Source organism: Pedobacter psychrodurus (genome assembly GCF_032678585.1).
In the GTDB taxonomy this organism is placed as follows: domain Bacteria; phylum Bacteroidota; class Bacteroidia; order Sphingobacteriales; family Sphingobacteriaceae; genus Pedobacter; species Pedobacter psychrodurus_A.
The window spans coordinates 1-49,870 of record NZ_JAVTSN010000051.1 but is presented as its reverse complement, the minus strand read 5'-3'; the positions used below and the strand labels follow the sequence as shown (position 1 = coordinate 49,870).

At 38.9% G+C, this 49,870-nt stretch carries 49 protein-coding genes; 31 read left to right on the top strand and 18 right to left on the bottom strand.

Going from position 1 to position 49,870, the window contains the following annotated elements:
* Positions 1-95: 95 nt before the first annotated feature.
* From lpdA to R2S57_RS25530, 6 genes are all read right to left on the bottom strand, one after another.
* Complete coding sequence (gene lpdA, locus R2S57_RS25555; protein ID WP_316847757.1) at positions 96-1,502, bottom strand: dihydrolipoyl dehydrogenase; 1,407 nt, start codon at positions 1,500-1,502, stop codon at positions 96-98.
* A gap of 552 nt (positions 1,503-2,054) precedes the next feature.
* On the bottom strand, positions 2,055-2,411 hold the full coding sequence (locus tag R2S57_RS25550) for a VOC family protein (RefSeq protein ID WP_316847756.1): 357 nt from the start codon (positions 2,409-2,411) through the stop codon (positions 2,055-2,057).
* 62 nt (positions 2,412-2,473) lie between these two features.
* A complete protein-coding gene (locus R2S57_RS25545) occupies positions 2,474-3,022 on the bottom strand; it encodes a cyclic nucleotide-binding domain-containing protein (RefSeq protein WP_316847755.1) in 549 nt (182 codons plus the stop codon).
* 6 nt (positions 3,023-3,028) lie between these two features.
* Positions 3,029-3,694 carry an HAD family phosphatase gene (locus R2S57_RS25540; RefSeq protein WP_316847754.1) on the bottom strand — a complete coding sequence of 222 codons (666 nt, stop codon included), beginning with the start codon at positions 3,692-3,694 and terminating at the stop codon, positions 3,029-3,031.
* A 23-nt stretch (positions 3,695-3,717) separates the two neighbouring features.
* Positions 3,718-4,878, bottom strand: coding sequence for an esterase-like activity of phytase family protein (locus R2S57_RS25535; RefSeq protein WP_316847753.1), 1,161 nt, complete (start codon positions 4,876-4,878; stop codon positions 3,718-3,720).
* 214 nt (positions 4,879-5,092) lie between these two features.
* On the bottom strand, positions 5,093-5,956 hold the full coding sequence (locus R2S57_RS25530) for a DUF6515 family protein (protein ID WP_316847752.1): 864 nt from the start codon (positions 5,954-5,956) through the stop codon (positions 5,093-5,095).
* Positions 5,957-6,231: 275 nt separating this feature from the next.
* Between R2S57_RS25530 and R2S57_RS25525 the strand changes: the two genes are divergently transcribed.
* The 9 genes from R2S57_RS25525 to R2S57_RS25485 all read left to right on the top strand — a co-directional run bounded on the left by R2S57_RS25525 (position 6,232) and on the right by R2S57_RS25485 (position 16,572).
* Complete coding sequence (locus tag R2S57_RS25525) at positions 6,232-8,103, top strand: CocE/NonD family hydrolase (protein WP_316847751.1); 1,872 nt, start codon at positions 6,232-6,234, stop codon at positions 8,101-8,103.
* A gap of 176 nt (positions 8,104-8,279) precedes the next feature.
* Complete coding sequence (locus tag R2S57_RS25520; protein WP_316847750.1) at positions 8,280-10,145, top strand: CocE/NonD family hydrolase; 1,866 nt, start codon at positions 8,280-8,282, stop codon at positions 10,143-10,145.
* An 88-nt stretch (positions 10,146-10,233) separates the two neighbouring features.
* On the top strand, positions 10,234-11,886 hold the full coding sequence (locus R2S57_RS25515; RefSeq protein WP_316847749.1) for a M1 family metallopeptidase: 1,653 nt from the start codon (positions 10,234-10,236) through the stop codon (positions 11,884-11,886).
* A gap of 146 nt (positions 11,887-12,032) precedes the next feature.
* Complete coding sequence (locus R2S57_RS25510; protein ID WP_316847748.1) at positions 12,033-12,764, top strand: head GIN domain-containing protein; 732 nt, start codon at positions 12,033-12,035, stop codon at positions 12,762-12,764.
* 512 nt (positions 12,765-13,276) lie between these two features.
* A complete protein-coding gene (locus R2S57_RS25505; protein WP_316847747.1) occupies positions 13,277-14,149 on the top strand; it encodes a DUF4261 domain-containing protein in 873 nt (290 codons plus the stop codon).
* Positions 14,150-14,213: 64 nt separating this feature from the next.
* A complete protein-coding gene (locus R2S57_RS25500; protein WP_316847746.1) occupies positions 14,214-14,972 on the top strand; it encodes a hypothetical protein in 759 nt (252 codons plus the stop codon).
* A 9-nt stretch (positions 14,973-14,981) separates the two neighbouring features.
* Complete coding sequence (locus R2S57_RS25495; RefSeq protein ID WP_316847745.1) at positions 14,982-15,428, top strand: DUF1572 family protein; 447 nt, start codon at positions 14,982-14,984, stop codon at positions 15,426-15,428.
* A gap of 80 nt (positions 15,429-15,508) precedes the next feature.
* Positions 15,509-15,787 (top strand): hypothetical protein, encoded by a 279-nt coding sequence (locus tag R2S57_RS25490; protein ID WP_316847744.1) that lies wholly within the window; start codon positions 15,509-15,511, stop codon positions 15,785-15,787.
* Complete coding sequence (locus R2S57_RS25485) at positions 15,784-16,572, top strand: aminoglycoside 6-adenylyltransferase (protein WP_316847743.1); 789 nt, start codon at positions 15,784-15,786, stop codon at positions 16,570-16,572. The genes R2S57_RS25490 and R2S57_RS25485 overlap by 4 nt, the downstream gene beginning before the upstream one ends.
* 119 nt (positions 16,573-16,691) lie before the next feature.
* On the opposite strand, the gene R2S57_RS25480 is transcribed toward R2S57_RS25485, so the two are convergent.
* Positions 16,692-17,582, bottom strand: coding sequence for a hypothetical protein (locus R2S57_RS25480; RefSeq protein WP_316847742.1), 891 nt, complete (start codon positions 17,580-17,582; stop codon positions 16,692-16,694).
* 85 nt (positions 17,583-17,667) lie between these two features.
* Positions 17,668-18,375 carry a DUF2490 domain-containing protein gene (locus R2S57_RS25475; RefSeq protein WP_316847741.1) on the bottom strand — a complete coding sequence of 236 codons (708 nt, stop codon included), beginning with the start codon at positions 18,373-18,375 and terminating at the stop codon, positions 17,668-17,670.
* Between the two features lie 134 nt (positions 18,376-18,509).
* On the opposite strand from R2S57_RS25475, the gene R2S57_RS25470 reads away from it, so the two are divergent.
* The 6 genes from R2S57_RS25470 to R2S57_RS25445 all read left to right on the top strand — a co-directional run bounded on the left by R2S57_RS25470 (position 18,510) and on the right by R2S57_RS25445 (position 24,500).
* Entirely contained in the window at positions 18,510-19,835 is a 1,326-nt protein-coding gene (locus R2S57_RS25470; RefSeq protein WP_316847740.1) for a hypothetical protein, read from the top strand.
* Between the two features lie 134 nt (positions 19,836-19,969).
* Positions 19,970-21,163, top strand: a complete 1,194-nt coding sequence (fabV, locus tag R2S57_RS25465; RefSeq protein WP_316847739.1) for an enoyl-ACP reductase FabV — start codon at positions 19,970-19,972, stop codon at positions 21,161-21,163.
* 124 nt (positions 21,164-21,287) lie between these two features.
* On the top strand, positions 21,288-21,827 hold the full coding sequence (locus R2S57_RS25460; RefSeq protein ID WP_316847738.1) for a GNAT family N-acetyltransferase: 540 nt from the start codon (positions 21,288-21,290) through the stop codon (positions 21,825-21,827).
* Between the two features lie 670 nt (positions 21,828-22,497).
* Positions 22,498-22,950 (top strand): cold-shock protein, encoded by a 453-nt coding sequence (locus R2S57_RS25455; RefSeq protein WP_029277369.1) that lies wholly within the window; start codon positions 22,498-22,500, stop codon positions 22,948-22,950.
* Between the two features lie 451 nt (positions 22,951-23,401).
* Entirely contained in the window at positions 23,402-24,088 is a 687-nt protein-coding gene (locus R2S57_RS25450; RefSeq protein ID WP_316847737.1) for an SIMPL domain-containing protein, read from the top strand.
* A gap of 97 nt (positions 24,089-24,185) precedes the next feature.
* Positions 24,186-24,500, top strand: a complete 315-nt coding sequence (locus tag R2S57_RS25445) for a hypothetical protein (RefSeq protein WP_316847736.1) — start codon at positions 24,186-24,188, stop codon at positions 24,498-24,500.
* A 178-nt stretch (positions 24,501-24,678) separates the two neighbouring features.
* Here R2S57_RS25445 and serS read toward each other — a convergent pair whose 3' ends face one another.
* Positions 24,679-25,950: a serine--tRNA ligase gene (gene serS / locus R2S57_RS25440; RefSeq protein ID WP_316847735.1), complete on the bottom strand. Its 1,272-nt coding sequence runs from the start codon at positions 25,948-25,950 to the stop codon at positions 24,679-24,681.
* Between the two features lie 118 nt (positions 25,951-26,068).
* Between serS and rsmI the strand changes: the two genes are divergently transcribed.
* The 7 genes from rsmI to R2S57_RS25405 all read left to right on the top strand — a co-directional run bounded on the left by rsmI (position 26,069) and on the right by R2S57_RS25405 (position 31,717).
* The gene (rsmI, locus tag R2S57_RS25435; RefSeq protein WP_316847734.1) at positions 26,069-26,782 is read left to right on the top strand and encodes a 16S rRNA (cytidine(1402)-2'-O)-methyltransferase; all 714 of its coding nucleotides are present in this window, start codon (positions 26,069-26,071) and stop codon (positions 26,780-26,782) included.
* A 39-nt stretch (positions 26,783-26,821) separates the two neighbouring features.
* Positions 26,822-27,475: a PH domain-containing protein gene (locus R2S57_RS25430; protein ID WP_316847733.1), complete on the top strand. Its 654-nt coding sequence runs from the start codon at positions 26,822-26,824 to the stop codon at positions 27,473-27,475.
* Positions 27,476-27,579: 104 nt separating this feature from the next.
* A complete protein-coding gene (gene lnt / locus R2S57_RS25425; protein WP_316847732.1) occupies positions 27,580-29,196 on the top strand; it encodes an apolipoprotein N-acyltransferase in 1,617 nt (538 codons plus the stop codon).
* Positions 29,181-29,693, top strand: coding sequence for a hypothetical protein (locus R2S57_RS25420; protein ID WP_316847731.1), 513 nt, complete (start codon positions 29,181-29,183; stop codon positions 29,691-29,693). The genes lnt and R2S57_RS25420 overlap by 16 nt, the downstream gene beginning before the upstream one ends.
* Before the next feature lie 16 nt (positions 29,694-29,709).
* The gene (gene lspA, locus R2S57_RS25415; RefSeq protein WP_316847730.1) at positions 29,710-30,228 is read left to right on the top strand and encodes a signal peptidase II; all 519 of its coding nucleotides are present in this window, start codon (positions 29,710-29,712) and stop codon (positions 30,226-30,228) included.
* Between the two features lie 87 nt (positions 30,229-30,315).
* Entirely contained in the window at positions 30,316-30,735 is a 420-nt protein-coding gene (locus R2S57_RS25410) for an OsmC family protein (RefSeq protein WP_316847729.1), read from the top strand.
* A 142-nt stretch (positions 30,736-30,877) separates the two neighbouring features.
* The gene (locus R2S57_RS25405) at positions 30,878-31,717 is read left to right on the top strand and encodes a hypothetical protein (protein WP_316847728.1); all 840 of its coding nucleotides are present in this window, start codon (positions 30,878-30,880) and stop codon (positions 31,715-31,717) included.
* A gap of 113 nt (positions 31,718-31,830) precedes the next feature.
* Here R2S57_RS25405 and R2S57_RS25400 read toward each other — a convergent pair whose 3' ends face one another.
* Together R2S57_RS25400 and R2S57_RS25395 are read right to left on the bottom strand one after the other, a co-directional pair.
* Complete coding sequence (locus R2S57_RS25400) at positions 31,831-33,471, bottom strand: NAD+ synthase (protein ID WP_316847727.1); 1,641 nt, start codon at positions 33,469-33,471, stop codon at positions 31,831-31,833.
* A 121-nt stretch (positions 33,472-33,592) separates the two neighbouring features.
* Positions 33,593-34,276, bottom strand: coding sequence for a porin family protein (locus tag R2S57_RS25395; protein WP_316847726.1), 684 nt, complete (start codon positions 34,274-34,276; stop codon positions 33,593-33,595).
* Between the two features lie 30 nt (positions 34,277-34,306).
* On the opposite strand from R2S57_RS25395, the gene gldB reads away from it, so the two are divergent.
* From gldB to R2S57_RS25370, 5 genes are all read left to right on the top strand, one after another.
* Entirely contained in the window at positions 34,307-35,341 is a 1,035-nt protein-coding gene (gldB, locus tag R2S57_RS25390; RefSeq protein WP_316847725.1) for a gliding motility lipoprotein GldB, read from the top strand.
* Between the two features lie 71 nt (positions 35,342-35,412).
* On the top strand, positions 35,413-36,183 hold the full coding sequence (locus R2S57_RS25385; RefSeq protein WP_316847724.1) for a patatin-like phospholipase family protein: 771 nt from the start codon (positions 35,413-35,415) through the stop codon (positions 36,181-36,183).
* Positions 36,184-36,640: 457 nt separating this feature from the next.
* A complete protein-coding gene (locus R2S57_RS25380) occupies positions 36,641-37,300 on the top strand; it encodes a M12 family metallopeptidase (RefSeq protein WP_316847758.1) in 660 nt (219 codons plus the stop codon).
* A gap of 427 nt (positions 37,301-37,727) precedes the next feature.
* Positions 37,728-38,522, top strand: a complete 795-nt coding sequence (locus R2S57_RS25375) for a M12 family metallopeptidase (RefSeq protein ID WP_316847723.1) — start codon at positions 37,728-37,730, stop codon at positions 38,520-38,522.
* A 73-nt stretch (positions 38,523-38,595) separates the two neighbouring features.
* Positions 38,596-39,513 (top strand): hypothetical protein, encoded by a 918-nt coding sequence (locus R2S57_RS25370; RefSeq protein WP_316847722.1) that lies wholly within the window; start codon positions 38,596-38,598, stop codon positions 39,511-39,513.
* 162 nt (positions 39,514-39,675) lie between these two features.
* Here the strand turns inward: R2S57_RS25370 and R2S57_RS25365 are convergent, their stop codons facing one another.
* From R2S57_RS25365 to R2S57_RS25350, 4 genes are all read right to left on the bottom strand, one after another.
* The gene (locus R2S57_RS25365) at positions 39,676-40,392 is read right to left on the bottom strand and encodes a 2-phosphosulfolactate phosphatase (protein ID WP_316847721.1); all 717 of its coding nucleotides are present in this window, start codon (positions 40,390-40,392) and stop codon (positions 39,676-39,678) included.
* A gap of 132 nt (positions 40,393-40,524) precedes the next feature.
* Positions 40,525-41,604 carry a glycine cleavage system aminomethyltransferase GcvT gene (gene gcvT / locus R2S57_RS25360; RefSeq protein WP_316847720.1) on the bottom strand — a complete coding sequence of 360 codons (1,080 nt, stop codon included), beginning with the start codon at positions 41,602-41,604 and terminating at the stop codon, positions 40,525-40,527.
* Positions 41,605-41,871: 267 nt separating this feature from the next.
* Positions 41,872-43,062, bottom strand: a complete 1,191-nt coding sequence (locus tag R2S57_RS25355; protein WP_316847719.1) for a glycosyltransferase family 4 protein — start codon at positions 43,060-43,062, stop codon at positions 41,872-41,874.
* 34 nt (positions 43,063-43,096) lie between these two features.
* Positions 43,097-43,705, bottom strand: a complete 609-nt coding sequence (locus tag R2S57_RS25350) for a ribonuclease HII (RefSeq protein WP_316847718.1) — start codon at positions 43,703-43,705, stop codon at positions 43,097-43,099.
* Between the two features lie 86 nt (positions 43,706-43,791).
* Here R2S57_RS25350 and R2S57_RS25345 point away from each other — a divergent pair, with 86 nt between their 5' ends.
* The 4 genes from R2S57_RS25345 to R2S57_RS25330 all read left to right on the top strand — a co-directional run bounded on the left by R2S57_RS25345 (position 43,792) and on the right by R2S57_RS25330 (position 46,160).
* Positions 43,792-44,463 carry a hypothetical protein gene (locus R2S57_RS25345; RefSeq protein WP_316847717.1) on the top strand — a complete coding sequence of 224 codons (672 nt, stop codon included), beginning with the start codon at positions 43,792-43,794 and terminating at the stop codon, positions 44,461-44,463.
* 9 nt (positions 44,464-44,472) lie between these two features.
* Positions 44,473-44,838, top strand: coding sequence for a TfoX/Sxy family protein (locus R2S57_RS25340; protein WP_316847716.1), 366 nt, complete (start codon positions 44,473-44,475; stop codon positions 44,836-44,838).
* A 61-nt stretch (positions 44,839-44,899) separates the two neighbouring features.
* Positions 44,900-45,532, top strand: coding sequence for a carboxypeptidase-like regulatory domain-containing protein (locus R2S57_RS25335; RefSeq protein ID WP_316847715.1), 633 nt, complete (start codon positions 44,900-44,902; stop codon positions 45,530-45,532).
* 97 nt (positions 45,533-45,629) lie between these two features.
* A complete protein-coding gene (locus R2S57_RS25330) occupies positions 45,630-46,160 on the top strand; it encodes a DUF4251 domain-containing protein (protein WP_316847714.1) in 531 nt (176 codons plus the stop codon).
* Positions 46,161-46,256: 96 nt separating this feature from the next.
* On the opposite strand, the gene R2S57_RS25325 is transcribed toward R2S57_RS25330, so the two are convergent.
* From R2S57_RS25325 to dnaG, 3 genes are all read right to left on the bottom strand, one after another.
* Complete coding sequence (locus tag R2S57_RS25325; protein ID WP_316847713.1) at positions 46,257-47,339, bottom strand: glutaminyl-peptide cyclotransferase; 1,083 nt, start codon at positions 47,337-47,339, stop codon at positions 46,257-46,259.
* Positions 47,317-47,682 carry a YraN family protein gene (locus R2S57_RS25320; RefSeq protein ID WP_316847712.1) on the bottom strand — a complete coding sequence of 122 codons (366 nt, stop codon included), beginning with the start codon at positions 47,680-47,682 and terminating at the stop codon, positions 47,317-47,319. Before R2S57_RS25320 ends, R2S57_RS25325 begins: the two co-directional genes overlap by 23 nt.
* 126 nt (positions 47,683-47,808) lie before the next feature.
* Positions 47,809-49,788: a DNA primase gene (gene dnaG, locus R2S57_RS25315; protein WP_316847711.1), complete on the bottom strand. Its 1,980-nt coding sequence runs from the start codon at positions 49,786-49,788 to the stop codon at positions 47,809-47,811.
* Between the last annotated feature and the right edge of the window lie 82 nt (positions 49,789-49,870).

Here is a 49,870-nt window from a genome sequence, read left to right as displayed (position 1 = left end):
TTATCGGGAATAAACGTGCCCGACCGACCCTTGCGCAGCTTGGGGCATGCCCAAAATATTAAAATTAATTGACCGATCGTAAACCGAATGATCAATTAAATATGTATCGCTCTGTTGTCAGTTGCAGCAAGTGCAGCTTCTTTTAAGGCTTCAGTATAGGTTGGGTGCGCATGGCAGGTACGTGCAATATCTTCTGCAGATGCACGGAATTCCATGGCAATAACCGCTTCAGCAATCATATCAGCAGCACGCGGACCAATCATGTGTACACCTAAAACTTCATCCGTAGCAGCATCTGCTAGCACCTTAATAAAACCATCAGTATCCATACTTGCTTTCGCACGTCCACTGGCTTTGAAAGGGAATGAACCTGTTTTATACTTAACTCCTTTTTCTTTTAACTGCTCTTCGGTTAAACCTACTGAAGCAACCTCTGGCCATGTGTATACTACACCTGGGATTAAGTTATAATTGATATGCGGTTTCTGGCCAGCAATTGTTTCGGCAACATAAGTACCTTCATCTTCTGCTTTGTGCGCCAGCATTGCACCTGTAATTACATCACCAATGGCATAAACACCTTTAACCGAAGTTTCTAAATGCTCGTTAACAGGGATTTTCTTGCCTCTCTCTTCTATAGTGATTCCGATTTTATCTAAACCTAAACCTTCGCTGTAAGCGGTACGGCCAACAGCAACGATACAATAATCAGCATCTAAAGAAATGGTTTCGCCTTTTGGTGTTTCGGCAGTAACGGTTACGGTTTTACCTTTGGTGGTAGCTCCGGTCACTTTGTGGCCCATATAAAACTCCATGCCTAAAGTTTTCTTTAAAACACGTTGAAGTTCTTTACCCAAACCTGCATCCATCGTACCAATGATTGATGGCAAAAATTCAACTACAGAAACTTTTGTACCTAAACGGGCGTATACCGAACCCAACTCTAAACCGATTACACCACCTCCGATTACAACCATCGTTTTTGGCACTTCTTTAATGTTTAAAGCTTCGGTAGAAGTAATGATGCGTTTTTTATCGATTGGTAAAAATGGTAGAGCTGTTGGTTTAGAACCAGTGGCAATAATTACATTTTTAGCCGATAATGTTTCGGTAGAACCATCAGCTTTGGTTACCAAAATGGTATTTTTATCTACAAAAGAACCTACACCTTCGAAAGAATCGATTTTGTTTTTCTTAAAGAGATAAGTGATACCAGCTGTATTCTGAGCAACAACATCGTCTTTACGGGCGATCATCTGTTTCATATCAACCTTTAAATCTTTTAAGTTGATACCGTGCGTAGTGAACGTGTGGGCAGCGTTGTGATAGTGCTCTGATGAGTCTAACAAAGCTTTAGATGGAATACAGCCTACGTTTAAGCAGGTACCTCCAAAAGTTTTATATTTTTCAACAACTGCAGTTTTTAAACCTAACTGAGCACAACGGATTGCGCCTACATAACCGCCCGGCCCTGAACCGATAACAACGACATCGTATTGCATAATTTCTTGATAATTTTAATTAGCCAAATGTAGGGAAAAAAGGCGGAAAGCTGAAAGCCAATTGGCCAATAGAATGTTAGGCTAAAGCCTTAAGGGCTATAGGTTGTTAAGCTTAAGAAACATTTTACTTTACGACGATAAAAACAATAACAATCCCAGATAGCCCCGCTCTTGCAGGGCTTCTTTTGAACCAGAAAAGAAAGTTGTCTTAAATTATGCGTCACTCGATGCCTCCTGACTAAATTACTCAAGCCTACCCTGGGTGTATAGCTATAACAGGATAAGACAAGGTATCTATCAGAATGACACCAGATTAACAGTAAGTCCGCAGCAAGTCCGCATATAGTCCGCGTTATTAAGCCTAAATGCGGACTATAAACGGCTACTTATCAGATTTGTAGTACATCTGTGTGCCAGCTGATCTAAACCATTTGGCTTTCTGTATGGGCTTACTGTCGGTATTCAGATCGGGATGATTTTAATTTCTGGCCATAGGAAAAAAAATGGTCCGGCAAAACCTGAGCCACCCTGCATTTCTTATCAGTCACATCCTTAATCTGCTTGTCCGAAAGTGAGCAGGTTGCTATCTGGATCGAGCATCGAAAATTCTTTTTGCCCCCAGGGTTTAGTTTGCAAACTTCCATTTGGATGGATGCTTTGTTTGGTATCCAACATCGATTGGTATAAGCCTGCTATATCATTTGTACGGATGTACACCTGGCCATAGTTTTCTTTGGGTTCGAGTGCTTCGAATAAAAAAAAGTGAATTTGCACATTATCCTTTTGTACCATCAGGTAATCCTTAAAGTCAGCAGCTCCAATATCTTTAAAACCCAATTTATTCACATAAAATTCTCTCGTGATGCTTTTATCACGCATGGGCAGTTTTGGATTAATTTCTGTAAGCATATGTTTTTATTTCAAAAATGGACATTTTTTTGAAAAGCCGCACTTGATCGAGATCAGGAAATTTAGTGCTTTGCCCGCACCCGGCTCAATGTTTCGGGACTGATTTTAAGATAGGAAGCAATCATTTTCACGGGAAAAACCTGTACAATAAGTGGTTTGGCTTTTGTGATGTAACTGTATTTTTGGACAGGAGTTAAGGCATTGTCAAACAGATAAGTTCGGTTACCGGCCTGATCGAAAAGCCTACCCAAACCCAAAAACGACTGCGACCTGGCAATCAGGCTGTGTAGGTTGATTAAGCTCAATTCCAGTACATCCGACTCATCAAATGCTTTGATCGTGGTATTTGATGGCACTTGATTGATCAGGCTGGGATGATTAAACATCCATTCCTCTGGCAAATGCAGATCGATAATGGTTTCAGTTATTCCATCAGAATGAAATTGAAAAAAAGACCCTGATAGAATAAAATAAACAGATTTGCAAATCTCACCTTCGGGCAAAAGTATATCGTTTTTATGGAACGACCTTTGGACAATATGTTCTTCAAAAAGAAGCACATCGCTAGCTGAAAACTGCCCAACACTATTTAAAATTTCCTGGGTGGTCATATTACATTACATCAATCCCTTTTCCAACATAAATGTTTTGGCATTTGCAAAGCTGAGGAACAGCTCATCTGCGATCTTTAACTTTTGATGGGCACGCACATTATTCTGAATGGCATAACAGGTAATACCTGCCGCCAGCGCCGATCTAACACCATTTAAGGTATCTTCAAACACAATACATTCATCCTTTTCTAAACCCAGGCGCTCCACACAGAGGTTGTAACTTTCAGGATCGGGTTTAGATTTACTCACATCTGTACGGGTAATAAACACACTGAAGTATTTGGCCAGGCCGTTCCGTTCAAAAACAGCTTCTACATCCATTTTCGGACTGGCGGTAACCACGGCAAGCGTAAGTCCTTTTTCATAAACAAACTGGATAAATTCCAATGCATAGGGCATTAAAGCAATATCAGTTGATCTGAAACCATCAAAAGTGATCTTTTCCCTTCTGTTGATAAAGCCCTCCAATTCCTCGTCAATTTTGTATCGGTCGATGATGGTTTTTGCATTTTTAGGTAAGGGAATTCCGGCATAATTGCTTAACCAATCTTTAAAATCAATAGCAACTCCATAACCGCATAAAAAGGTATTCCAACAATCGAAATGAAACTTTTCTGAATCAATTAATGTCCCATCTAAATCGAACAACAACGCTTTTATTTTACTCATGATATATTTTTAAAGGAACTGGCTTAAGGGATGATCTCGAAAAGAAAAAATTGCTGCACCTGCGATTTTCCGAAATTATTATCGACGCAAAAAATCAGAGATTGATGTCCGTTAGGTAATTTCGGACCGAAGGTTACCCCTTCAAAGTTATCGATATGCCTGTTTAAAGTATCAAAATCGAAAAGTAACTTTTTGGTTAAGGGTTTTGGTGGTTTTTGTATAAAAGATGTATTCTCGATTTCGTTTTCAGCACCGTTTAAATCAACCAGATACAATTTTAAAAAAGTATGGTCATCATGCCCTTTCGCCCAGGCCCGCTCCATTACCAAAAGTGTATGATCGTTAACCGCTAATATTTCGGAGATTCCGTTTACATTCCAGTCATTTTCAACAGTAGGCTGAACAGGCAGGGCATCAAGCTTATAGGCATATTGTGCAACATTCTTTTTAGTTGCCACATCGAATTTCAAAATCCGGGTTAAAGCCTTGTCATAGCCAAAAGAAGACTGTGGCCCATCCTGATACAAGGGCTCTTCTAAACTGGCGTATAATGTTTTGTAGTTGTTGGCATAAGTCAAGCCTTCAAACAAGGCATTCTTCCTCGGACCATTTTCCGTTTTTGTGAAATGAAAACCTCTGGGCAGCGGAATGGTATTAAGGAATTTCCCTTCAGTAGAAATAAAAGTCAAACTGGGTTGAACGATTATCGTATCTCCGTTTTTAAACAGCCTTTCACCTTCACTACTCCAGATTAACTGTTTGTTTAATGGGTTATAACGTACCGATTCGCCATCTGGCTTAACACTTTTATCGGTACCATATTTAGGATATGGTTTTCCATTTTCCTGCAGCATATAGGTAAGCCCCGTGATGCGGACGGTATCAATTTTATTTTCTTTTAGATCAATCTGTGCAGTATAAATCCTGGCCGGACTAAACTGCGATGGATCATCGCTGATCAGATAATATTGGTTTTGCTTTACATCATAATCTATCCCCGATAAACCACCAACAATAGTATTCTGGAAAGTTGCGTTTAAGGGCATGATGTATTCGTTTAAAAACTTAACAGACGAAATACTGGTCTCTTCCTGTTTAACTGCAACATACCTGGTTGTAGAACATGACGAAAGCACAACAACAAAAAAGGCATAAACAAAAGAAAGCTGATGTATGGGTTTCAAATCGATATGTTTAGACCGTAAAAATATGGATTTTTGACGGCTGGAGGTACGCCACCCTGAATTTTAATTGTGGTGTTAGATGTTACCATCTGACACGGAGTGGATTTAATGAAAAACCTCCATTTTCTACAAAAATGAAACAGTCGGATGTTACCATCCGACTGCATATCATGTGATGTCAGATGTTATCCTCCGACACAGATAAAAATTAAGCTTAAAACAACTTACCAATCACACGATAAGTAATATTCGTTCCATCTACTATTTCTTCATAATACACATCATCAGGTGAAACAAAATACTTTTCGTTTTTAATGGTTACTTCTCTAGATCCCTCCGGCAACTCGGTAATAATATCGCCAATGTTGTGTGTATCAACCAGACCATCAGTTGTATTTAGAACCCCGTCTTTTCCGGCAACCACATATATGGTTTTACCGTCGGCATTTTCCTTTTGTGTATAATAAACGCCTTTATATTCGTAATAATCAACACCGTTAATGGTCACCTGATTTGCATCCGATGGCAAGTTTGGCACTTCAGCACCAACCGGTGGCGTTACCACCTCATATTGACTATCATTTTGTTGATAGAATAATCCTCCGGAATAATAAAACTGATTGGCACCATAGTAAAATGGATAATATCCATAAGGCAATACACTAATTCTGAACCCTAAAAACGGTCTGTAAAAATTGTAATAACTGTAGTATGGCCTGTAATAAGGTCTTCCATATCCCGGGCGATAACCATACCCTGGTCTGCCATAACCTGGCCTACCATAACCCGGGCGATAACCTACACCCGGACGGTTACCAGGTCTGTTATAACTATAATTTGGTCTTGATCCGCGGCTACTATTACCTGGTGAATAACTGCCTCTACCTGGTACCTGCATAGATGGTTGTCTGGAAATAGAACCTCCACCTCTCGATGGGCCTATAGAACCAGATCTGCCGCCACCGGAAGAACCTCCGCTCCTGCTTGGTCTTTGCGCAGAAACGCTTTCGATACTTAAGGTTGCAATCATCGCTGCTGCAGCGAAAACAACCAATGTTTTATTTAATAACCTATTCATTTTATTGTGTTTAATTCGATTATCTATATGACGATGAAAATCCTTAAAAGATTATCCCTTAATGATATTTAACTAAATTTTGATAAAGTGATGACGAATGAAGCATCTGATATTTAAACCTGATGCAGAAGGGAAAGGCCGAAACCCATCCTGTATCGTACATCTGCCATTATACTTCTTCCATCTTTCCATCATTAACAAACCTTTTACGGCTTGTTTTTTTTAATCAATCGTGAATCACCTATATTTAAATTTTATTTCTAAAAACTAAACAAATGAACTTTACCAGAATTTTCAGCCTTCTATTTTGTCTGTTTATTTCTAATGAATTATTGGCCCAGCAAACTGATTCGGCATACGTTAGAGAAAATTACACCAAAATAGAGCGCCAGATCCCCATGCGAGATGGAGTTAAACTATTCACTTCCATTTATATACCCAAAAATCAATCCAAAAAATATCCCTTTTTAATTAACCGCACGCCGTATACCGTTGCGCCCTATGGCGAAGATAAATATAAGCTTAGTTTGGGTAATTTCCCCGCGATGATGCGTGAAGGATTTATTTTTGTTTACCAGGATGTGCGTGGCCGTTGGATGAGTGAAGGCACCTTTGCCGATATCCGTCCGCAAATAGCTGGGAAAAAAGGCAAAACCGCCATTGATGAAAGCACCGATACCTACGATACCATTGATTGGCTGGTTAAAAATGTAAAAGGAAATAACGGCAATGCAGGGATTTATGGCATTTCGTACCCTGGTTTTTATTCCACTACTTCGTTGCCAAATGCGCATCCGGCTTTAAAAGCCGTTTCGCCGCAGGCTCCGGTTACCGATTGGTTTATGGGCGACGATTTCCACCATCGTGGCACTTTATTCTTAATGGATGCCTTTAGTTTTATGGGCAGTTTCGGTGTTCCACGTCCTAAACCCATTACGCCCGATAAAGGACCTAAAGGTTTTCAGTTTCCTATACAAGACAATTACCGTTTCTACCTGGAAGCTGGATCAGTTAAAAACCTAAAAGACAAATATTTTGCAGATAGCATTAAATTCTGGAACGACTTATTTAAACATCCGGATTTGGATACCTTCTGGAAAGCGCGATTAATTACCCCGCACTTAACCAATGTAAAACCTGCCGTGATGGTAGTAGGCGGCTTTTTCGACGCCGAAGATGCTTATGGAACCTTTGCCACTTACAAAGCAATCGAGAAACAAAACCCCGGCGCCAATAACATCCTGGTGGCTGGCCCCTGGTTTCATGGCGGCTGGGTACGCAGCGATGGTTCTTATTTTGGCGATATCCCTTTCGGCAAAACCACCAGCATCGATTACCAGCAACAATACGAACTCCCTTTCTTTAAACATTATTTAAAAGGTGAAGGCGATTTTAATGCTGCTGAAGCAAATATTTTTGTAACGGGCAGCAACGAATGGAAAAAGTTTAAAACATGGCCTCCACAAGAAGTAGAAAGCAAAAACCTGTATTTACAGCCTAACGGAAAACTGGCTTTCGAAAAAGTAGGCAGAACCGATAGCTGGGACGAATATGTGAGCGACCCGAACAATCCGGTACCTTATCAGGATGGCATCCAGGCCAAGCGTACGCGTGAGTATATGATCGACGATCAGCGTTTTGCCGCCCGTCGCCCTGATGTTAAAACTTACCAGACTGATGCTTTAACGGAAGACATTACGTTAACCGGACCTGTTTTAGCCAACCTTGTAGTTTCAACTACCGGAACAGACGCCGATTATGTAGTGAAACTGATCGATGTTTATCCTGAAGATGCGCCAAACCCTGTACCTAATCCAAAAAATTTAATAATGGGTGGTTACGAAATGTTGGTACGTGGCGAGATTATGCGTGGTAAATACCGCAACAGTTTCGAAAAACCCGAAGCTTTTGTACCTGGTACCATTACCAAAGTAAATTATCCACTGCCAGATGTTGCACATACCTTCAAAAAAGGGCATAAAATCATGATCCAGATTCAAAACTCCTGGTTTCCTTTGGCCGATCGCAATCCGCAGAAATTTATGGATATTTATCAGGCAGAACCACAGGATTTCCAAAAAGCCACACATAAAATTTATCACGACGTGCATAACAGCTCGTATATAACCGTTTCAGTGTTGAAATAAAGCGAAAACCCTCGCGCGCGTTTATAACGCGTGCGTAAATAACAAACCGGCTCACGCTCGTTTCTAACGAGTGTGTAAATAGTCAATCGTTTTTAACGATGCAAAAAACATTACCCGGTTCGTGTCCCCACGAACCGGAAGCTTATTAAAATACCCGCTTAACTTACTTGTTCAAAATGAAATACTTAAAACTCCTCATCATTCTGCTTTCAGCCTCTTCTGCCTTTGCGCAGGGCGATGCTGGATACCCGAAAGCCAACTATACCAAAAAAGAAGTTTACATCCCCATGCGCGATGGCACCAAACTTTTTACCGCCATTTACACGCCTAAAGATGCCGCAAAGGATAAAAAATATCCAATGATCATGCAGCGCACCTGCTACAGCGTTGCGCCTTATGGCGAAGATAAATTCCCTGCACGTTTAGGTCCGTCCGAACTGATGATGAAAGAAGGTTATATCGTTGTGTATCAGGATGTACGCGGACGCTGGAAAAGCGAAGGCACCTGGACCAACATGACGCCCGTTATCGATAACAAAAAAAGCAAAAAAGATGTTGATGAAGGATCAGACACTTACGATACCATCGATTGGCTGGTTAAAAACGTAGCCAACAACAATGGCAAGGTTGGTCAGTGGGGAATTTCTTATCCCGGTTTTTATACCGCAGCAGGAATTTTGAGCAATCACCCTGCCTTAAAAGCATCATCGCCGCAAGCACCGATTTCTGATTTCTTTTTTGATGATTTCCATCACAATGGATCATTTTTACAAAGTTATTTCTTCACCTTCCCGGTATTTGGCGTACAGAAAACCGATACCACTTCTAAACCCTGGTACAACAACCAGATGATTTTGCCAAAAACAAAAGATGGCTATCAGTTCGCTTTAGATCTTGGTCCTTTAAGCAATGCGGATAAATATTATAAGGATAACTTCTTCTGGCAGGAAACCGTTAACCACCCAAACTATGATGAGTTTTGGCAAAAACGCGGCCTGTTAAAACATTACAACACCATTAAACCTGCAGTAATGCTTGTTGGCGGCTGGTACGATGCCGAAGATTTATCAGGTCCTTTGAATATCTACAAAACCATCGAAAAGAAAAACCCTAACGCCTACAATACGATTGTAATGGGCCCCTTCGGGCACGGCAGATGGAGCCGCGAAACCGGCCACACCATGCATAGCAATGTGTATTTCGGAGATAGCATCGCTACCTTCTACCAAAAAGAAATCGAATCAAAATTCTTCAACCATTTCTTAAAAGGCAATGGTGATAAAAACTCTGGTCTGCCAGAAGCTTATATGTTCGATACCGGTAAAAAACAATGGGAAACCTTTACCAAATGGCCAACAGAAAAAGCGAGCAAACAAAAACTATATCTAGGTTCCGACGGTAAACTCAGCATGACGGCTCCTGCTGCTGCTGGTTCTGTAAATTACATCAGCGATCCTTTAAAACCCGCTCCGTATACTGAAGATTTAACCACTACATTGGGTTTTACGCCGCACAACTACATGAGCGAAGATCAACGTTTTGCAGGCAGAAGACCAGATGTTTTGGTATACCAAACAGAGGTATTGGATAACGATATCACTTTAGGTGGTGAAATCATGTCGCACCTTAAAATTGCGACCACAGGTACCGATGCCGATTTTATTGTAAAACTGATTGATGTTTATCCTGCCGATGAGCCCAACAACCCTTACATGCCAAACAAGAATATCATTTTAAGCAATTACTGGCAAATGGTACGTTCGGAAGTGATGCCAGCCCGTTTCCGTAACAGTTTCGAAAAACCTGAGGCTTTGGTGGCCAATCAAAAAACCGACGTAAATTTTCAATTGCAGGATGTATTACACACCTTTAAAAAAGGACACCGGATCATGATCCAGGTACAGAGTACGGCATTTCCTTTATTTGCCCGTAACCCACAAAAATTTGTAGACAACCCTTACAAAGCAACTGAGGCAGATTACATTAAAGCCACTCAAACCGTATTTAACGATAGTTTTATTGAAGTTGATATTATAAAATAGCCCGCGCGGCTCGCGCGCGTTTCTAACGCGCGCGAATAGCCCCGGTTCGTGTCTCCACGAACTGGAAAATTGGTTAACCCATAAACAAATGAAAAAATTAATTACACTCCTTGCCCTCGCCCTCAGCATTTCAGCCACAAAGGCACAAATGCTTGGCAAACACCAGGTAAACTCCCGGGCCGATAGCCTGCGGGGTACCCTTACCCCTTTACGTACCTGTTACGACATCAATTACTACCACCTGGATGTAAAGATCGATATCGACCAGAAATCGGTAAGCGGAAGCAACGAATTTGCTTTTACTGCCACACAGGACTTTACCAAACTACAGTTCGATCTTTTCGATAATTTAAAAGTAGATAAAGTAGTCTATCAAGGTACCGATTTACCTTTTACACGTGAGTACAATGCTGTTTTTGTTACTTTCCCTAAAACCATAAAAAAAGGAAGTAAAGATAAATTCACCGTTTTTTATTCGGGCAACCCGACAGTAGCTAAAACACCACCCTGGGATGGCGGTTTTATCTTTAAAAAAGATGCGGCAGGCAATCCATTTGTTTCAGTGGCCTGCCAGGGACTGGGCGCCAGTGTATGGTGGCCAAATAAAGATCACCAAAGCGATGAAGTAGACAGTATGTTGATCAGCATTACCATACCCAATACCTTACAGGAAATATCAAACGGAAGGTTGAGAAACACGGTTGATAAACCCGATGGTTATAAACAATACAACTGGTTTGTAGGCAACCCCATCAACAATTACGATGTAACCTTTTACATTGGGAAATACGCACACTGGCAAGACAGTTACGATGGCGAAAATGGCAAACTAAGTATCGATTACTGGGCTTTACAAACCGATAGTGCAAAAGCCCGCCCACATTGGGATGCCGATGTTAAACCCATGTTAAAATGTTTCGAATATTGGTTTGGCCCTTACCCATGGTATAAAGATGGTTACAAACTGGTTGAGGCACCACACCTGGGTATGGAACATCAAAGCGCGGTGGCCTATGGCAATCAGTTTAAACAAGGTTATCTGGGAAGAGATTTAAGTGGAACAGGCCATGGTTTAAAATGGGATTTCATTACCATCCACGAGAGCGGGCACGAATGGTTTGGCAACAACATTACCGCAAAAGATATTGCCGATATGTGGATCCATGAGGGTTTCACTAATTATTCGGAAGTACTGTTTACAGAATGTACAGAAAACAAAGCTGCTGCAGATGAATATGTAATCGGACTGCAAAAAATCATCAGTAACGATGTTCCGGTGATTGGTCCTTATGGTGTAAACAAAGAAGGTTCTGGAGATATGTATCCAAAAGGTGCAAATTTAATCAGCACCATCCGCCAGTTGATCAATAACGATGAAAAATTCAGACAGATTCTTCGTGGATTAAGCAAAACATTTTACCACCAAACCGTAACCACTGCTCAGATCGAAAATTACATGGCCAAACAGAGCGGCTTAAAATTAGATAAGGTTTTCGATCAGTATTTACGGTATACCAACATTCCTGTTTTGGAATATAAAATCGATAAGGGCATTTTATCTTACCGCTGGTTAACCGATGTAAAAGGCTTCGATATGCCTGTACGTGTAACATTAAAAACGGGCGCTTATACATTAATCAAACCAACAAACGATTGGAAAACCGTTAAGGTTGATGCCAGTATAAATGCTGACAATTTCAAGCATGATCCGTTGTTTTATATCAAAACTAAAAAAGGGTAATCCCCGCCCAGACTTCCGAAGTTTCTCCCAGGGCCATAGCTCGGCTAACTTCGGAAGTTTTATAGGCCTGTTGTGCAACTTTTCGGTAAAACAACCGTCTTATAAGAAAAAGACCATTATTCATCTAAAAAATAAAATCTATAATCATGAAAAAAGTATTTGCAATATTATTGGCATCATTAACATTAACCTCAAGTTATAACGTAATTGCAAAAGATAAGATCAGCATCAACAATTCAAGAAGCAAAAGCGACGACCGCGAGGTTAAAAACTTTAATGGTGTTGCTGGAGCAGGTCCGATCAACATCATCGTAACTTTAGGCAACACCGAAAGTTGCCGTTTAGAAGGCGATGCAGAAGCAATTGCTTCAATCGTAACCGAAGTAAAGGGTAATGTGCTGGTTATCCGTCCACAAACCAGCATCACCAGTTGGTCTAGAAAATACGAAGGCAAAAAAATTACCGCCTATGTAACCGCGAAAGAGCTGGCCAGCTTAACGGTAAGCGGAGAGGGAACTTTAACTGTTAATGGAAAAATCAGCACAGGAAGCCTAACCACTACCATAAGCGGTTCGGGCAGTATTAAAGCAACAGCAGATGTAGACAACTACAGTGGTGTAATCAGCGGATCTGGCGCGATAAACATCACCGGCGGTGCAGACCATGCAAAAGTGGTGATCAGCAGTTCAGGTACCTTTAGCGGTAAATCTTTTTCTACAAAAACCTTAAACAGTACCATTAGCGGTTCAGGAACCGTAAATATTGCCGTAAGCGAAAGCATTAGAGCAGTGATCAGCGGATCAGGAAACATCAATTATTCTGGCAATCCAAGTATCGATAAAACAGTTATCGGTTCTGGTGGTGTAAGAAAAGTATAAAATAATATCTTTTTAACTAAAAAAACATCTGTAATTTCTTACAGGTGTTTTTTTTTTGACTTCTGCAATGGGTCGTATCTTCACAAACAATAACTCCCTGCACTTAGCCGTCTTCATCCCCTCTGCCCCGGCCTGCTAGCCTTGGTTGAAGCAGTACCCTGCAGCAACGAGGTTACGAGGAGGCGAAGCGTACACGCGAAAAACGGGAAGAAATTTATTGTGGTGTACAGGCATTGCGCTCCATAAAAAAACAAATTTATTTCGTGATTTAGAAATGGGCGTGCAGTAATACTTGGCGGTTTTCAGCCCCGCTATCATTCCAAGTCCTCGCCCCAGTGAAAAACTGGAGCTCCGGGCTTTCCATTTTATCGGGTTTAGTTACGCAGGCCGGAAAAAGAAATCCTTCAAAATGTTAAAGAAATTCTGATATAATTTGATATCGCTTTATATTCATTTGTATATTTAAACCACATTATTACAAGAACGCTAGTCACTAAAAAGTGTATCAAGTCATGGGTTTATCCAACTTATTTAAAAAGAAAAACATTACAGAAGAGAATACACAAGCAACAGAAAACGATCCATTGGAGAATTTCCCTGAACTGCTTACTGCAAAGCTTTTATTCCTTGATAAACCAAACCTTGATAGCAATCAGGTTTTAGCGGAGGTAAAAAAATTTTATGCAAAAGTTGAACATTCCTTCTCAGAAAACACTTTTATTTTTTCATTCCCCGATCACACCATTAGTTTCACTGATGCAACAGTTCCGGCACAATGCACCATTATGATACCTGATCCAGATAAATCCGAGGTGGAACTGCCAGATGCCGCTTTTCAACAAAACTGGCATTGGCCCGAAGCCAACCAGATTGCTAAAAGCTGCACTTATGAAATATTGCTCACAGATTTAATGTCGAGAACCTTACCCTATAAAGAACGGCTAAATATATTTATGGATTTTTTAGTGGCGGTGATCAAGGCAACTCAACCAAATGCAGTTTATTCCTCTCCAGCACAAAAAATATTAAACCCCGTCGATATCATTAACATTTGGGATACCGATAAAATACAAACATTAAGTGCAATTTGTAATGTGCGCTTATACAATGTGAGCAACGATAAAGATCACAAAGAACTATTAATGGATACTGTAGGGCTTCATATCATTGGATTGCCCGATTTTCAAATCCGGTTCTCGACAGCCAATGAAAATGAAGTGGCAAATCTATTATGGACATACGCCTACTATGTCTATGAATTTGGTGATGTTATCGTAGACGGAAATACGCTTGAGGGACTAAAAGCCGGTTCAAAATGGAAATGTGAGAAGCAGTTTTCGCTTGTCGCCCCTGAGAGAATCGTAGTAAATGTAATGCCAAATTAAATATTTATCCCAAAGCAGTAAAATTAAGTTTCTCATTTACCTTCGCTTACCAACATCCCTTACCATGAAAAAACAATTAATAGCAATCCTTTTACTATTCCATATCAGCTTCGCTTACAGCCAAACGCTTGATAAAAAATATCTGCCTGTTGTAAATACTTTTATTACCTCAGTTAAAAGTGGTTCGGTAGAAAAGCTGAGCAACAAAATCAAATATCCTTTAAACCGCACATACCCTATCCCGCCGATTAAAAACAAACAGGAATTTATAAAAAGGTATCAGGAGGTTTTTGATGACGACCTGATCAAAAAGATCATTGGCTCTAAAGCATCAACAGATTGGAGTGATGTTGGCTGGCGGGGCATTATGCTCTTAAACGGCGAATTATGGCTCGATACCGATGGCAAGCTCATTGCGGTAAACCACCAATCCAGGCTCGAAGCGAAAGAACAGGCCAGGTTGACTAATACCGACAAAAGTAAACTACATCCATCGATCAGCAACTTTATACAACCCGTTTTAGTTTTCGAAACCGCTCAATACAGGGTCAGGATTGATGATTTGGGCAACAACAATTACCGTTACGCCTCCTGGCCAATAAAAAGTAAAATGAGCGATAAACCTTCATTGTTGATCACCAAAGGCAAATGGACGCCCGATGGTAGCGGTGGAAACCACAACTATCAATTTAAAAGTGGCGATTATAGCTATACCTGTTTCATTACCGTAATGGCTGAGAAAAATTCGCCACCTGCATTATTGGTCATTAGTAAAGCAGGGAAGGAAATCTTATCCCAGCCAGCAAAAAATTTGACTCCTTAAAATCCGTTTATGCTTACCGAAACCTTAAAAAAACTTTTCAGTCGGGATCTTAACAAATTAAAATCCGAAATCGAAGCCTACAAAATCGAATCGAACCTATGGCTTATAAATAAGGAAATCGCAAACTCCGCCGGTAATCTTTGTTTGCACCTTATCGGAAACCTGAACACCTATATTGGCGCTACTTTGGGCGGAACCAGCTACATCCGCAACCGCGAACTGGAGTTTTCGTTAAAAGATATTCCGCAGCAGCAACTTATTAATATGATCGACGCAACCATAACTGTAGTGAACGATACGCTAGATAAAGTTACCGCTGAACAGATTGAGGGCGAATATCCGTTATTGGTATTCCAGGAAAAAACATCAACCGAATTTTTTCTGGTTCACCTCACTACACATTTAACTTACCATTTGGGGCAGATCAATTACCACAGAAGATTGTTGGATGCTTAATTCCATTCGTCATTGCGAACAGGAGCATGAGACCGAGCGCAAGAGTGAAGCAATCTTTTTAAAAATAAGTCGCCTGTAAAATGAAAACCATAAAAGCTATCCTATACCTGATCGTCTTGTTACTCATCATTTCTACTTTAGCAACATTAAAGCTAGAGGCTGCATCTGACGGTTTTGACCGATATGGTTTCCCTTTTACCTTCTTCGATGGCTTTTCCGGAAAGTGCGATAATTGTTATCAAAACTTTGGCTTTAAACCCATTAACTTACTTTTTGACACCTTACTAGCCCTAATTTCTTCATTTGTAATCATAACACTTAAATGTAAATTTGATAAAAGACAATCAAATCACCCATGATACCACAAATCTTTGCTCAACAGGCAACCGAAATATTAAAAACCGATGAATCCATTATCGGCCTGGCCGTTGGCGGTTCCTGGCTGAGCAATGAGATCGACGAGTTTTCAGATCTCGATCTCATCCTGGTGACCAAAGAAAAAGTATCAGCTGATCAATCAGAAATGCGCCGATATGCCCATCGCCTTGGCGATCTGATTTCTGCCTTTACAGGCGAACACGTTGGCGAACCCCGCGTATTGATATGCCTTTACGATAATCCATTACTACATGTTGACCTTAAGTTTTTAACCCTTAATGAGTTTGCCCAAAGGGTAGAAAACCCAATATTATTAATCGACAAAGATCAGCAGCTTCAGAAAATCCTCGATCAAACCGAAGCCAGATTCCCCTACCCCGATTACCAATGGATTGAAGATCGCTTTTGGACCTGGATACATTATACCCTTTTAAAAATCGGCCGGGGCGAATACCTGGAAGCTTTAGATTTTTTCGGCTTTTTAAGAATGGTGGTATTTGGCCCTTTGCTGCATATCAAAAATAACAATCTGCCGCGCGGTGTACGCAAAGTAGAAACACAGCTCCCTCTCGAAGATTTTAACCTCCTTAAAAGCACCATAGCCGAATACAATAAAACATCGTTAATTGCTTCGTTGGAAAATGCGATTGATGTTTATAAAAAACTAAGAAATGAATTGTATACTGATTATATTAAGCAGAACAATAAAGCAGAAAGTGCGGTAATGCAATATTTAGTAAAGATAAAAAATGGCTACTCGGAATGACAAATTAGGCTATATAACATTCCGTGCCTTCCGTGTTTCCCTGCCCTGCCGTTCAGGCGGGCGTGGCAATTTAATGATCTCTAAACAAAAAAGGAGGCTTAAGCCTCCTTCGCATCTTTTTAAAACTGAACCCCGATCAGCCACATATTTTCAATGTAGTTAATCTTCTGACTGGCATGGTCATATTCATCCCAGCCTGTGGTATGTACATTCGTTAAATTGGTGGCCCCAAACTTAGTGGTATTCTGTAAGTAAACATTTTTCCAAACATAAAACTTAAGACCAATTTTAGCAGAAACACCATAACCCGAAATATTCCAGTGGTTGTTACGGCCCAAACCAAATAAACGTACATCAGAGCGTGGCACCATTATTCCGCCACCCAAACCGGTTTCTAAAGTTAAAGAAGTATTGCCCCCTGGTGCTACCCAGATATCATCGTAACGCTCTATCTCAATATTGGCATAATTAAAACCATCCGTATGCTCATAAGTTAACATACTTTCCTTAACATTAATGTTTTGGCCGTTATAATCTCCGGCTAAAGCTCCTGTTGCAACGTTTTCGGGTGTTATATTAGGACCGATATGGCCGGTAATGGCAACGGTTTGTGGGATATCCATCACATATTTCATGTGGTCCCAACCGATGGAAATACTGTAATTATCTTTGATAAAATAACCTAACCTGATGTTATATTGTGGTACGGTGATCAAACCAGGATTTAAATAAGCCCAGCTCAATTTCGATTGTCTATCATGTGCAACCACATCTTTCAGGGTAAAGTCGTAATTAGGTCCTTGAAACCTGATATCGCTTTTGCCATACCACGAACTGTTATAACCCCAATGGAAAAAGAAATCGCCTTTACGCGAAAAATTTCTTTTGTGTTCCGGATTAAATAAACTTTTTGAGGTTGGCGTATGATCAACTGAAGACGTTTGAATCTCTTGCGCTTGCATCCGCTTGCCGAACAAGAGTGCTAAAAATAGAATGGTAAATCTTTTCACGCGGCAAATTGAGCAAAAAGACCAGTCAATTACAACAACTTTAACATTTTGCTAGAGTTGTTGTAAAAAAAATGACTTTAAAACATTAAAACCGTGTATAAACCGCCAGTTGAATAATGTTATTTACAGTATTGCTCGTTAGCCCTTTGCTGGCCTGGTTCATATAACCCGCTTCCAGATCGAACTGTTTCGAAAAACGGTAACCCGCTGCCAGGTACAACCTGTTCTGATCGAAAACACTATTGTTAATTTTATCTTTATTCTGAAGATTTAAAAACACCTCATTCTGCAAAGCCACAAATGGTCCCTTGGTAAAAGCCGGCTGTTTTTTTTGCAAGGGCTGGATCAGCCGCACAAAATAACGGAAACGTTGCGAAAACACATCTTCGCCTGCACGACCGATAAAACGTTGTTCTACCCTAAACCTATGACTGGCAAAAACCGATTCTATTTTATGGCTATAAATATATTGTTCGAAAATACGGTGTTCGTGAAACAGATTCTGACTGGTGCCAATCAGATGCATATCCGTAGTTTGCCACAGATATCCCAAGGCTACATTATGTTTGTTATTAATAAAATATTGTATCGCCGGGCGCACCAGGGTATTTCTTACATAACCCCAATCATCACCCGAACGGACTTGAACATCGAACTGCAGTCCCCATTTATCGTTAAACTTAGTATTGTTTAAAAACATAAACCAACCCGAATTCTGGTGTTGGGTTTGCGCATAAAGTTTTCCAGATGCCACGATGATCAGCACCAGGGCAGAGAATAGTATTTTTTTCATAAAAAGATAAACCGGTTTTATCTGTGTGCCGCTAAATTAAAAGAAAAATGAACAAAGCAAATCATTTAACTTTAAATTAATCCTCAAAAAAGATGTTATACTTTTATCTTTAAGTTTTAATTCATTGAAATCAAATGCGTTTTCTTTTAGGGATTCTGTTACTCATGATTTTGACTGGAGCAAAAGCTCAGAACTTTGAGGGCACCTGGAATTTTGAATATCGTCCTTATCCAACAGCTTTACCAATTAATATGCAAATGAATATTGGCAAAGCAACTGATAAGATGCTTTATCCGGCCAACTTAAAAATTACAAATGGTGATTTTATATTTAGTTATGAGCTCTTACTTGCTCAAAAAAATAGTACCCAACTGGGCATTGGTCGAAATAAGTACCCAATAATAGAAACCCCTTTTAAGATTAAACAGTGGATGCCCTACCTAAATGGCGTACTTACGCTGAGTAAATCCAAAACCGGACAAGCACAATTGAGTTTGCAACGGATGTGGATCGATAACTTTGGACTTTTTATGCGGGGTTTAGATGAGGGCGATGAAATTTACGAAAGCTCAAAAGTAAATATGAGGGATCTTTTATATCGTGAGAAGATTACCTTAATTAAAACAAATTCAACGCCCTGGACAGATCCTCATATTCCAAGGATAGTGGCCCCAACGGGAAAGAATAATATTTATTATGGCATTTACGATCCAATTACCACAAAGGACAGCGTTGTTACCCTGGCCATACAGGATGAAGAGCTTATAGATGCAGACACCATAACACTGATTCAAAATGGCAGGACGATTTTAAACAAACATGCCATTGATGAGAAAAAATTTAGCCATCAGTTACACTTAGATACAGGAATGAATACGCTTGCACTTTTTGCAGATAATTATGGTCGCAAGCCGCCAAATACTGGAAATTTGATTGTTAAAACAAGCGAAAACATGTATAGTTTTGATTTTTCAAACCGCTCAAATGCTTTTGCAACTTTCCTGGTGGCTAAGCTTTACCGAGCATATTCAAAACCTAAACTATCGGAGAATCAATCCATAAGCAACAAGCCTGTAGAAATACAAAAGAAAAAAATTGCTTCAGAAAAACACTTAGACAGAAACCCAGATGTTATTGCAAATATGCAAGTTGAAAATAAGCAAATAGAACTTGAAATTTGGGATGGCCAGGTAGAAGATGGAGATAGTGTCTCTTTAAAGCTTAATGAAGAATGGGTCCATCAAAAAATTGCAGTTAAAAAAACATCCAGGCGGTTTTATCTAACATTGCAACCAGGCAAAAACACTTTATTGTTTCGAGCAGATAATTTAGGGAGTGTCCCACCAAACACAGCTGTGCTTTGCATTTACTATGGCGATAAAACCCGGATAGTTTATCTGGATACCGATATGAAAAGAGACAATATTCTAAATATAGAATTTAGCGCTAAAACGAATTAAACAAATGTAAAAGCTTATTATTTAAATTTCATTTAACGTTAAGCGATTAAAAATTTATCTTCGTTAAAGATTTGGGCATTAAGACATCTTAAATTGCCCTTATTTAACATTACAAAACGTAAAATAGAACAAAAATGATTATCGAACCTAGAATGAGGGGCTTTATCTGTTTAACGGCACACCCTGATGGTTGCGCGCAAAACGTAAAGAATCAAATTGAATATGTAAAATCTAAAGGAGCTATAGATGGTCCTAAAAAAGTATTGGTAATTGGGGCTTCAACCGGTTTTGGTTTAGCATCCCGCATTGCTGCTGCTTATGGATCTGGAGCTGCTACAATTGGCGTATTTTTCGAAAAGGCACCTTCTGAAGGTAAAACAGCATCACCAGGCTGGTACAATAGTGCGGCTTTCGAAAAAGAAGCACATGCAGCCGGTTTATATGCAAAAAGTATAAATGGCGATGCATTCTCTAAAGAAATTAAAGAGAGAACTTTAGCAACAATCAAAGCAGATTTAGGCCAGATTGATTTGGTAATCTATAGCTTAGCTTCTCCTGTAAGGAAACATCCTGATACAGAGGTTTTACACCGTTCAACCTTAAAACCTATCGGTGGAACATATACCAATAAAACTGTTGATTTCCACACGGGTAACGTAACTGAGATTTCGATCGAGCCTGCCACAGAAGAAGATATTGTAAACACTGTTGCCGTAATGGGTGGCGAAGACTGGTCGATGTGGATTGATGCCCTTAAAGCTGAAAACCTGCTTGCCGAAGGTGCAACAACAGTAGCCTATTCGTACATCGGCCCAGCTTTAACCGAACCGGTATACCGTAAAGGAACCATTGGCAGGGCTAAAGATGATTTAGAAGCAACTGCGTTTACAATAGCCGATAAATTAAAAGATATAAATGGCAAAGCTTATGTATCCGTAAATAAAGCATTGGTTACACAGGCAAGTTCTGCTATTCCGGTAATCCCTTTATACATTTCATTGTTATATAAAGTAATGAAAGCTGAAGGCGTGCACGAAGGAACAATTGAGCAGATCCAACGTTTGTATGCAGAACGTTTATACACCGGAAATTCAGTTCCTGTTGATGAAAAAGGAAGAATCAGAATTGATGATTGGGAAATGCGCGAAGATATTCAGGCTAAAGTGGCCGAACTGTGGAAAGAAGCCACTACCGAAACTTTACCTGCCATAGGCGATTTACCAGGTTACCGATCTGATTTCTTAAGCTTGTTCGGTTTTGAAATCGACAAAGTAGATTATCAGAAAGATGCTCAGGAAGTAGTAGAAATTGAAGGTTTAGTAAACTAACCTAATAAGAACGTCACCCTGAACCTCCATCGTCATTTCGACTGGAGCAAGGCGGAATGGAGAAATCTAATAATTAATAGTAATCGGCTGGCCCTATAGCCAGCCGTTTTTATACCAAAACCCTATGAATTTCGATTTACAGCCTACCTTAGAAAACAATTTGATTAAAGTAGTTCCGCTAAAAGAAGAAGATTTTGAAGCACTATTCGCCGTGGCCTCCGACCCACTGATATGGGAGCAACATCCCAATAAAGACCGTTACAAAAGAGAAGTTTTCGAAAATTTCTTTAAAGGCGCAATGGAATCGAAGGGTGCTTTTATCGTTTATGAAAAGCATACCAATAAAGTTGTGGGCAGCTCCAGGTACTACGAATTAGATGAAGCAGCAAGTTCAGTTGCGGTTGGTTATACCTTTATTGGCCGCGATTTCTGGGGAAAAGGACACAACAAAGCACTAAAAACATTAATGCTCGATTATGCCTTTCAATTTGTTGATCATGTAATCTTACATATTGGCGCAACCAACTTCCGGTCGCAAAAAGCTTCTGAAAAATTAGGCGCGGTTAAAATTTCCGAAATTGAGGTAGCCTATTATGGTGAGCCCGTAAAGTGGAATTTTGTATACCAGATTGATAAAGCAAAATGGACAGAGAAGGTATCATAAGGCTTTAACCACAGATTTACACACCTGTCCAGCCGGATCAGGCGGGGATAAACACAGATGTTGTTTTATGATCTGTGGTAAAATGTAATAAAACAGTTGCCATAGGAATTCTGAAATCAAGAAAAAATTTTCCGTGCTAATCTGTGCTTCCGTGACTAAATAACTTTGAATTATCTGTGTTCATCTGCTTTATCTGTGGTTAAAAAAACAATTGACTGATAGGCACTGAAACTAGAAAAAGATTTAATTCCGTGCTAATCTGTGCTTCCGTGGCCAAATAATTTTGAATTATCTGTGTTCATTTTCTTTATCTGTGGTTAAAAAAACAATTGACTGATAGGCACTGACACTTGATAAAAGATTTAATTCCGTGCTAATCTGTGCTTCCGTGGCCAAATAACTTTGAATTATCTGTGTTCATCCTCTTTATCTGTGGTTAAAAAAGAGAACGGTTGTTTACAGGTACTTAACTAGAAAAAAGATTTAATTCCGTGTTAATCTGTGCTTCTGTGGCTAAAATTCTCCAAATTTCTGTGGCAACCATCCTTTGCCATTCAGATCTAAATAACAAGAGCATAACCGAATAAATCGTATTTATGCTTTAGTATTGTTATCTTTGTATAATTCTCCATTCCACTCACCTTTCAAAACAAAAACAATTAAATAAAATATGGCTAAATCTCAGGCAACATACAGTAAAAAAGAGAACGAAAAAAAACGATTAAAAAAACAAAAAGACAAACAAGAGAAAAAAGAAGAGCGCCAGGCGAATGCCAAAAAAGGTTTAGCTCTTGAAGATATGATGGCTTATGTTGATGAAAACGGAAACATTTCGTCTACCCCACCAGATCCGAAGAAAAAGAAAGTAATCAACACTGAAGATATTCAAATCGGTATTTCTAGACAAGAAGATATCATCGACGAAAATCCTGTTAAAAAAGGAACAGTTACTTTCTTTAACGACAGTAAAGGTTACGGCTTTATTAAAAACACCGAAACTCAAGATAGTATTTTCGTTCATGCAAATGGTTTGATCACTCAGATTAAAGAGGGTGATAAAGTGACGTTCGAGGTAGAAATGGGCCAAAAAGGACCAACTGCTGTTAAAGTATCAAAGGTTTAAACAACCACAATTCAATTCTTTTTGCAATTCCTAATTGCAAAACATGATTAAAATTCTGCAGAAAATTCTGCTGCGCTAGGTTTTATAACCATATATAATTCCGTCTATTTAAGCATAAAACCTTGCGCATAATTTTCTTCTGAAAAGAAGAAATCAACCCCACAATTAATTTATTCATGATTAGAAATGAGCATCCTAACGGGGATCATGATTTCCTTATCAACTGACTATTTAATTTGTGTACTTTTCTATTATAGTTTCCAACCTCCATCAAGAGTTGATAAATTCTTGTTAAACAATATTAATTTATCAACTCTTTAAATCTTCCTAACTGTTTCATTATGTGTGTTTACCCTGATTTTTCTATTGGAAAAATAAAAAAATATACAATCTCGGTGTGGAATTTGTGCAGGGTTTACATCATTACAGTACACACAAAGAAAATAACACTATGAAAAAGTTAATAGCACTTGCACTGGTTGCATTTTTAGGTTTATCGTCAGCGATGGCTCAACAAGTAGATTTACGCAGAAAAATTAATGTTAGCGGAACTGCAGAAACAGAAGTTACACCCGATATTATTTATATCGGCATATCGCTTAAAGAATACTTAAACGGAAAGAAAAAAGTAGACATTACCGAATTGGAGAAACAATTGTTTGCTGCGGTACAAACAGCACGTATTGCAAAGGAAAATTTAACCATCAGCAATCTAAGCAGCTGGAACTATGCCACCGAGAAAAAGAAAAACCCTGATTTCCTGGCCAGCAAACAGTACCGTTTAAAAGTGAGCGATCTAAACAAATTCAATGCGATATTAGAATCGATAGATGCCAAAGGGATTGCCAACACCAATATCGAAAGCTACGATTACTCTAAAATTGAAACCTTAAAAAAAGAGCTTAAAGTTAAAGCTTTATTGGCTGCAAAAGAGAAAGCAGCTTATATGGTAGAGGCTTTAGGTGATAAATTGGGTGGCGTAATTGAGATACAAGATGGTGGAGACAATGTGATACAACCGGTTTACAGAAATTATGCAATGAAAGCTGAAATGGCCGATGCCGCTGGAGCACCAGAAATTGATTTCAAGAAAATTAAGCTGAGTTTTACGGTAAATGCCATTTTCGAGATCAAATAAAAATTTTAACCGTTAAATTAATGCTTTTTAGAACCTACCAGAACATTTTGGTAGGTTTTTTGTTAGGTAGAGGTCGAACACTAAAAAATTAGATATTATGAAAAAATTCATCTACACGTTAGCCTTGATTTTTGCTTTAGGCATTAGTTTTAATTCAGCTCAGGCAGCTGATAAACCTGCGAAAAACCCAACAGAATTAACTGCAGAACAGACAGTAAAACTGGAAAGAATTAAAACCCGTGTTGAAGAAATCAGAGACATGGACAAATCGAACTTAACAAGAGCAGAACGTAAAGCTTTACGTAGCGAGTTAAGAGAATTAAAAGGCCAGGCCCGTGCAGTTTCTGGAGGTGTTTACCTTTCAGTTGGTGCAATTATCATCATCATTTTATTATTGATCTTGATTTTATAATCAATACAGAAAACTCATCTATCTATAAAAAACAAAAAGCTTTGCATTACTGCAAAGCTTTTTTTATGCCCTCACCCTTTTCAATGGGTGGAGAATATGTAGTGTCTGTGCTTTCCCTTTCCTGCAGGAGAGGGATGCAAAGACAGAAGCCTAAGCAGTTGCTATAATAGGGTGAGGTTTAATCAATAATATCAAATCCTGTATACTTCACCAGAGCTTCCGGAATTTTAATGCCATCTTCTGTTTGGTAGTTTTCTAAAATAGAAGCTACAATACGCGGTAAAGCCAATGCACTACCGTTTAACGAATGCGCCAATTGTGCTTTGCCTTCTTTTCCTTTAAAACGCAGCTTTAAACGGTTACTTTGATACGTTTCGAAGTTTGATACAGAAGATACTTCTAACCAGCGCTCTTGCGCAGCACTCCAAACCTCCATATCATAAGTCATGGCAGAGGTAAAACCCATATCGCCACCGCATAAGCGTAAAACACGGTAATGTAAGCCCAGTTCCTGTAATAAAGACTGCACATATTTGCTCATGTCTTCTAAAGTCTCGTACGATTGATCTGGGTGCGTAATTTGCACCACTTCAACCTTATCAAACTGGTGTAAACGGTTTAAGCCACGTACATGAGCGCCATATGAGCCTGCTTCTCTACGGAAACAAGGGGTATAAGCTGTATTTTTAATCGGCAACTCTTCTTCCTTAACAATTACATCGCGGTACAAATTGGTTACCGGAACTTCGGCGGTAGGGATTAAATATAAATCATCTACCGTTGAGTGGTACATCTGTCCTTCTTTATCCGGCAATTGTCCGGTACCAAAGCCCGAAGCTGCATTAACCAAATGAGGCACCTGCATTTCCTTGTAACCTGCATCAGTAGCGTGATCTAAAAAGAAATTGATCAATGCACGCTGTAACTTTGCTCCTTTTCCTTTGTAAACCGGGAAACCAGCACCGGTAATTTTCACACCCAGTTCGAAATCGATGATATCATATTTTGCAGCCAGTTCCCAGTGTGGTAAAGCCTTGGTTGGTAACTGAGCAGGTTCACCATGTGTTAGCACCACCTCGTTTTCTTCAGCAGTAGACCCCTGTTTTACCAAATGATAAGGTAAGTTCGGCAACTGAACGATTAAATTATGCTGCGCTGTTTCCAACTCATTCAGTTTATCGCTCAGGTTTTTAATATTTTCTTTATGAGAAGCAGTTTGTGCTTTAATTGCTTCGGCTTCTTCTTTTTTACCTGTGCGCATTAAATCGCCAATTTGTTTGGCAGCTGCATTCGCTTCAGCAGAAATACTATCCAGGGAAGTTTGTGTAGAACGGCGGTCCTCATCAATTTTGATGATTTCATCTACCAGTTCTGGCTGTTTAAAATTACGGATACTTAAACGTTCTAAAACTTTCTCTCTATTTTCGCGGATATAGTTAACTTGCAGCATTATTTAATTTTTTAAGCAAAGATAATAATTAAGTCGTCATTGCGAACGCAGTGCGGCAATCTCTCCATAAAAAGATTGCTTCGTCGTTCCTCCCTCGCAATGACGGACACAGAAAAATATGGATGGCAAACTATTTCTCGTACCAACGCCGATAGGCAATTTGGAGGATATGACCTTTAGGGCAATCCGTATATTAAAAGAATGTGATTTAATACTGGCCGAAGATACCCGTACCAGTGCGCCAATGCTTAAACATTTCGGCATCGATAAAAGAGTTTTTTCGCACCATCAGCACAATGAACATAAGGCCACTTCAGAGATCATTAAGTTTTTAAATGAAGGACAAAAAATTGCCTTGATTTCTGATGCAGGAACACCAGCCATTTCAGATCCAGGTTTCTTTCTGGTACGCGAGGCGATTAAAAATGATATCGCAGTAGAATGTTTACCAGGAGCAACGGCTTTTGTACCTGCTTTGGTTAATTCAGGCTTACCTGCAGATGCATTTTGTTTTGAAGGTTTTTTACCGGTAAAAAAAGGCCGGCAAACAAAATTTAAAAAGTTAGCCGAAGAAGACCGCACCATCATACTTTATGAAAGTCCACACCGTTTATTAAAAACTTTAGAGGAGTTTGCACAGTATTTAGGGGCCGACAGGCAGGCATCAGTAAGTAGGGAGCTGACCAAGATGTTCGAAGAAACCGTTCGCGGCACTTTGGTAGAAATAAAATCACATTTTGAAAACAATACTTTAAAAGGAGAATTTGTAATTTGCATAGCGGGGAAGCCCAACATTAAAAGCAAAAACAAATATGATGATGCCGAAGCGTAACATCAAAAACATAAACAACACATCAATTTTAAAAATATTATGATTAGCATAGATAGATTTCTAAGTGACGAACAAGACCCTAAGGCGGTTGAAAAAGTTATTGGAAAATTAAACGACCTCTTAACCACGGGTGAAGAGCTTTTATATTTAGCGGTACAGAAAAAACCTGCAGTAAACTTGTTACCAGATAGCATCGCGATTTCTAACAAACGGATTTTTTATTGCGAGCCCGGTAACTTAGGTTTAACCATGAACTTTAAAGATATTTCATGGAAAAGCATTAAAGAAGTTTCTTTCAAAGAAGAATTTTTTGGTTCTAAATTTATCTGTGTACCACAACATGGCGAAAACATCGTAACCGAATTTATCCCTAAAGTGCAGGCGCGTAAATTGCACCAGGCAGCTAACCAACAGTTAGAAGAGTATAAAGAAGTGCTCCGTCAACAAAAGTTGGAAGAAAACCGTGCAACAGCCTCGCCTATTAATTTAAATGCACAACCACTTGCCGAAATCCCAGCTTACGAACCCACTCCCGAGCCAGTACAACCGGTTATCCAGATTGCTGAAGTAGTAGAAGAACCAGAGGATGAAACCACTTTAAAATTGCGTAAGCTTAAAACTTTGTACGATAAACACTTGATTACCCAGGAAGAATACGAAGCCAAAAAAGCAAATATTTTAGATAGTTTGTAGAACTAATTTCCTCCAATTGTCACGTTGAGCCTGTCGAAACGCCAGATTATAGTTAATTAGTCCTTCGACAGGCTCAGGATGGCAATATTGCGCCAGCACTTAAAATGAACAAGAAACAAACTTACCTCCTCGCCCTCTTAAGTGCATTTTTACTTTGGCTAGCCTGGCCACCAATGCCCTTTGCCACGCCATTATTGCTGATCGGTTTGGTGCCTTTATTCATCGCTCTTGATGCTATTTCGGGCAATACGACAAAGAAACAGGGAAAAAGAATTTTCTTAACAGCAGGCATAACCTTTCTGGTTTGGAATACGGCATCCATTTATTGGGTGTATAATGCCATAAGCGCTTATAATGGCCCTTTGGTTGCGATACCTGTTTGCTTAATTCCTTATGGATTAGGTGCACTGTTAATGACTTTTGCCTTCTGGCTATATTATCGCCTGGGTAAATACGTAAATAAAAAGATCGCTTACCTTGGATTGATTGCCTTTTATATCGCTTTAGAATATCTACAGCAAACCTGGGATCTGGCTTTCCCCTGGATGACTTTAGGAAACGGCCTGGCCGGAATGCACCAACTGGCACAATGGTACGATTACACAGGCATTTACGGAGGTTCATTATGGATTTTGGCAAGCAATATTTTAGCATTTGAAGCTTACAAAAAATTTAAATCACAAACGGGTTACTTAAGGTTTAGAACTGCAGGAATCTGGTTTTTGGTCGTGATTATCCCCATCAGCATTTCTTTAACAAAATACTTTACCGCCGAACAAAAAGGCACGCCAAGTAACGTAGTGGTGGTTCAACCCAATATAGATCCTTATCAAAAGCTGGAAAATATTCCCCCTTTAGAGCAGGTTAAAATCTTAACACATTTATCAGATTCGGTCGGGCAAACCAACACCGAATATTTTATCTGGCCGGAAACAGCTATACCAAGTTACGACAACGAAGATCGGATCCGCGAAACAGCAACTTTTGGTACCTTACAAAACTTTATCAGTAAATATAAAAACGGCACATTGATTACCGGAATAGAAAGCATTAAAATCTATCCCGACAAAAAAACACTTTCTGCGCGATACGATCCGCGGGCAAACCTTTACGTTGATCATTTCAACACCGCCATGCAGATCGAAAACTCTGCTGATGTTCGGTTTTATCATAAATCCAAGTTGGTACCTGGGGTAGAAAAAATGCCTTTCCCAAAAGTATTTTCATTTTTAGATGGCGTTTTTGCCCAATTGGGAGGTGCTGTTGACGGATGGGGCTGGCAGGAAAAACCGGATGTGCTTTATGCGCAGAGTGGAATCGGAGTTGCACCGGTAATTTGTTATGAAAGTCTTTGGGGCGATTGGATTGGCCAATCGGTTAAAGATGGTGCTCAATTTATTGCCGTGATCACAAACGATGCCTGGTGGGGAAATACCTCAGGCAAAGACCAGCACATGATGTATGCCAAACTCAGGGCCATTGAAACACATCGTGATGTTGCCCGTTCTGCAAATACCGGGATCTCCTGTTTCATTAATCAACGTGGTGATGTAACGCAAAGCACCAAATGGTGGACAAGAACGGCTATTAAAGGCAACGTCAACCTAAACGACGAGATTACGTTTTATGTGAAGAGCGGCGATATCATTGCAAAACTATTCAGCTTTTTAGCCGTTATATTATCTTTAATTATACCTTACAGAAAATGGGTCAAAAAATAAAGATATTGCTATTACTGCTGATCATTTTCGGGGGCACAAATACCTATGCACAGGTTTATTTAGATAGCCTGAACAACCAGGCCAATGCGATGTTGATTGCGTATAGTAAATCCGATTATAAAACCTTATTAAAACGCACCCATCCTAAAGTAGCTCAAACCATGGGTGGCGTAAAATCGGCAGAGGCAAATTTACGAAAAAGTATTGAGGCGTTAACAGCAAGCGGCTTTTCATTTAAGAATGTTAAGCTTGGCAAACCCTCTGATGTTGTAAAGACTGGCCAAAACTATCAATGCATCATTCCACAATTTGCGACTGCCGAAATAAACGGGAAAAAGCTTGCCGTAAAAAGTAACCTATTGTGCATGTCGTACGATGGTGGCAAAAACTGGTATTTTATAAATGCAGAGAAAAGCCAGGAAGCCTCACTCCGAAAATTAATACCCGAGATCAGCAGTAAACTGGTTATCCCGAATACGGAATTCGTTCCTCAATAAATCTTAGCTTACACAAATGAAATACCATAAAAACTTTAGTTGGTTTATACTCCTTATTATACTTGCACTCAATATCGGATGCGATCAGGTATCAAAAAACATTGTAAGGAACAAGATCAGCGATTACGAACACATCAGCATTATTAAAGACCGTTTTACCTTAACTAAAGTTGAAAATAGTGGCGCGTTTTTAAGCCTTGGCGACAATATGCCTTATATTTTTAGGTTAATCATTTTAACAGGCCTACCGCTATTGTTTTTAGGGTATGGCTTATATTTCCTCTTCGCCAAACGAAACCTCCCGAGCAGCATGCAAATCGCACTGTGCTTCTTAATTGGTGGTGGCATAGGTAATCTCTATGATCGGATTGTACATGGTTCGGTTACTGATTTTATGCATATGGACTTATACCTCTTCCAAACAGGGGTTTTTAATTTTGCAGACATTTCGATCATGATCGGTGTGGGCATATTGCTTTTTCAATCGTTAAGAAGTAAAATGCGAAAAGAAGAGCCAATAGAAGAAGTAGAATAATTACAGATTTCTTAACAAAGAATTACCGCCATTAAACAAACATATATTTATCTTTAGGTGTTAAACAATCAAAAATAAAATCCCAACATGAAAAGAAATGCAACAGCCGTATGGCAAGGTTCTATTAAAGAAGGTAATGGTAACATTACTACACAGAGCACTACTTTAAACAATACTCAATATTCTTTTAACTCTCGTTTTGCAGAAGGTGTGGGTACTAATCCAGAAGAATTAATTGCTGCTGCACATGCAGGCTGTTTTACGATGAAATTATCTGCTAATTTAACTGAAGCAGGATTTACAGCCGATAAATTAGAAACGAAATGCGAAATCAACCTTGATCCTTCTAAGGGTGAAATTGTAGAGTCGCACTTAACTTTAACAGCTTCTGTACCTAACTTAACCCAGGAGAAATTTGATGAACTGGTGGCTGATGCAGAAAAAAACTGCCCAATCTCTAAATTATTAAATACAACCATTACAGTTGATGCTACTTTAGCATCATAAATAATCTTTTTCTGTCATGCTGGGGAACGAAGCATCTGCAACATCACGCACTCCTTTCTACCTCAGCACGATAGCTTATCTGTATTTCCAGCAAAAAAATATAAGATTAATTGTATAACTTAGTTTCTCCATCTAAGTTAACATGAAAAAAACGCTCTTATTTCTAGGCACTGTTTTACTCTTAAACAGTTGTGTCTCTTTTAGCAGTAAAAAGGAAAGAACATTTAGTACCGTTGCTGCTGTTGAAAACACTAAAATCGAGGATGCTGCTTCTGAGCAGGATTTATTTCATATTGCCAGTTTCGATACTGATGTGGCAGTAAGGAAACTCGCCGTTAGCAAGCTAAGCAATCAAGCAAACTTATTTCATGTAGCCAGTTTTGATACCGATATTGCCGTAAGAAAACTTGCCGTTAGCAAATTAAATAATCAAGAAAGCTTATTCCATGTTGCCAGCTTTGATACCGATGCCGCGGTTAGAAAGCTCGCTGTTGCAAACTTAAATAATCAAGAAAATTTATTTCACATTGCCAGCTTTGATACTGATGTAGAGGTAAGAAAACTTGCAGTTGGCAATTTAGATAATCAAGAAAATCTCTTTCATATTGCCAGTTTTGATACAGATGTCGCGGTAAGAAAACTAGCTGTTGGCAACTTAGGCAATCAAGCAAACCTATTTCACATTGCTAGTTTTGATACTGATGTAGAGGTAAGAAAACTTGCAGTTGGCAAACTAAACAACCAAGCTAACCTATTTCACATTGCCAGTTTTGACAATAATGTAGCGGTAAGGAAACTTGCAGTTGGTAACTTAAATAATCAAGCAAATTTATTTCACATTGCTTGTTTCGACCAGGACAAAGAAGTAAGAAAACTGGCTGTTGGCAAATTGGATAACCAGGCCAACTTAACTCATATTGCTAATTTCGATACTGAAACAGACATAAAAAAACTAGCATTAGCCAGACTAAAAGCCGACTAGATAGTTTCAGTTGACAGTTTTCAATTCATAAAAACAATTGAACAATCCAACAATTTAAACCATTGGGCTCCCCCCAACCTCTCAACTTTCAAACATTACAACCTTTCAACAGCCTAAGCCATATATTTCCCTACTATCGGCATTCTTCTGCCCATGCCAAATGCTTTGGGCGATACCCTTAAAATCGGTGGGGTTTGATAACGTTTAAATTCGGCGATATTAACCATTTTCAAAATACGCTGTACCAATGCTTCATCAAAACCCTGGGCAATAATACCTTTTGAACCCTGTTTCTTTTCGATGTGCTGATATAATATTTTATCAAGAATTTCATATTCAGGTAATGAATCTGAATCTTTTTGATCGGGTCTCAATTCTGCCGATGGTGGTTTAACAATGGTATTGATTGGAATAATTTCCCTTTCTTTATTGATGTATTTTGCCAACTCAAATACCTGCATCTTATACACATCACCAATTACACCGATTGCGCCGCACATATCGCCATATAAAGTACCATAACCTACCGCACACTCACTTTTATTAGAGGTATTGAGTAGAATATAACCAAACTTATTGCTCATGGCCATATTGATAATACCCCGGATGCGGGCCTGAATGTTTTCTTCGGCAAGGTTAAAAGGCAAACCTTTAAATGCTGGAGCCAATATATGATCAAAAGCTTCGGCAACTTCTTTAATCGGAACAATTTCGTGCATACAGCCTATATTGTTCACCAGATCCAAAGCATCCTGAACCGAATGGTCGGAAGAAAATTTTGAGGGCATTAATACCGCCATTACATTTTCGGCTCCTAAAGCGCGGCAAGCCAAGGCACAAACTACTGCGGAATCAATCCCGCCAGATAAGCCCAAAACTGCTTTGCTGAAACCTGATTTTCCGAAATAATCTTTAATGCCTAAAATCAGCGCGTCGTGGATCTGCTCAATATCAGTCATTCTTTCCGATTGAGGATATTTATTCCGTACATTTTCAACCTCTTCCAGATCGAAAACCTGAAGATCTTCTTGAAAATATTTCATTTCGGCTTTCATTGCACCATCTGCGTCGAAAACCAGCGAACCTCCATCAAAAATAATTTCTGTTTGTGCACCAACCTGGTTCACATAAAATACCGGCAGGTGATATTTTTTTGCATTATCAGCCAGTACCTTTATACGTTCATCATCATGCGTGTAAGAGAAGGGCGATGCCGCAATATTGATCATCACATCGGGCTGCTCTTTAATCAGTTCATCCATCGGATTAGAAACATACAATGGATTATCGTTAATATTCCAAAGATCCTCACAAATGGTCAAAGCAATTTTTTTACCCTTAAAATCAATACAGCCAAACTGTGTGGCAGGCTCGAAATAACGGTATTCATCAAATACATCGTAAGTAGGTAAAAGTGCCTTTTTAACAGTAGCCTTCACTTTTCCACCTTCAATAAAATAGGCTGCATTAAATAAATCCTTTCCCTGTAATACCTCGTTTTTAATCGGTAAACCAACAATGCAGGCAATATCGGTACAATGCTTGGCTATTTCCTGAACAGCATTTTCGCAGAGTACAATAAACTCATCAAACTCTAAAAAGTCCCTTGGCGGATAGCCACAAATCGCCAGCTCGGCAAAAACAACCAAATCAGCGCCTTTATCTTTCGCCAATTGAATATTTTTGGTTATTTTCTTAGTGTTGGCCTCAAAGTTTCCAATGTGATAATTGAGTTGTGCTAGCGCTATTTTCATTTTTGTAGTATCAAGGGGTATGTAGTATCAAGTATTGAGTAGCAAGTATCGAGTATTGGGTATCAAGTATTGGGTATCGAGTATCAAGTAAAGGATATCAAGTAGCAAGACAGATTCCTTCTTAAAAGAATACGCCAAAATTAAGTGCCAGGTAGTGGTTTTTAACGTTTCTGCCTTTATCCGATACAATATTAGTGAAACCATTGTTAAAAGTTAAACCAGCAACAATACTGGTATTACCCGAAACATCAAATTCGCCACCGCCACCAATAATTAATCCCGCACGATAAAACTTAGTGTAATCATAGATATTCGTATCCTCTATTTTTGTACCACTTGCTACAGCATCTTGCTTTGCATTCAAAAGAAACGAATTGGACAGACCAAACTGACCATACCAGCGTTTACCATCCGCCTTTATCGTTTTTAGTTTAACCGTTAGAGGAAGGTCTAAATACTGAAGTTTATACTTTAAGTCGTAAGCTACCGGAACGCCTGAATTAGTGCCATTAGGTACCATCGGAATAATATTAGAAGGATTTACTTCAGTACTTTTACCATTAATAGTAGTGATGGTTAATGCGGTAGCAAAACTATAATTAGGGGCGAAGTTAAAATCGCCGATCAGTCCATAAGAGAAACCCAAAGCAACACCATCGGTTTTCCCCTGCTCCGGTTTAATCCACCCAAAGGTTGGTGTAGCGGTTAAGCCCAACCTAAAACCATAACTGGTTAAGGGAGAATTTTGCGCCCATGCGCCAAAACTTAAAAGAGACAAAATTAAAATGGTCGATATTCTTTTCATGCTATAGCTGATTATATATATTTGTTCTACATGATGTATAACGTAAAACACTGGCAAATTTATCTAATTTTTCTTTTTGCCATCATATTTATTTCCTGCAGGCAGAGCAATAGGCCCGATGTTAGTCATATACAGGTAAATATCAAAATCGAAAGATTTGACAATGCGCTATTCTCCGGTAAAAATAAGAATATTACGGAAGTGGATAAACAGCTTAGCTCGCAGTATGGCACATTTTACGATGACTTTATCCACCGGATCCTCGATAGCAAATATTCAAATACCGAATCGTTGGCCAATTTATACCGCGATCAGGCTTATACCGATTTAACCAAAGAAGTGGATAGTGTTTTCCCGAACCTAAAAACTCAGGAAGAGGGATTGAACGAAACCTTCAAATACATTAAATATTACTATCCAAAAGCTAAGATTCCGAAGTTTATTTCCTTTGCTTCAGGTTTTGCTTACCAGATGCCGGTTGGCGATAATTACCTGGGTATTGGTTTGGATATGTTCCTTGGTAAAGAGAGCAAATTTTACAGGGCCATTGTACAAAGTGTTCCCCTATATCTTTCGAGAAGATTTGCCCCCGAATACATCGTACCGCGTGTAGCGGAAACTTATGCACATGAAGAGCTTTTTGCCGAACCTGATGAAAATAGGACGCTCCTGTCTAAAATGATTTTCCAGGGAAAGGTTTTATATTTTCTAGATCAGGTTTTGTCCGAAAATATGGCCGATTCTACCAAAATAGGATACACGCAGCAACAATTAGATTGGGCACAAAATTTTGAAGGTGATATCTGGGCATATTTTTTGGAGAACAACTATTTATATGAAACCGATTACCAAAAGATCCAGGTATTTTTATCAGAAGGTCCCTTTACCCCTGGTTTAGGCGAGAATAGAGATTCGGCACCAAAATTGGGTGTATGGATGGGTTGGCAAATTGTAAGGAAATATATGAAAACACACCCTGATATTACTTTACAGCAATTAATGGACGATAACGATGCACAGAAAATTTTGAATCAATCAAAGTATAAACCGAAACAACAAAAGTAGTCTATCAGTCTTGAGTCCACCGTCCTAAGTCGGGAAGCACTAATTTAAAAAATCATCCCAAATTAAAATCTATGAAAGTTGGCATTGTATTATCAGGCGGAGGCATTAGGGGAATAGCGCATTTAGGCGTTTTAAAGGCCTTTAGCAATTTAGGCATTACCTTTAGTCACATTAGTGGAACCAGTGCGGGAGCGATAGCCGGAGCCTTTTTTGCTGCAGGCATAGATCCTGAAGAAGGATTAAGTATATTTCTTAAAACCAAACTATGGCGTTTTGTTAGGCCAGCTGTAGGTTCATTGGGTTTGATTAACATTGAAAATACTTCTTTAATTTTAAAAGAATATTTTCCTGATGATACGATTGAGAAACTAAAAATACCCTTAACCATTGCTGCAGTAAATTTTAGTGAAGGCCGATTGGTTTATTTTACCAAAGGTCCCTTAATTAGAGCGATCCATGCTTCGAGCTGTATACCTGGTATTTTTAAACCCATTATGATTGATGGACAGATGTATGTAGATGGTGGCATTTTAAACAATTTCCCTGTAGAACCTTTAATGGCAGATTGCGATTTCATTATCGGCTCTTCCTGTAACCATCTTAAACCTGTTGATAAAATTACCGGTATTACCAATTTAATGGGACGAGCAGGCGTAATGTCGATCAACCATGATATGGAAAGAAAAGCAAAATTTTGCAATGTATTAATTGAACCAAAAGGTTTGGGGGCAATTAGCACCTTCGATATGAAACGTGCGGAAGATATTTATTGGCTGGCACACGAGGAAGCCCTCATTACCATCAAAAACAGTCCAACAATCTCCGAATTGATCACAAAATAAATTATTATGATCACAAAATATTCAACTTCAAAAAAGTAGAATTTTAACTACAAAAATAAGATCAATCATTACAAATCAATACATATAAAAAATACGAAATCGAGATAAAAAGATTACATCTTTCTTGGTGTTCATGTAATATTATTTTACATTAGGATTATACTTTGCAAAATGCAGGGGAATAAACCTAAACGTCTGTCCATGTTTTTCAATCTCATCATTCTTTTTCAAAGAAGGAGAATTCATGTTTTTACGATCTTCTAACTTGATTTCCCGTCAAAATACAGATCAATAATGTTTACCTAAAAGCCTAAAAAACATGAAATTCTTAAAATTAAATAAACCCTTGATTGCCGCTCTCGCATTAACAGTATTATTTTCTTGCAAGAAAGAAAGGCCAACAGAAAGCTCAGATGTATAACAATCAGAATTAACTGCTGCTAACCGGCTTAGCAGTATCAGGATCTGCACGGAAAAAACTTTAGATGGCACCACACCACGGGGCGCCCTCCTAACAGAAACAAAATGGGCACCAGGAAGCACAATTAAGGTAAGTTTAAATGGCAGTACTCTGGCCATTAGAAATAAAGTGATTCAATATGCCAAAGAGTGGGAAAAATATGCCAATATCAAATTCAAATTTGTAACCAATGACCGAACCGCTTCTATTAGGGTAAGTTTTATTGAAGATGGAAAATCCTGGTCGTACCTGGGAACAGATGTGAAGTATATACCAAGGGATAGTGCAACAATGCAATATGGTTGGTTCACATCAGAAACAGACGACTCAGAATTTAGCCGCACGGTTTTACACGAATTTGGCCATGCTTTGGGACTGATCCACGAGCACCAACACCCTTTGAATAAAATTCCTTGGGATAAACCCGCTGTTTACGCTTATTATGCAGGCTATTGGACTCAAGCAGAAGTAGATAGTTACCTATTTGCAAAAGAAAACATCTCGCAAACCAATTACAGTGCTTATGACCCAAGTTCGATTATGCATTATTCTGTTCCAGAAGAATTAACAATTGGAGACTACGAGGTAGGATGGAATACCGTATTATCACCAACCGATAAGTCATTTATCCGCACAGTTTATCCATTTAAAAAATAAACTAATACACCTGGTGGTATCATTTACCACTAGGTGTACTTTGCATTCTAACCTATTTAATCCTTTTTCTCTCTATTATATAGCCCGTTATCTTCCGAATCAATTTTAAAATTTCATTCTTAACTGATATTATTTCAAAATGTAATATTTAAACTACATAATTTTTTCAATTTATTACAAACAATTAAGTGTAAAATATACACTTATGCAATAAAAATATTACATTTTTCTTGGTGTTGATATAATATTATTTTACTTTAGGATTATACTTTGCAAATGCAGAGGTAATTATCCTAAATACTAACTTATGTTTTTCAACCTTATTGTTCTTTTTCAAAGAAGAAGAATTCCTGTTTTTACGATTTTCTAACTTGAGTCTCCCAGACCAAAAACAGATCATCAATTTTTACCTAAAAAAACCTAAACCATGAAATTTTTAAAATTAAATAAGACCTTACTTATAGCCCTTGCGCTTACCACTGTATTATATTCTTGTAAAAAAGAAAAATCTACTGAAACGGCAGATTTGCAAAAACCTGAAATATCGGGTGTTAATCCGCTTGGCAATATCCAGATTTGTACCGAAAGATCTTTAGACGGCATTACCCCAAGAGGCGCTGTGCTCAAATCGACAAAATGGGCGCCGGGAACCACGATTAAAGTAAGCCTAAACGGAAGCACCGCAGCTATCCGCGCTAAAGTAATACAGTTTGCCAAACAATGGGAAACGTATGCCAATATCAAATTCAACTTTGTAACAAACGATAATACCGCTAAGATCAGAGTGAGTTTCGTAAGCGGCGACGGATCCTGGTCGTATATTGGTAAATCGACTCCTAGCACCGGTGCAACCATGAATTACGGTTGGTTAACCGCAACTACAGCAGATTCGGAATATAGCCGCGTAGTAATTCACGAATTCGGTCATGCCCTAGGATTGATCCACGAGCACCAACATCCATTGGTAGCTATTCCCTGGGATAAACCAGCTGTGTATGCTTATTACGCTGCTGCACCGAATTATTGGAGCCAGGCAGATGTAGATAATAACTTATTTGCCAAATACAGCACTACCCAAACCAATTATAGTGCATATGATAAAAATTCGATCATGCATTATTCAGTTCCAAACGAATTAACCATCGGTGATTTTGAAGTGGGATGGAATACTGTATTGTCGCCTACCGATAAATCATTTATCGCTACAGTTTATCCATTTTAGAAAATAAATAAATACACATGGTGGTATAGTTCACCACTATGTGTATTTTGCTTCTATAAACCGAAAAACAAATATGTCTATCGCTTTGCGGATTTCTTTTATCAAACCACTTTTGGCCTGTTTGACGCTAATTCTCTGCTATCAAGCTGTGTCGGCACAGGACGTTTCACAAAAATGGGAAATAAAGCCTTATGTTGGCCTTCAGCAATCGAGGTTCGACTGGTCTATTGCAGGTAACACTGCCGGTACCAGTCCGAATATATTATCAGAGCTGATCTGGAAAAAGCTTAAGGGACCCAGTTTTGGTTTAAATATCAAATACAACATTACCAGTCGGCTTAGTGTAAAAGCAAGTAACCAATATAGCAGTATTACCAAGGGTGATGCAGAAGACACCGACTATGCAGATGATGACCGGCAAAGTGCCTTTTATTTTGACCTGCTCAATGCAAACAAGGGTTATACGTATAACGGCAACCTGCGGCTCAACTACAAACTTTTAAAGCTGGGTCAGTTCAATATTAATCCGACTATTGGCCTTTCCTACAACCAGCAAAAATTTCATCTTTTAGAAAGTGCAAATAACCCTGCTAGTAATGGTCTAAACTCTACTTATCAGGTAAAGTATAAAGGTTTTGATTTTGGGACTGAATTTGTTTTTAAAACACAGCATTTTAGTTTGGGAGCCGAAATATTGGCTGGATTTTATACCTACTCCTCAAAAGCCAATTGGAATTTAATCCCTGACTTTGCAAAACCGGTGAGTTTTACACATAAGGCGAATTCTTTTGCATTAAGTAGCGACCTCAATCTTTCAGTACCGCTGAACAAGAGTTTACGCGTAGAGTTAGATTACCTGATCAATAATATTAAAACTTATTCTGGTGTAGATAAGGCTTATTATAACAACCGTAATACGGAAGAAACTCAATTTAATGGTGCAAATTTTAGAAAAAATGCAGTTTTATTGGGCTTAAATATTAGCTTTTAATTTTTTAAGGCTATGGCACATCGTCCTCGTTTTCAACGAGGATGGAGGAGAAAGACGATTTTATCGTCGATAAGAGAGAGGCTAACGATTATTTTAGCCACATTACAAATGTGGTTCTCAATAATCCTCGTTAAAAACGAGGACTATACTACTTTTTATTCTTTATCTTTTTAAAGCAACCAAACGTTCTCCTTCTAAAACAGGAATTGCTTTACAAAGATTTAACTGCAGGCAAAATACCACATCTTCTTCAATATTCAATTGGGCCAAACGGTGACTATGTGAAGATTTATGAAGATATTTCCGCAAATCTACTTTAGCTAATGAATACAAATCTTCTGCGGCCACACTAGAATCGTCGAAATGTTCGAAATTTTGACGGAGATTATTGACTACTGCTCCAGCGAATAAAGTATCTTCCAAATTGAACTGATCCTTCCAACCGGCACACAATAGGAGCACATTTTTATCCTGGCTTTTGAGGTAATCGCAAAGCGTTTCTAAATTCAGGAATGAACCAATTACCACTTGGTAAGCTCTTTTCTGTGCCAGATATAGCGCTTTGGTTCCATTCGTAGTGGTTAAAACAACAGTTTTTCCACCTACTTTTTCTTTCGTATAAGAGAAAGGCGAATTTCCGAAATCATATCCTTCTACTACCTCTCCATTTCTTTCTGCCGCCAATAAAAATCCGCTGTCGCGATAGGTTAAACAATCTTCTACATTTGCTACAGGTATTATTGCTTCTGCACCATTATCTATCCCATAAGTAATAGACGAGGTGGCTCTTAAAATATCGATAACCACCACAATACTTTCCTCGATATCGTATAAATCGATCAAGGCTGGCGTTAAACAAACTTCTATTTTTTTTGACATTTGAGGGGTATTAAAGTAGCAAGTATGAAGTAGCGAGTATGAAGTAGCGAGTATCAATTAGCAAGTATTGAGTATCAAGTAGCACGACAAATTTATCTTGATACTTGATATTCAATACCTGATACTCTTCAACTATTTATAAAAAGGAAACTTAACCACTTTAGCCTTGATTGGTGTATTGCGGATTAAAATAAAAACTTCAGTTCCTTCTTTCGTGAAATCTTTAGCGATATAGCCCATACCAATAGCTTTTTGTAACGAAGGTGCCTGGGTACCGGATGTTACCTTACCTATGATATTTCCTTCAGCATCAGCAATTTCGTAATCATGACGGGGAATCCCACGATCGATCATTTCGAAACCCACCAATTTCTTTTGAATACCAGCTTCTTTTTGCGCCAATAATGCTTCCGAATTGGTAAAAGTTTTAGAAAACTTCGTAATCCAGCCTAAACCTGCCTCAATTGGCGAAGTAGTATCATCAATATCATTTCCGTATAAACAAAAACCCATTTCTAAACGTAAAGTATCGCGGGCACCTAAACCGATTGGCTGGATGTTATATGGTGCACCAGCTTTAAAAATGGCATCCCAAATTTGATCCGCATATTGGTTTTCGAAATAAATCTCAAACCCACCTGCACCAGTGTAACCTGTTGCAGAAATTACCACGTTATCAATACCTGCAAAAGTACCTTTAACGAAAGTATAATATTCCATTGAGGCCAAATCAACATCGGTCAAACTTTGTAAAGCATCAGCCGCTTTTGGACCCTGAATAGCCAAAAGTGAAGTCTGGTCGGAGATATTATGCATTTCTACCGCTTTCGAATTAAACTGTTGGATCCAGTTCCAATCTTTCTCGATATTGGAAGCATTTACCACCAACATATAGGTTTTATCATCAATTTTGTAAACCAAAAGATCATCTACAATACCGCCGTCTTTGTTCGGCAAACATGAGTACTGAACTTTTCCATCGTATAATTTAGATGCATCGTTACTGGTTACACGTTGAATCAGATCTAAAGCATTTTCACCTTTCAGGATAAACTCACCCATGTGGCTTACATCAAAAACACCCACACCATTACGAACAGTTGCATGTTCGGCGTTTATACCTTCGTAAGTAACAGGCATATTGTAACCTGCAAATGGAACCATTTTAGCGCCTAAAGCGATATGTTTTTCTGTTAATGCGGTATTTTTCATCCGTAAGTTTTATTTTTTTATGATAATGAAGCTATTTGATCTTTTATTCAACTGATTAAGCTGGAAATTAGGAGGTTTCTCCCTTAATCTTCCTGGGGTGCAAAACTACTAAGAAAAAGACAAAATTTTGAGGTTATTTTAAGGGAGTTTTAAGTAGATTTTTATTAGATCCGTAATGCTGAACTTCTTTCAGTATCTAGATAAGACCTTACAGAGTTGACAACTTCAACTCTTTGTGCCTATTAAAGTTTTCAACTCATAAATATTTTACGCATTCACCAGTTCCTCATAAATCTTCAACATCCTGCCGGAGATCAGATGAACACCATGGTCGTTTTCTACTGTTTTACGTGCATTCTCTCCTATTTCCATCCAGCGTTTAGGGTTGATGATACACTGCAAAATAGAACGGTAAAATTCGTCTGCCGAATCGGCTATTAGAATATCATGACCATGTCTGCAATTAATCCCTTCAGCCGCAGTAGTGGTGGCGATGATGCATTTTTTCATGGCCATGCCCTCAATAATCTTTACCCGCATTCCGGTTCCCGAAATTAAAGGGACAATCATAATCGCCTTCGAATTCATAAATTCTACAGCGTCAAACACCTCCCCTTCTACAATGAGGTTTTCCGAATCGTATTCGAAGAAATGTTTCTGCATATTTTTCCCCGCAATATAAAAACGGAGATCTTTATTTAACTTCTCGATATCAGGCCAAATATCATCCAGAAACCATTCTAACCCTTCCTGGTTTGGCCGCCAATCCATCGCGCCCAAATGAAAAAGTGTAGGAAAACTGGTTTTGGTTTTATCTACTTTATATTTTTCCAGATCAATGGCAACTGGAAATACCGACATCGGGATTTCGCAGCCAAACATTAATATACTTTGCCGATCGGGCTCGCTAATGGCGAAAATATGGTGAAAACGGTTAATCTGATCGGTTTCGTAAGCTTTAAGCCGCTGTGCCAAAAAAGCAAGGTATTTACGCCTGATCAGAAATTTTTCTGAATGTGAAAGGCGTTCCCATAGCGTAAATTCGATATTATGCGCCCTGTAAATTAGTTTGGCATTGCTATTTGCTTTAACTACATCTAAATAGGGCACAACAAAAAGGCCTTCGAACTGAATAATATCGAAAGCATTTTCGCGCAGGAGATTTTCCAACTGCCGGGCGGCATCTTCACTGTAATACCTGGAAACATTGTAAGATTCGTTGGTGAAAATATTAAAAAATGCCGACCACACGTTTACATCGGTATCTAAATCGTAGGTATGGTATTTAATCTGTTCAAAAATGGGATCGTAAATATCTTCGATATCAATTCTTCCTTTTGTGGGGTTTAAACTAAACAAAGTAATCTCCGCACCAAGTTGCAGCAAACCTTTTATGGTATTATAAACCACAATGGGATAACCACTATTTGGCGGAAAGGGAACCCGCTTAGTAATCAACAGAATTTTCACGATGTGGTGAAAATACGAAATTTTAGGCGTTTTTTGAAAACAGTTCTAACTGAGGGTCGCTAACATTGAAAGTTTTGCGGTGAAAAGGCGATAATCCGATTTCGATCACAGCCTTGCGGTGTGCAATTGTTGGATATCCTTTATTCTGCTGCCAATTGTAATGTGGATAATCAATGTGCAGATTGGTCATAAATTCATCGCGGTGCGTTTTTGCCAATATAGATGCCGCAGCGATATTTAAATATTTGCCATCACCCTTTATAATACAGCTATGTGGAATCTGCGGATAGGTTTTGAAACGGTTGCCGTCGATTACGAGATATTGCGGCTGTGTATGTAATTTTTCAATCGCCCTGTGCATGGCCAGAAACGAGGCATTTAAAATATTAATGCGGTCTATTTCTTCATGATCGCAGGATGCTACCGCCCAGGCTAGAGCTTCCTGTTCTATAATCGGCCTTAACAAGGCTCTTTGATCGTGCGATAGTTGTTTCGAATCATTTAAGCCTTCCAACACAAAACCTTTTGGTAAAATCACGGCAGCTGCAAAAACAGGACCTGCAAGGCAACCTCTTCCAGCTTCATCACATCCCGCCTCTAATAATTCTTCCTGATAGCAGTTTAACAACATGTTGCAAATTTACTGAAATAGAGATACTAAGGAAATTATTTTGTTCAACATCTTTTAAACATTAATTTTAAGGATAAACAATGCCAATGTACACTACTAAACTCACTTTCCTTTTTTCTTTGATTTGCCTTGTAGGTTTTGCACAAAAGAAAAAATATGAGATAATAGAACCACCTTCGAAAGAAATTGGTGATGTTTTAGAAAAACGAATGGTTTGTATTTACAGAAACATTTATGCACCTGAAGCGCGATTAAGATTTTTTCCTTTTAATGAATTCAAAAAGATCGTATTGATCTCCTTCGAACTGCCAGAAGCAAGTCCTAACATTGTCATTTATGATACAGATAAGCCATTAGTTAACGCTCCAGACAAGAACGAAGTTGACCTGCCATTACTAATAAAAAAACTAAAACTAGATCAAACGAGAATTAAAGAAAAGAAGATTTTATCAACCTTCGAGATTGATAAGCTAACCGACATTTTATATAATTTTGGCTATAAGTCTACCAAGAGCTATAAAGGATTACGTATAGCAGATGAGGGATACAGTTGTTATAATCCCAGAAATGCAATTGTATTTTTAGATGAGAATGGATTGATTGCAGAATATATTGAGATTTGTTTTGAATGCCGTCGAAGAGAAGAAAGTTCAGAAAAAATAAAATCCGGAGAGTTTTGCACCGAGAAGTATGATCTGATCAGAAAATATTTTTATGCTGCGGGGATTAAATACGGGACAAACAAAAGTAAAAACTAATCGTAAATCATGAGATACAACGAAACCTTAGCCCTGCGTGTTGCCGAACGTTTAATGCACCTATCCGATGTAGCGGAAAAAGAAATGTTCAGTGGCCTCGTTTTTATGGTGAATGGCAAAATGTGCATTGGTGTTTCCAAGAATGGCATGATGGTGAGACTCGACCCCAATACCTTAGAAAGTTTATCTCATAAAGATGGCTGGGAGCAGATGGTGATGGGTGGTAGACCAATGAAAGGTTATATTTCTGTTTCAGAAGATGTTTTAGGTCGCAATGATGAACTCGATTTCTGGTTAATCTTGCTTTGGCCTTCAATCCATTGGCGAAAGCATCAAAGAAGAAATAATCAATTATGTGCGCTAAGGCCCCACTGAATGCTTAAACACTAGCAAGAGCCATATTTTTTGATTAATTTTATCTTTCTAATCAAATTTTATGAATAAAGGGGCTGCTATAGCGGTATTTCTGCTATCTATTTCATTCACTGTTCTGGCTCAGGTTAAAAGAGCTGCTACATCAACAGAAACCAAAGAAGTAAATACATCACAATTAAAAACGCAGGCTCCTGAGGGGCATTACTGCGATTATTGCAAACTAAATTATCCGGAATCGCATTTCCCCTGCATCATGAAATCCATCAAAGGCAAACTGGATGTAACTACCGGCGAGGTCAGTTTTGTTGCCGGGCAACCCATAGGCGGTATTGTGGTTAAGGGAGGTAAAAATCCTGGAGGAAGCGCCATCAATCTGGTTACCAATCAAAATGGGGAAATAGAATTTAATAACGAGAGTACCGGAAATTACAAATTGATCATCACTGTTCCTTCAACTAACCCAAACTCAAGGGTAGCGGGTTCGCCAATTGGAGGGATAGTTGTGAAAGGCGGCAAAAATCCAGGTGGCAGTTTGATCACGGTAATCTCTAACGAAAATGGCGAAATAGAACTTAATAATCTTGCTGCCGGAACTTATAAATTTACCGCGCTTGGCGCTACTTCAGCAGAGAAAAGTAATCCTTTGTATAAATCGAGTTATTCGGACAAAGTAAATCCTTTACATCAGAACTAAAATTCGTTAAATTTACGTTACCTTCCATTTTTGGCACTATTATGGAATCTTTCAAGTCTGTGCATCTTTAAATTGTTACACATTTAAAACACACATTATGAAACGTTTAAATTTAATATTGAGCTTTGCCTTTCTTTTGATCGGTGCTCAATCATTTGCCCAAACCAATAAGGAAACTACCGTAAAAATTGTAGCGGATAAACATTATACTTTTGTGGCCAACACTGCCTTGCCCATGTCGAATATGGACATCAATAGAATATTGACGATGATGCCTGGTGGGATGGGTGGCTCTACGATAAACCTAACCGGATCGCAATACGATGTAAGGGTTACCAAAGATAGCGTTGTGGCCTACCTCCCTTATTATGGAAGATCGTACTCTGCACCGATAGATCCTAGCCAGGGTGGAATTAAATTCACCTCAAAAGATTTTACCTACACCGAATCGAAAAATAAAAAAGGGGCTTATACCATCCAGATCAACACGAAAGATGTAAAAAGAGAAAATTATCGCTTTACCATCAACATTTCGACCAATGGTTATGCTTCATTAACGGCGAGCAGCATCAATAAACAGCCAATTATCTTTAATGGTTATTTAGACGAGCCGAAGAAACAGGATTAAATTTGTCATCCTGAGCCTGTCGAAGGACCTACTTAAATCTATGGTAAGGCGTTTCGACAAGCTCAACATGACATCATGAGGAGGAATGAACGTATCTTATTTTTTCACCAACTCAATCTGAAAAATATGTGGCCATTTTTTACCGGCCACAAATAGTCTTTTGGTGGCTTTATCATAAGCAATGCCATTTAAAACATTATTTGCTTTTTCGTCTTCGGTTTTAAAGTAGTCGGCTGGCAATAACCCAGATAAATCAATCTTGCTTTCTACCGCGCCAGTTTCCGGATTGATCACCAGAATTTCGTTCGTTGTGTAAACGTTTGCGTAAATTTTACCATCAATAATCTCCAGTTCATTCAGGTTTTGAATGGCGCCTTTATTATCGAACACATCAATTGATCCGATTTTCTGATAGGTATCTTTATTCAGGAAAAAGATGGTATTGGAACCATCAGTATTGTATACTTTTTCTCCATCGAAAGCCAAACCCCAGCCCTCTCTTCCAGTGGTATAAGCAAACTCCGACAATTTCTTAAAAGTAGCTTTATCGTAAACAAAGCCTACTTTTTCGCGGTACGTTAACTGGATAATCTTATTTCCGATTAGGGTTATCCCTTCGCCAAAATATTGTTTATCTAAATCTGCTTTCTGAAGGATTTTCCCTGTAGCTGGATCTACTTTACGCAAACTCGAGTGACCATAATCGCCAGCGCTTTCATAAAAAAAGCCATCATGATATTCTAAACCTTCTACATACGAAGCCGTATCGTGAGGCAAACTTTTGATCACTTTATAGGAATATTCAACCGGTGCCTGAGCCGCCAAAACATTAATGTTCGAGGTTAAATCTTCTGATTTTCCGCCACCAAATATTTTCGCGGTTAACAGGTGGTTGCCCAACTTTAAACCTGCAGTTTTTAGCTTGATAGCTGAGGTATCGGTTTTCGAAAGCACCTTAATGGTATCGATCAAATAAACTACAGAATCTACTTTTGGTTCGGTACCAAATTGCACTTTAACATCAAACTCGTTTCCTGAGGCCACATTAAGACCAGTCATCGGGGAAAGAAAGCTACGGTATGTTGTGGTAGAATCGTCTTTACAAGAGCTTACAAATGCCATTGCAATTCCGATAAATAAGAAATTTTTGATTGGGTTAATCTTTAGGCCAAAACGCATCTTCAATATGTTTTAAATTATAATTTTTGTTTTTTGTAAATGTAATCGCAATAATATCAAAACGGACATCATTTTGATGGTTCATTAATTCAATATAGGCATTAGCCGCCAATTCCATCTGAATTTGCTTGGCTTTGTGCACAAAATCTTCGGGATAGCTGAAGGCCACAGAACTCCGGGACTTCACTTCTACAAAGATCATGATCCCGTTTTTATACACAATTAAATCTACTTCTGCTTTACCATAGGTCCAGTTTTCATCCAAAATTTCATACCCTTCACCTTCCAGATATAACTTCGCAATGCGTTCTCCTTCTTTACCTAGATCATTGTGAAGCGCCATATCTTTTAATGAGTGATTATTGAATGAGTGGTTTTTGAGTGATTGAATGCCTATTTCAAATGTATTATAAAATGATTAACACTGAATATTTAATATACCCTATTCTATCATTCTACCCTTCTCTCATTATTTAACGATAACTGAGCCCAAAAACTTAGAAATCTCTCTTTCCACCCCTTTAATTACCCCATAACGCTGCATCAAAATCATTTGGTTATCCTCGTTTTTTTCGTCTTTTATTTCTTTCAACAGGTTCATCAATATCTTTTCGACCTTCCTTTTTTTAAGGTGAAAAATACCACCCAAAATGGTCGCTTTTAAATTCATCGATTCATCTTTAACGTAGATGAGGTGTTTATTAAGCCAGTTCTCGCTTAATGCGTACTCTGAAGTTGAAAGTGTAATCGCCAGATCGGCAATATCCCGATCCTGATGTTTAACAAAATGGTTAGCGGTTGGTAATCTTCCATTATCGATCTCTGATTTATAATAATCGATAATCCGCTTGCAAAGTGGATCGTCAAATTCGACATCGCTCAGATTCTGCATAACGAACGAGCCGATGTACATATCATCAATTTTATCCCAGTTTACAAATTCGTGCCCAAAAGCCAGTAATAAACGTACAATTTCCTTTTCCTGATGTTCGTTTTCTTCTACAGGAGCCTCATGCCCCATCGGGCCTGCGCTATCGTCCCATAAATCGTCGGGTGGACCCAGCGGCTCAGGTGCCCCAGAAGAATATGGCTTTGGACTTGAAGAAGGGTTAGCCCGTTGATTGCTGTCGAAGTTTTTCTTAAGCTTGGCCGAACGCATTTTATTGAGTTCGCCCAATAAGATATGTTCGTCGATTTCGAGCAGGCTGCTACACTCCCGGATAAAAACTGAAGCTTTGATCTGATCCGGGATTTTAGCAATACTTTCTACAATGTCGCGGATTATTCCTGCACGTTTGATGGGATCGTTACCCGCATCTTTAAGGAGCACATTCGCCTTGTATAAAATAAAATCTTTTCTATTCTGTTCGAGATAGGTTTTAAATGCTCCGGCACCCACGTGGTGCATATAAGAATCAGGGTCATGCCCATCGGGAAAGGAAACGATTTTAACGTTCAGCCCTTCTTCCAAAATCATGTCCAAACCCCGGAGCGAGGCCTTGATCCCCGCCGCATCACCATCAAATAAAATGGTAATGTTCTGCGTAAAACGACCGATCAGTTTAATCTGCTCTACCGTTAAGGAAGTACCCGAAGAGGCCACCACGTTTTCTATTCCAGCCTGATGAACAGAAAGCACATCGGCATAACCTTCGGCCAGGTAACAGTTATCTAAATCGCGGATGGCTTTTTTGGCGTGGAATAAACCATATAACACATTCGATTTATGGTAAATCTCACTTTCTGGCGAGTTTACATATTTCGGAACATTTTTATCGGTTTTTAATGTTCTACCTCCAAAACCGATAATCCTGCCTGTAAAATTATGGATCGGAAACATCACCCGGCCACGAAAGCGGTCGTAAATTTTGCCGTTATCGTTTTTGATCGATAATCCGGTGGCTTCTAAAAATTCTAATTTATGACCTGCGTTGATTGCACTTTGTGTCATCGCATCCCAAACATCGGGCGAATAACCCACTTCGAATTTCTTCAGGATGTCTTCCCTAAAGCCACGTTCTTTAAAATAACTCAAGCCAATGCCCTTGCCTTCGTCTGTTTCCCAAAGCTGTTTTACAAAAAATGCAGCAGCATATTGCGAAACGACATAAAGACTTTCCTTGGCACTTTGTGCTTCGGCATCCTGAGGACTTAATTCGGCTTCCTCAACTTCTATATTGTATTTATTGGCTAAAAACTTAAGCGCTTCCGGATATGAATATTTTTCATGATCCATAATAAAGCGCACCGAATCGCCTCCTTTACCACAACCAAAACATTTGTAAATGCCTTTGGTTACAGACACGTGAAAGGAAGGTGTTTTTTCGCCATGAAAAGGGCAATTACCAATTAAACTGGTTCCGCGTTTTTTTAAGTGCACAAAATCCCCAACTACCTCCTCTATACGGGCGGTATCCATTATCTTATCTATCGTTTCGCGGTTTATCATATATTGTTATTGTTCGTCATTGCGAGGAGGCACGACGAAGCAATCTTTTATGCTGTTTTTATTTTCAATTTGTCATCACCAC

Coding starts and splice junctions, on each gene's coding strand:
- lpdA (WP_316847757.1), bottom strand. CDS start 1,502: ATGCAATACGATGTCGTTGTTATCGGTTCAGGGCCGGGCGGTTATGTA.
- R2S57_RS25550 (WP_316847756.1), bottom strand. CDS start 2,411: ATGCTTACAGAAATTAATCCAAAACTGCCCATGCGTGATAAAAGCATC.
- R2S57_RS25545 (WP_316847755.1), bottom strand. CDS start 3,022: ATGACCACCCAGGAAATTTTAAATAGTGTTGGGCAGTTTTCAGCTAGC.
- R2S57_RS25540 (WP_316847754.1), bottom strand. CDS start 3,694: ATGAGTAAAATAAAAGCGTTGTTGTTCGATTTAGATGGGACATTAATT.
- R2S57_RS25530 (WP_316847752.1), bottom strand. CDS start 5,956: ATGAATAGGTTATTAAATAAAACATTGGTTGTTTTCGCTGCAGCAGCG.
- R2S57_RS25525 (WP_316847751.1), top strand. CDS start 6,232: ATGAACTTTACCAGAATTTTCAGCCTTCTATTTTGTCTGTTTATTTCT.
- R2S57_RS25520 (WP_316847750.1), top strand. CDS start 8,280: ATGAAATACTTAAAACTCCTCATCATTCTGCTTTCAGCCTCTTCTGCC.
- R2S57_RS25515 (WP_316847749.1), top strand. CDS start 10,234: ATGAAAAAATTAATTACACTCCTTGCCCTCGCCCTCAGCATTTCAGCC.
- R2S57_RS25510 (WP_316847748.1), top strand. CDS start 12,033: ATGAAAAAAGTATTTGCAATATTATTGGCATCATTAACATTAACCTCA.
- R2S57_RS25505 (WP_316847747.1), top strand. CDS start 13,277: ATGGGTTTATCCAACTTATTTAAAAAGAAAAACATTACAGAAGAGAAT.
- R2S57_RS25500 (WP_316847746.1), top strand. CDS start 14,214: ATGAAAAAACAATTAATAGCAATCCTTTTACTATTCCATATCAGCTTC.
- R2S57_RS25495 (WP_316847745.1), top strand. CDS start 14,982: ATGCTTACCGAAACCTTAAAAAAACTTTTCAGTCGGGATCTTAACAAA.
- R2S57_RS25490 (WP_316847744.1), top strand. CDS start 15,509: ATGAAAACCATAAAAGCTATCCTATACCTGATCGTCTTGTTACTCATC.
- R2S57_RS25485 (WP_316847743.1), top strand. CDS start 15,784: ATGATACCACAAATCTTTGCTCAACAGGCAACCGAAATATTAAAAACC.
- R2S57_RS25475 (WP_316847741.1), bottom strand. CDS start 18,375: ATGAAAAAAATACTATTCTCTGCCCTGGTGCTGATCATCGTGGCATCT.
- R2S57_RS25470 (WP_316847740.1), top strand. CDS start 18,510: ATGCGTTTTCTTTTAGGGATTCTGTTACTCATGATTTTGACTGGAGCA.
- fabV (WP_316847739.1), top strand. CDS start 19,970: ATGATTATCGAACCTAGAATGAGGGGCTTTATCTGTTTAACGGCACAC.
- R2S57_RS25460 (WP_316847738.1), top strand. CDS start 21,288: ATGAATTTCGATTTACAGCCTACCTTAGAAAACAATTTGATTAAAGTA.
- R2S57_RS25455 (WP_029277369.1), top strand. CDS start 22,498: ATGGCTAAATCTCAGGCAACATACAGTAAAAAAGAGAACGAAAAAAAA.
- R2S57_RS25450 (WP_316847737.1), top strand. CDS start 23,402: ATGAAAAAGTTAATAGCACTTGCACTGGTTGCATTTTTAGGTTTATCG.
- R2S57_RS25445 (WP_316847736.1), top strand. CDS start 24,186: ATGAAAAAATTCATCTACACGTTAGCCTTGATTTTTGCTTTAGGCATT.
- serS (WP_316847735.1), bottom strand. CDS start 25,950: ATGCTGCAAGTTAACTATATCCGCGAAAATAGAGAGAAAGTTTTAGAA.
- rsmI (WP_316847734.1), top strand. CDS start 26,069: ATGGATGGCAAACTATTTCTCGTACCAACGCCGATAGGCAATTTGGAG.
- R2S57_RS25430 (WP_316847733.1), top strand. CDS start 26,822: ATGATTAGCATAGATAGATTTCTAAGTGACGAACAAGACCCTAAGGCG.
- lnt (WP_316847732.1), top strand. CDS start 27,580: ATGAACAAGAAACAAACTTACCTCCTCGCCCTCTTAAGTGCATTTTTA.
- R2S57_RS25420 (WP_316847731.1), top strand. CDS start 29,181: ATGGGTCAAAAAATAAAGATATTGCTATTACTGCTGATCATTTTCGGG.
- lspA (WP_316847730.1), top strand. CDS start 29,710: ATGAAATACCATAAAAACTTTAGTTGGTTTATACTCCTTATTATACTT.
- R2S57_RS25410 (WP_316847729.1), top strand. CDS start 30,316: ATGAAAAGAAATGCAACAGCCGTATGGCAAGGTTCTATTAAAGAAGGT.
- R2S57_RS25405 (WP_316847728.1), top strand. CDS start 30,878: ATGAAAAAAACGCTCTTATTTCTAGGCACTGTTTTACTCTTAAACAGT.
- R2S57_RS25400 (WP_316847727.1), bottom strand. CDS start 33,471: ATGAAAATAGCGCTAGCACAACTCAATTATCACATTGGAAACTTTGAG.
- R2S57_RS25395 (WP_316847726.1), bottom strand. CDS start 34,276: ATGAAAAGAATATCGACCATTTTAATTTTGTCTCTTTTAAGTTTTGGC.
- gldB (WP_316847725.1), top strand. CDS start 34,307: ATGATGTATAACGTAAAACACTGGCAAATTTATCTAATTTTTCTTTTT.
- R2S57_RS25385 (WP_316847724.1), top strand. CDS start 35,413: ATGAAAGTTGGCATTGTATTATCAGGCGGAGGCATTAGGGGAATAGCG.
- R2S57_RS25375 (WP_316847723.1), top strand. CDS start 37,728: ATGAAATTTTTAAAATTAAATAAGACCTTACTTATAGCCCTTGCGCTT.
- R2S57_RS25370 (WP_316847722.1), top strand. CDS start 38,596: ATGTCTATCGCTTTGCGGATTTCTTTTATCAAACCACTTTTGGCCTGT.
- R2S57_RS25365 (WP_316847721.1), bottom strand. CDS start 40,392: ATGTCAAAAAAAATAGAAGTTTGTTTAACGCCAGCCTTGATCGATTTA.
- gcvT (WP_316847720.1), bottom strand. CDS start 41,604: ATGAAAAATACCGCATTAACAGAAAAACATATCGCTTTAGGCGCTAAA.
- R2S57_RS25350 (WP_316847718.1), bottom strand. CDS start 43,705: ATGTTGTTAAACTGCTATCAGGAAGAATTATTAGAGGCGGGATGTGAT.
- R2S57_RS25345 (WP_316847717.1), top strand. CDS start 43,792: ATGTACACTACTAAACTCACTTTCCTTTTTTCTTTGATTTGCCTTGTA.
- R2S57_RS25340 (WP_316847716.1), top strand. CDS start 44,473: ATGAGATACAACGAAACCTTAGCCCTGCGTGTTGCCGAACGTTTAATG.
- R2S57_RS25335 (WP_316847715.1), top strand. CDS start 44,900: ATGAATAAAGGGGCTGCTATAGCGGTATTTCTGCTATCTATTTCATTC.
- R2S57_RS25330 (WP_316847714.1), top strand. CDS start 45,630: ATGAAACGTTTAAATTTAATATTGAGCTTTGCCTTTCTTTTGATCGGT.
- R2S57_RS25325 (WP_316847713.1), bottom strand. CDS start 47,339: ATGCGTTTTGGCCTAAAGATTAACCCAATCAAAAATTTCTTATTTATC.
- R2S57_RS25320 (WP_316847712.1), bottom strand. CDS start 47,682: ATGGCGCTTCACAATGATCTAGGTAAAGAAGGAGAACGCATTGCGAAG.
- dnaG (WP_316847711.1), bottom strand. CDS start 49,788: ATGATAAACCGCGAAACGATAGATAAGATAATGGATACCGCCCGTATA.